At 59.8% G+C, this 57,671-nt stretch carries 53 protein-coding genes (2 of these 53 running past the window's edge); 33 read left to right on the top strand and 20 right to left on the bottom strand.

Annotation, left to right across the window (positions count from 1 at the left end; genetic code table 11):
* The 4 genes from OXR61_RS14405 to OXR61_RS14390 form a co-directional block, all read left to right on the top strand.
* Window positions 1-1,077 carry the 3' portion of an amidohydrolase family protein gene (locus OXR61_RS14405; RefSeq protein WP_021506575.1) on the top strand. The gene continues 240 nt to the left of window position 1, outside the view, so only the last 1,077 of its 1,317 coding nucleotides appear in the window; its start codon lies beyond the left edge, outside the window; its stop codon occupies window positions 1,075-1,077.
* A 53-nt stretch (window positions 1,078-1,130) separates the two neighbouring features.
* Complete coding sequence (locus OXR61_RS14400; RefSeq protein ID WP_021506576.1) at window positions 1,131-2,318, top strand: arabinose transporter; 1,188 nt, start codon at window positions 1,131-1,133, stop codon at window positions 2,316-2,318.
* A 10-nt stretch (window positions 2,319-2,328) separates the two neighbouring features.
* The gene (locus OXR61_RS14395) at window positions 2,329-3,093 is read left to right on the top strand and encodes an SDR family NAD(P)-dependent oxidoreductase (protein WP_021506577.1); all 765 of its coding nucleotides are present in this window, start codon (window positions 2,329-2,331) and stop codon (window positions 3,091-3,093) included.
* A gap of 123 nt (window positions 3,094-3,216) precedes the next feature.
* Window positions 3,217-3,993 carry a DUF3750 domain-containing protein gene (locus tag OXR61_RS14390; RefSeq protein WP_021506578.1) on the top strand — a complete coding sequence of 259 codons (777 nt, stop codon included), beginning with the start codon at window positions 3,217-3,219 and terminating at the stop codon, window positions 3,991-3,993.
* Between the two features lie 54 nt (window positions 3,994-4,047).
* On the opposite strand, the gene OXR61_RS14385 is transcribed toward OXR61_RS14390, so the two are convergent.
* The 6 genes from OXR61_RS14385 to ppk1 all read right to left on the bottom strand — a co-directional run bounded on the left by OXR61_RS14385 (window position 4,048) and on the right by ppk1 (window position 10,760).
* The gene (locus tag OXR61_RS14385) at window positions 4,048-4,227 is read right to left on the bottom strand and encodes a hypothetical protein (RefSeq protein WP_010617609.1); all 180 of its coding nucleotides are present in this window, start codon (window positions 4,225-4,227) and stop codon (window positions 4,048-4,050) included.
* 47 nt (window positions 4,228-4,274) lie between these two features.
* On the bottom strand, window positions 4,275-5,711 hold the full coding sequence (mgtE, locus tag OXR61_RS14380) for a magnesium transporter (protein ID WP_021506579.1): 1,437 nt from the start codon (window positions 5,709-5,711) through the stop codon (window positions 4,275-4,277).
* 124 nt (window positions 5,712-5,835) lie between these two features.
* Entirely contained in the window at window positions 5,836-6,021 is a 186-nt protein-coding gene (locus tag OXR61_RS14375) for a YfgG family protein (RefSeq protein ID WP_021506580.1), read from the bottom strand.
* A gap of 522 nt (window positions 6,022-6,543) precedes the next feature.
* A complete protein-coding gene (tehB, locus tag OXR61_RS14370) occupies window positions 6,544-7,143 on the bottom strand; it encodes a tellurite resistance methyltransferase TehB (protein ID WP_021506581.1) in 600 nt (199 codons plus the stop codon).
* A gap of 27 nt (window positions 7,144-7,170) precedes the next feature.
* On the bottom strand, window positions 7,171-8,694 hold the full coding sequence (gene ppx, locus OXR61_RS14365; RefSeq protein ID WP_021506582.1) for an exopolyphosphatase: 1,524 nt from the start codon (window positions 8,692-8,694) through the stop codon (window positions 7,171-7,173).
* A gap of 5 nt (window positions 8,695-8,699) precedes the next feature.
* Entirely contained in the window at window positions 8,700-10,760 is a 2,061-nt protein-coding gene (gene ppk1 / locus OXR61_RS14360; protein ID WP_021506583.1) for a polyphosphate kinase 1, read from the bottom strand.
* 183 nt (window positions 10,761-10,943) lie between these two features.
* On the opposite strand from ppk1, the gene OXR61_RS14355 reads away from it, so the two are divergent.
* The 3 genes from OXR61_RS14355 to pstB are packed head-to-tail and all read left to right on the top strand — an operon-like array spanning window position 10,944 to window position 15,412.
* Window positions 10,944-13,037, top strand: coding sequence for an ABC transporter permease subunit (locus OXR61_RS14355; protein WP_021506584.1), 2,094 nt, complete (start codon window positions 10,944-10,946; stop codon window positions 13,035-13,037).
* Window positions 13,034-14,632, top strand: a complete 1,599-nt coding sequence (gene pstA, locus OXR61_RS14350; RefSeq protein ID WP_021506585.1) for a phosphate ABC transporter permease PstA — start codon at window positions 13,034-13,036, stop codon at window positions 14,630-14,632. The genes OXR61_RS14355 and pstA overlap by 4 nt, the downstream gene beginning before the upstream one ends.
* A 12-nt stretch (window positions 14,633-14,644) precedes the next feature.
* The gene (gene pstB / locus OXR61_RS14345) at window positions 14,645-15,412 is read left to right on the top strand and encodes a phosphate ABC transporter ATP-binding protein PstB (protein WP_021506586.1); all 768 of its coding nucleotides are present in this window, start codon (window positions 14,645-14,647) and stop codon (window positions 15,410-15,412) included.
* A 134-nt stretch (window positions 15,413-15,546) separates the two neighbouring features.
* Here pstB and purN read toward each other — a convergent pair whose 3' ends face one another.
* The gene (gene purN, locus OXR61_RS14340; protein ID WP_021506587.1) at window positions 15,547-16,185 is read right to left on the bottom strand and encodes a phosphoribosylglycinamide formyltransferase; all 639 of its coding nucleotides are present in this window, start codon (window positions 16,183-16,185) and stop codon (window positions 15,547-15,549) included.
* Window positions 16,182-17,222 (bottom strand): phosphoribosylformylglycinamidine cyclo-ligase, encoded by a 1,041-nt coding sequence (gene purM / locus OXR61_RS14335; protein WP_021506588.1) that lies wholly within the window; start codon window positions 17,220-17,222, stop codon window positions 16,182-16,184. Before purM ends, purN begins: the two co-directional genes overlap by 4 nt.
* Before the next feature lie 239 nt (window positions 17,223-17,461).
* On the opposite strand from purM, the gene upp reads away from it, so the two are divergent.
* The 3 genes from upp to hda all read left to right on the top strand — a co-directional run bounded on the left by upp (window position 17,462) and on the right by hda (window position 20,384).
* On the top strand, window positions 17,462-18,088 hold the full coding sequence (gene upp / locus OXR61_RS14330) for a uracil phosphoribosyltransferase (protein WP_010617600.1): 627 nt from the start codon (window positions 17,462-17,464) through the stop codon (window positions 18,086-18,088).
* Window positions 18,089-18,306: 218 nt separating this feature from the next.
* Entirely contained in the window at window positions 18,307-19,590 is a 1,284-nt protein-coding gene (gene uraA / locus OXR61_RS14325) for a uracil permease (RefSeq protein WP_031279414.1), read from the top strand.
* Window positions 19,591-19,682: 92 nt separating this feature from the next.
* A complete protein-coding gene (gene hda / locus OXR61_RS14320) occupies window positions 19,683-20,384 on the top strand; it encodes a DnaA inactivator Hda (RefSeq protein ID WP_031279417.1) in 702 nt (233 codons plus the stop codon).
* Here hda and arsC read toward each other — a convergent pair.
* Together arsC and OXR61_RS14310 are read right to left on the bottom strand one after the other, a co-directional pair.
* Window positions 20,381-20,728, bottom strand: a complete 348-nt coding sequence (gene arsC, locus OXR61_RS14315; protein ID WP_021506591.1) for an arsenate reductase (glutaredoxin) — start codon at window positions 20,726-20,728, stop codon at window positions 20,381-20,383. The two genes, hda and arsC, sit on opposite strands and share 4 nt — an antisense overlap.
* Before the next feature lie 194 nt (window positions 20,729-20,922).
* Window positions 20,923-22,386: a M48 family metallopeptidase gene (locus OXR61_RS14310; protein ID WP_021506592.1), complete on the bottom strand. Its 1,464-nt coding sequence runs from the start codon at window positions 22,384-22,386 to the stop codon at window positions 20,923-20,925.
* A gap of 696 nt (window positions 22,387-23,082) precedes the next feature.
* Between OXR61_RS14310 and OXR61_RS14305 the strand changes: the two genes are divergently transcribed.
* From OXR61_RS14305 to OXR61_RS14265, 9 genes are all read left to right on the top strand, one after another.
* Window positions 23,083-23,688, top strand: a complete 606-nt coding sequence (locus OXR61_RS14305) for a DsrE family protein (RefSeq protein WP_021506593.1) — start codon at window positions 23,083-23,085, stop codon at window positions 23,686-23,688.
* Between the two features lie 27 nt (window positions 23,689-23,715).
* Window positions 23,716-24,324: a DsrE family protein gene (locus tag OXR61_RS14300; protein WP_021506594.1), complete on the top strand. Its 609-nt coding sequence runs from the start codon at window positions 23,716-23,718 to the stop codon at window positions 24,322-24,324.
* Window positions 24,325-24,448: 124 nt separating this feature from the next.
* The gene (locus OXR61_RS14295) at window positions 24,449-25,471 is read left to right on the top strand and encodes a substrate-binding domain-containing protein (RefSeq protein ID WP_021506595.1); all 1,023 of its coding nucleotides are present in this window, start codon (window positions 24,449-24,451) and stop codon (window positions 25,469-25,471) included.
* Entirely contained in the window at window positions 25,458-26,480 is a 1,023-nt protein-coding gene (locus OXR61_RS14290) for an ABC transporter substrate-binding protein (RefSeq protein WP_021506596.1), read from the top strand. Before OXR61_RS14295 ends, OXR61_RS14290 begins: the two co-directional genes overlap by 14 nt.
* Window positions 26,480-27,337, top strand: coding sequence for an ABC transporter permease (locus tag OXR61_RS14285; protein ID WP_021506597.1), 858 nt, complete (start codon window positions 26,480-26,482; stop codon window positions 27,335-27,337). Before OXR61_RS14290 ends, OXR61_RS14285 begins: the two co-directional genes overlap by 1 nt.
* The gene (locus OXR61_RS14280; protein WP_021506598.1) at window positions 27,334-28,146 is read left to right on the top strand and encodes an ABC transporter permease subunit; all 813 of its coding nucleotides are present in this window, start codon (window positions 27,334-27,336) and stop codon (window positions 28,144-28,146) included. The genes OXR61_RS14285 and OXR61_RS14280 overlap by 4 nt, the downstream gene beginning before the upstream one ends.
* Window positions 28,143-29,129, top strand: coding sequence for an ABC transporter ATP-binding protein (locus OXR61_RS14275; RefSeq protein ID WP_021506599.1), 987 nt, complete (start codon window positions 28,143-28,145; stop codon window positions 29,127-29,129). The genes OXR61_RS14280 and OXR61_RS14275 overlap by 4 nt, the downstream gene beginning before the upstream one ends.
* A 12-nt stretch (window positions 29,130-29,141) precedes the next feature.
* On the top strand, window positions 29,142-29,972 hold the full coding sequence (locus OXR61_RS14270) for a phosphodiesterase (protein WP_031279421.1): 831 nt from the start codon (window positions 29,142-29,144) through the stop codon (window positions 29,970-29,972).
* A gap of 166 nt (window positions 29,973-30,138) precedes the next feature.
* A complete protein-coding gene (locus OXR61_RS14265) occupies window positions 30,139-31,734 on the top strand; it encodes a sensor domain-containing diguanylate cyclase (RefSeq protein WP_267412341.1) in 1,596 nt (531 codons plus the stop codon).
* A gap of 57 nt (window positions 31,735-31,791) precedes the next feature.
* On the opposite strand, the gene bcp is transcribed toward OXR61_RS14265, so the two are convergent.
* Entirely contained in the window at window positions 31,792-32,259 is a 468-nt protein-coding gene (gene bcp / locus OXR61_RS14260; RefSeq protein WP_021506602.1) for a thioredoxin-dependent thiol peroxidase, read from the bottom strand.
* A gap of 142 nt (window positions 32,260-32,401) precedes the next feature.
* Window positions 32,402-32,971 carry a glycine cleavage system transcriptional repressor gene (locus OXR61_RS14255; RefSeq protein WP_195910929.1) on the bottom strand — a complete coding sequence of 190 codons (570 nt, stop codon included), beginning with the start codon at window positions 32,969-32,971 and terminating at the stop codon, window positions 32,402-32,404.
* Between the two features lie 140 nt (window positions 32,972-33,111).
* On the opposite strand from OXR61_RS14255, the gene dapA reads away from it, so the two are divergent.
* From dapA to ypfH, 6 genes are all read left to right on the top strand, one after another.
* On the top strand, window positions 33,112-33,990 hold the full coding sequence (gene dapA, locus OXR61_RS14250) for a 4-hydroxy-tetrahydrodipicolinate synthase (RefSeq protein ID WP_021506604.1): 879 nt from the start codon (window positions 33,112-33,114) through the stop codon (window positions 33,988-33,990).
* 14 nt (window positions 33,991-34,004) lie between these two features.
* Window positions 34,005-35,036: an outer membrane protein assembly factor BamC gene (gene bamC / locus OXR61_RS14245; protein ID WP_021506605.1), complete on the top strand. Its 1,032-nt coding sequence runs from the start codon at window positions 34,005-34,007 to the stop codon at window positions 35,034-35,036.
* Window positions 35,037-35,180: 144 nt separating this feature from the next.
* A complete protein-coding gene (gene purC / locus OXR61_RS14240) occupies window positions 35,181-35,894 on the top strand; it encodes a phosphoribosylaminoimidazolesuccinocarboxamide synthase (protein ID WP_031279423.1) in 714 nt (237 codons plus the stop codon).
* A gap of 206 nt (window positions 35,895-36,100) precedes the next feature.
* Window positions 36,101-36,964 (top strand): neutral zinc metallopeptidase, encoded by an 864-nt coding sequence (locus tag OXR61_RS14235; protein WP_021506607.1) that lies wholly within the window; start codon window positions 36,101-36,103, stop codon window positions 36,962-36,964.
* A complete protein-coding gene (locus tag OXR61_RS14230) occupies window positions 36,964-38,940 on the top strand; it encodes a GNAT family N-acetyltransferase (RefSeq protein ID WP_267412340.1) in 1,977 nt (658 codons plus the stop codon). Before OXR61_RS14235 ends, OXR61_RS14230 begins: the two co-directional genes overlap by 1 nt.
* Window positions 38,941-39,013: 73 nt before the next feature.
* Window positions 39,014-39,709 carry an esterase gene (gene ypfH / locus OXR61_RS14225; protein WP_021508041.1) on the top strand — a complete coding sequence of 232 codons (696 nt, stop codon included), beginning with the start codon at window positions 39,014-39,016 and terminating at the stop codon, window positions 39,707-39,709.
* 67 nt (window positions 39,710-39,776) lie between these two features.
* Here ypfH and OXR61_RS14220 read toward each other — a convergent pair whose 3' ends face one another.
* The 6 genes from OXR61_RS14220 to narQ all read right to left on the bottom strand — a co-directional run bounded on the left by OXR61_RS14220 (window position 39,777) and on the right by narQ (window position 47,723).
* Window positions 39,777-39,965 carry a YpfN family protein gene (locus OXR61_RS14220; RefSeq protein ID WP_021508042.1) on the bottom strand — a complete coding sequence of 63 codons (189 nt, stop codon included), beginning with the start codon at window positions 39,963-39,965 and terminating at the stop codon, window positions 39,777-39,779.
* Between the two features lie 23 nt (window positions 39,966-39,988).
* Window positions 39,989-41,116, bottom strand: coding sequence for a succinyl-diaminopimelate desuccinylase (gene dapE, locus OXR61_RS14215; RefSeq protein WP_010617581.1), 1,128 nt, complete (start codon window positions 41,114-41,116; stop codon window positions 39,989-39,991).
* 1 nt (window position 41,117) lies between these two features.
* Entirely contained in the window at window positions 41,118-41,486 is a 369-nt protein-coding gene (locus tag OXR61_RS14210; RefSeq protein ID WP_021508043.1) for an ArsC family reductase, read from the bottom strand.
* Window positions 41,487-42,048: 562 nt separating this feature from the next.
* Complete coding sequence (acrD, locus tag OXR61_RS14205; protein WP_021508044.1) at window positions 42,049-45,165, bottom strand: multidrug efflux RND transporter permease AcrD; 3,117 nt, start codon at window positions 45,163-45,165, stop codon at window positions 42,049-42,051.
* Between the two features lie 195 nt (window positions 45,166-45,360).
* Window positions 45,361-45,993 (bottom strand): response regulator, encoded by a 633-nt coding sequence (locus OXR61_RS14200; RefSeq protein ID WP_031279800.1) that lies wholly within the window; start codon window positions 45,991-45,993, stop codon window positions 45,361-45,363.
* A gap of 41 nt (window positions 45,994-46,034) precedes the next feature.
* Entirely contained in the window at window positions 46,035-47,723 is a 1,689-nt protein-coding gene (gene narQ / locus OXR61_RS14195; RefSeq protein ID WP_031279801.1) for a nitrate/nitrite two-component system sensor histidine kinase NarQ, read from the bottom strand.
* 239 nt (window positions 47,724-47,962) lie between these two features.
* Here narQ and OXR61_RS14190 point away from each other — a divergent pair, with 239 nt between their 5' ends.
* The 8 genes from OXR61_RS14190 (at window position 47,963) to nudK (ending at window position 56,076) form a co-directional block, all read left to right on the top strand.
* Entirely contained in the window at window positions 47,963-48,235 is a 273-nt protein-coding gene (locus OXR61_RS14190; protein WP_021508047.1) for a DUF1471 domain-containing protein, read from the top strand.
* Between the two features lie 290 nt (window positions 48,236-48,525).
* The gene (gene ansP / locus OXR61_RS14185; protein WP_031279802.1) at window positions 48,526-50,028 is read left to right on the top strand and encodes an L-asparagine permease; all 1,503 of its coding nucleotides are present in this window, start codon (window positions 48,526-48,528) and stop codon (window positions 50,026-50,028) included.
* A gap of 163 nt (window positions 50,029-50,191) precedes the next feature.
* Entirely contained in the window at window positions 50,192-50,662 is a 471-nt protein-coding gene (gene napF / locus OXR61_RS14180; RefSeq protein WP_021508050.1) for a ferredoxin-type protein NapF, read from the top strand.
* On the top strand, window positions 50,652-50,930 hold the full coding sequence (locus OXR61_RS14175) for a chaperone NapD (RefSeq protein WP_021508051.1): 279 nt from the start codon (window positions 50,652-50,654) through the stop codon (window positions 50,928-50,930). The genes napF and OXR61_RS14175 overlap by 11 nt, the downstream gene beginning before the upstream one ends.
* The gene (napA, locus tag OXR61_RS14170; RefSeq protein WP_267412339.1) at window positions 50,927-53,413 is read left to right on the top strand and encodes a nitrate reductase catalytic subunit NapA; all 2,487 of its coding nucleotides are present in this window, start codon (window positions 50,927-50,929) and stop codon (window positions 53,411-53,413) included. Before OXR61_RS14175 ends, napA begins: the two co-directional genes overlap by 4 nt.
* 11 nt (window positions 53,414-53,424) lie before the next feature.
* Entirely contained in the window at window positions 53,425-53,856 is a 432-nt protein-coding gene (gene napB / locus OXR61_RS14165; protein ID WP_021508053.1) for a nitrate reductase cytochrome c-type subunit, read from the top strand.
* Window positions 53,857-53,863: 7 nt separating this feature from the next.
* On the top strand, window positions 53,864-54,448 hold the full coding sequence (gene napC / locus OXR61_RS14160; RefSeq protein WP_031279803.1) for a cytochrome c-type protein NapC: 585 nt from the start codon (window positions 53,864-53,866) through the stop codon (window positions 54,446-54,448).
* 1,049 nt (window positions 54,449-55,497) lie between these two features.
* A complete protein-coding gene (gene nudK, locus OXR61_RS14155; protein WP_021508055.1) occupies window positions 55,498-56,076 on the top strand; it encodes a GDP-mannose pyrophosphatase NudK in 579 nt (192 codons plus the stop codon).
* Between the two features lie 71 nt (window positions 56,077-56,147).
* Here the strand turns inward: nudK and OXR61_RS14150 are convergent, their stop codons facing one another.
* Window positions 56,148-57,122: a ribokinase gene (locus OXR61_RS14150; RefSeq protein WP_021508056.1), complete on the bottom strand. Its 975-nt coding sequence runs from the start codon at window positions 57,120-57,122 to the stop codon at window positions 56,148-56,150.
* Window positions 57,119-57,671: the 3' portion of an allose kinase gene (gene alsK, locus OXR61_RS14145; RefSeq protein ID WP_021508057.1), read on the bottom strand. It continues 344 nt past the right edge of the window; only the last 553 of its 897 coding nucleotides appear in the window; its start codon lies off the right edge, out of view — the gene reads right to left on this strand; it ends in the stop codon at window positions 57,119-57,121. Before alsK ends, OXR61_RS14150 begins: the two co-directional genes overlap by 4 nt.

Below are 57,671 nucleotides of genomic sequence, written 5' to 3'. Positions count from 1 at the left end.
GACGACCTGTTTGTCTATATCGATGTGGTGGCAGAAACGCTCGGCGCGCATTACCGTCCGCTGGATATGTACCTCAGCACCCGGCTGACGGCGCTGGCATGCCTGGATGCCGGCATCACCACGGTGATTGATGCCTGCCACAGTTCACGCAGTCCGGCGCATACCGATGCGGCGCTTGACGCGCTGCAGGAGAGCGGGATTCGTGCACTGCACATGGTTGGCGCAGCAATGGATAAGCAGGCTTCCAGCGATCATCTGCCGGGCGATCTGGCCCGTCTCGCCAGCCGCTGGAATCACGCCGGCAGTCGCGTGCAGGTTGGCCTGTTTGGTCAGCTCAATCTGGCGTGGTGGCGCGTGGCGTGCGAGCTGGATATGCGCATTCTCACCGAGTTTATTGGTGACCTGGCGCAGCTGCCGGCGGAGTTTGCCGAAGCCGGCTTGCTGGGTCCGCACAACATTTTCAACCACTGTACGCGCGTACCGGCGCACACCTGGCAGCAGCTGGCGGACGCGGGCGTCAACATTACCGTGAATCCGCGTTCGGATGCGCTGTTTGGTTTCGACGACGACAGCTTTGCCTGGCAGCAGGCGGTCGATCGCGGAATGACGCCGGCGCTCGGTATCGATCTCGATACCGCCTTCGGCAGCGATCTGTTCGGTGAAATGCAGGCGCTGTTTAACCAGCAGCGCTCAGCGATGCGCTATCGCCGCTTCCGGGGCGAAAGCGACGTACCGGCACCGATTAGCGTGGAAGCCGTACTGCAGTCGGCAACGATTAACGGCGCGCGTGCGGCCGGGCTGGAGCAGCAAACGGGCACGCTGACGCCAGGTAAACAGGCCGACGTTATTATGCTGCGCACCGATGGTATCGGCGTTTTTCCGCTGACCAGCGTGACGGCAACGGTGGTGCAGGCGGTGCAACGCGCCGATGTTGATACCGTGATGGTGGCGGGTGAACTGCGTAAACGTCATGGTCAGTTGCTCAACGTCGATGTGGCACAGCTGAACGCGGAAGTCACCGCTTCGCGCGACTATCTGCTGAATGCCAGCGGCTATCACCATTCTTTGTTTGCCTGATTTTCCGCAGCGCGGCGGCCTGCCGCGCTGTCTGTTCATTTATGGAGGCTGTTATGTCTGCATTAAGCGCGCAGGCTGAAGCTGCGCATTTGTCGCGACCAGCGACCGGCGTGATTGCCGCGCTGTTTTGCGGTTATCTGGCGGTCGGCTTGCCGCTGCCGGTAATCCCGCTGTTTATCCATCAGCATCTCGGTTTCAGCAACCTGTGGGTCGGGCTGGTGATCGGGATACAGTTTGTTGCCACCGTGCTGACGCGCGGTTACGCCGGTCAACTGACCGATCGCGTTGGCGGTAAGCGCTCGGCGCTGCAGGGCGCGGCGGTGTGTGCGCTGGCTGGCGTGCTGTACTGGCTGGCCGCACTGCCGGGCTTTTCACCGGCGGTCAGTCTGGCGCTGGTGATTGCCGGACGGCTGGCGGCGGGTATGGGCGAAAGCCAGTTCGTCACCGGCTGCGTGGCCTGGTCAATCGCCTCGGTCGGGCCACAGCGTGCCGGTCTGTCGATGTCCTGGACCGGTATCGCCATGTTTGCCGCGCTGTCGCTCGGTGCCCCTGCCGGCATGATGCTGTATCAGCACGTCGGCTTAGCGGCGGCGATGCTGGCCTGCATCGCGGCTCCGCTGCTGGCGGCGCTCATCGCCACGGCTGCCAGCGGGTATCGCGCGGTCGGAGGGGCTCGTTTGCCGTTCTATCGGGTGATTGGCCGCATCTGGCGTGAAGGCTGTGGCCTGATGCTGCAGGGCGTCGGACTGGCCGGCCTGACGGCCTTCGCCTCGCTCTACTTCGCCGCGCGCCACTGGCAGCTGGCCGGCTGGGTGATGACCGCGTTTGGCGTTGGTTTTATCGCCGTGCGCCTGGTGCTGGGACATCTGCCGGATCGCATTGGTGGCTACCGCGTGGCGGCTTATTCACTGCTGGTGGAAGCGCTGGGGCAGATGCTGCTGTGGTTTGCGCCTGACGAAACCCTGGCGCTCACCGGCGCGCTGATTACCGGTCTTGGCTGTGCGCTGATCTTTCCCGCCCTCGGCGTGGAAGCGCTGAAGCGCGTGCCGCCGGCCAGTCGCGGCAGCGCCATGGGCGCCTTCGTTGCTTTTCTCGACATCGCTTATGGTATTTCCGGACCGATTGCCGGTGCCATCGCCAGCCACTTCAGCTATGCCGCCGTCTATCTGTTTGGTGCGGCCTGTGCGCTGCTCGGTGCGCTGCTGGCGCTGACATCGCGCGCCGCTTCACTTCACGCTTAAGGAGTTTTCCATGTCACGTATTTTTATTTCCGGTTCATCCACCGGCCTCGGGCTGATGGCGGCTGAACTGCTGGTTGAGCAGGGCCATCAGGTGGTGCTGCACGGACGCAACGCCGCGCGTGCCCGCGCCGCGCAGGAGGCGCTACCGCAGGCTGAAGCCGTGGTCAGCGGCGACGTGATAACCATCGCCGGCGCCCGCAGTGTGGCGCAGCAGGTTAATGCGCTCGGCAGATTTGATGCGGTGATCCACAACGTGGCGGTTGGCTATCGCGAGCCTTATCAGTTAACCGCAGATGGCCTGCCGCATCTGTTCGCCATCAACACGCTGGCACCCTATATTCTTACGGCGCTGATTGAACGGCCGCAGCGGCTGATTTACCTCAGCTCCGGCATGCATCATCATGCCGAAGCCAACCTGGATGATATTTTGTGGCAGCGGCGGCGCTGGCACGCTTCGCAGGCCTATGCTGAGAGTAAACTGCATGATGCCATACTGGCATTTGCCATCGCCCGGCGCTGGCCGCAGGTATACAGCAACGCGCTGGAGCCAGGCTGGGTGCCGACCAAAATGGGCGGTGCCGGGGCACCCGACGATCTTGATCAGGCGCATCGTACCCAGGTGTGGTTAGCCACCGCCGATGAGGCGCGGGTCAGCGGAGAGTACTTTTATCACCGTCAGGCGCTGGCGGCTAATCCGCAGGCGCGCAATCCACGGCTACAGCAGCAGTTGCTGGCGATATGCGCCGATATCAGTGGTATCGCCCTGCCTGACTAAGGAAAAATCAGCTGACCGGGCACCGCAACGCATTTTTTGTCCACCGCATAGTTGGTGAATACAGACGCTGCCGTTTCGGCGCATCATGGCGGGAGCGTTTTTTCACCACCGGGATGTCCATGCATGTTGCCTGTTAAAGCTGTTTTACTCTCTTTTCTCTGTGTGGTGTTACTGTCGCTGGCGGCCAGCCTGGCGCAGGCGACGCGCAGCGGTGAGTTCACCACCGAACGCGGCGGCTGGGCAACGGCGCGCCGTGATTCGGCCGGACTGGCACCGGATCCGCAGCGCTTCGCCAGTGAGGCGATTGTGCAGGTGTATGCTGCGCCGACCTACGGCTGGAAAGGTGCGGTGGCCGTGCATCCGTGGATTATCTTTAAGCGCGCCGGAGAAACCCGCTACAACCGTTATGAGGTGATCAGCTGGGGCAGCGGCGATAAAGTGCGGCGCAACAGCAATCTGCCGGACGGCTACTGGTACGGTGCGCGTCCGCGTTTGCTGGTGTCACATCGCGGTGCGGCTGCGCAGGCGATGATCCCGCAGATTGAAGCGGCGATTCAATCCTATCCGTGGCCCAACACCTATCATGCGTGGCCGGGCCCTAACAGCAACACCTTCCTCGCTCACATTGGCCGTGAAGTGCCGGCGCTGAAGCTTGATTTGCCCGCCAATGCCATCGGTAAGGATTTCCGTTCGCTGCTGCATCCGCTTGGCCTGCCGCCATCCGGGCGCGGCGTGCAGCTGTCGCTGCTCGGCGTGCTGGGCGTCACGCTGGGAGCGGAAGAGGGCGTGGAGGTGAATCTGCTGGGACTGAATCTGGGGCTGGATTTCACCCCGCTGCGCCTGCGGCTGCCGTTTATCGGCGGGGTGGGGCAGGATAATTTACAGAAGGATAAGCCCTGAGACAGCGCCGCGCCGCGACAGCATCGGTTCGCGGGCGGCGCGGGCTCGCAGCCGTTAACAGACGCCAAAATCCCCGTCTTCATGATAGAGATTGACGCTGTCGGCCTTCACCTCGATCTCTTTTTTGATCGGATCGTCAACGCGGGCGCACCACAGCGTATCGCCCGCAACGCGCAGCACCTGCATTTTTGGACCACCGGTTTTCGCCTGCACAAAATCATCCACGTTAAACATCACTGCTCTCCAGCTGATTAGGGATCAACGCTGATTGTAGCTGCGCTTTAGTGGCCGTGCAGCAGAAACAGCGTGGCCAGACCGAGGAAGATAAAGAAGCCGCCGGTATCGGTGATGGCGGTGATCAGCACGCTGGAGCCGACCGCCGGGTCGCGTTTGAGTTTGGTCATAATCAGCGGAATCAGCACGCCCATCAGCGCCGCCAGCAGCAGATTCAGTACCATCGCCAGCATCATCACGCCGCCCAGTTGCAGGTTGTCGTACATCAGCCAGGTCACGCCGCCCATGATGCCGCCCCAGAACAGGCCGTTAAGCAGCGCCACGCCCAGTTCGCGCGCAATCAGAAACGAAAAGTTGCCGGGTTCAACCTGATGCAGCGCCAGCGCGCGCACGATCATGGTGATGGTCTGATTGCCGGTGTTACCGCCAATGCCGGCGACAATCGGCATCAGCGTGGCCAGCGCCACCAGCTGCGAAATGGTGTCCTCAAATAGGCCAATGACGCGCGAGGCGATAAACGCCGTACACAGGTTGACGGCCAGCCAGGTCCAGCGCTTTCTCACCGCTTTGCGCACCGGTGCAAACACGTCCTCGCCCTGGCTGATGCCGCCCATCTTACGGATGTTGCTTTCGTTCTCTTCGTTCACCAGGTCAATCACATCTTCCACGGTGATACGGCCAATCAGCTTGCCTTTGGCATCGGTCACCGCAGCAGAGATCAGGTTATAGCGTTCGAAGGCGCTGGCGGCCTCTTCCGCTTTGTCATCCAGCTGGAAAGTGGTGGGGCGCGCGTTCATCACCTCAGCCACCAGCGTTTTAGGCTTGTTGAGCAGGATATCGGTCAGCGCCAGTTCACCCAGCAGCTGATTGTGTTCGTCGGTGATGAAGATTTTATCGGTGCCGTCCGGCATGCTTTTGCGCTTGCGCAGAAAGCGTTGCACCGTCGCCAGCGTCACGTCTGAGCGCACGGTCAGGATATTGAAGTCCATCACCTGGCCGACGCGATCGCGATCCAGCTCAATCACGTCCAGCAGCCGGGCGCGCAGGCTGGGATCGAGCGTGGTGAGCAGGCGGCCGGTGAGATCGCGCGGCAGATAACGCGCCAGATAGACCTGATCGTCAATATCCAGCGGCTCGATGGCGCGCAGGATTTCGCGGTCGGTCATCTCTTCCGTCAGGCTGGCCCATACGGTTTCGGAGGCCTCCACCAGCACGCGACCGCGCTGCTCGTAGGGCACCAGCCGCCACAGTGCCAGACGCTCCTCTTCCGGCAGCGCTTCGAGAATGTCCGCGAGGTCGGCGGCGTGCAGCTGCGGCAGTTCATGCTCCAGCTGCTGACGCCAGCCGGTGATTTTGCGCAGTTCGGCGGCATTGAGGTCGACGGATTTATCCAGCAGCACATCGACTAAATCGTGCTCGCTGAGCAGAAGGTGCAGAATTCGCTGGCGGGTTTCTGATAGTTGTTGTGCGTGCGAAGCAGACATAACGCGTCCTTTGTGTCTGTAAAGTCAGGTCAAAGTGTAGCGCGTTGCGGGTAAAGTGGACGTAACAAGCAGCATTGCCGCGGCGGACAATGTGATGGCAGAGCGACGATGACCCGCAAATTCCTTAGCGCGTCTCGCTGGTGCTCAGTGTGACCGGTTCAGGTGCGGCTTTCTTTTGCTGATGATGCTCGATGGCACCGGGAATAATGAAAATCAGACGGCCAACCAAAATAAAGAAACTGATCAGCAAAACGATGCGGGTCATGGTACCGGTTTTGGGACGTCTTCGTGCAGAGATGGCGTTATTCACGCGGGGTGGTTCCTGTCAAAGCCCGGCTGGGCGGTGGCAACATTTAGTCACAACCCGACCGGGAGGTCAACCGCTGCGTGAAAAATGAGCAGAAAAGGTTAAGATTGCCTTGATCGATATCAGCCGCCGGGCGAAGCGTGCGTCATCGACTCTGCAGGGGCGCCATTGATGGCGACCGAAAGCCGCATGATGTGACTCATGCCAGTTAGCCTTTGAATTGGTTCAAAAACGAGGCGCTTTTCGTCGCGGCGCAATTTATTGCGCGATGAATCGCGCCGCTACGATAGGGTGCGGCTTGCGTTTCCGTCACCGAACGGCATCACGCCATTGATGGCGACCGAAACTCGCATGATGTGACTCATGCTAGTTAGCCTTTGAATTGGTTTAAAAAAGAGGCACTTTTCGTAGCGGCGCAATTTATTGCGCGATAAATCGCGCCGCTACGATAGGGTACGGCTTGCGTTTTCGTCACCGAACGGCATTACGCCATTGATGGCGACCGGACCATCTTGTTGCCAGACATCAATAGCTGGCTTTCTGCGCCAGCAGGGTAGCGAAGCGATACTTAATGCGCTGACCGTGTTCATCGCGGCGATGCAGTTCACCGACCTCTTCGTTGTACTTCACGATGTGCCAGTTACGGTAATAATGGCTCAGCTCGCCCGATTTAAAGGTAAACGGGAAGTTTTGCGTGTTGGGATAATCGTCGGTGCTCATCGCCGCCACAATCAGGTTGTAACCGTACTTGCGCGTGCTGGCCTGCATATCGGCGATCAGCTGCGGAATGGTCGCCGGCTGCAGGAACATCATCACCACGGTGGAAAACACAAACTGATAATCACCGTTGAAACGCACCTGATTCAGGTCGCACTGTTCGGTATGTATCTGCTGTAGCTGCTCTTCCGCGATGATGCTGTTAAGGCGCTCCAGGCTCTGCGGATTGTTGTCCCAGGCGGTCACCGTAAAACCGTGCTGATTAAGCAGCAGGCTGTTGCGGCCCTGGCCGCAGCCGAGGTCCAGCGCGTTACCCACTGCCAGTTTTGGCAGCGCGGCCAGCACTTCGGAGTGGGGCGGCGTCAGGCCGTATTTCTCCGCAAAATAGTTATCGGGGCGTGTTGTCATAGTGCTATTGCGGGCCTGAAGCCCGCGTTACTCCTCTTCCAGCATCAGTTTCCAGCCGGTGACGTCATTCCAGTAAGCCTGCTCCCGCTCCAGATCCAGCTGAACCAGCGTGTTCTGGCTGAGGAAACCGGCCGGGAAGGTCAGCGTCCAGTGACCATCGTCGGTGCTCAGCTTCAGCGTGTCGGGGCGCGTGGTGGCCTGACGCTGATTGTTCAGCAGGGTGCCGAGCCGCAGCAGGAAGATCATCGGCAGGAACTGTTTCTTTTTAAACAAGGTGAAACGCGGCATCTCATCCTGCTTCACCGCTTTACGGTGGAAGCGTACCAGCGTGGCCAGCAGCATCTGTTGATCCTGATTAAAGCCCGGCATATTGGAGTTCTGCAGGATGTAGGCCGAATGACGCTGCATACCGCTGTGGTTGATGGTCAGCCCGACTTCGTGCAGCAGCGCTGCCCACTTCATCAGCGCCGTCAGCTGGGGATTGGCCAGCTTCGGGTTCTGCTCCAGCCACTGGCTGTACAGCTGTTCGGTGGTTTCCAGCACGCGGCGTGCCTGGTCGCTGTCGATGGCGTAATGATTTGCCAGGCTCTGCGCGGTACGGCTGCGGATATCCTGATGACGGAAGCGGCCCTCCATTTCATACAGCACGCCTTCACGCAGCGCGCCATCCGACAGGCGCAGCTCGCGAATGGCCAGCGCGTCAAACACGCCACACAGAATCGCCAGCCCCGGTACAAACACCGCCTTGCGCTCATCCGACAGCCCCGGCAGGCTCAGGGCAGCAAAGGATTTGTGCTTCAGCACTTCGCTCACCAGCATGTCGAGGTTTTCCGGCGTCACGCGCTTCTCTTTCTCGCCCATCGCCAGCAGCACCTCACAGGCCGCTTTGATACTGCCGGACGCGCCCAGCGCATACTGCCAGCCCTGCAGACGGTATTGCCACGCCAGCGTTTCCAGCTTTTGCGCGGCGGCCAGTCGGGCGCGGCGGAAATTCTCCTGGCTAATCTCGCCTTTCGGGAAGTAGAGGTTGGCGAAGCTGACGCAGCCCATGCGGCGACTCTCCACCAGCTGCGGCTCAAAATCTTCGCCGATCACCAGCTCGGTTGAACCGCCGCCGATATCAATCACCAGCTTGCGGCCTTTCTCCGGCTGCGTGTGCTCAACGCCCATAAAGATCAGGCGCGCCTCTTCATTGCCGGAAATCACCTCAATCGGATAAGGGATGACCTCCGCAGCGCGCTGCAGAAACTCTTCCGCGTTGGACGCGATGCGCAGCGTGTGCGTACCGACGATGGTGACGTTGGCGGCACTGAACCCCTGCAGGCGCTCGGCAAACAGCGCCAGGCAGCTCAGCCCGCGCTCCATCGCTTCTTCGCTCAGGCGATTTTGCGCATCCAGCCCGTCGGCGAGGTGCACGCGCTGTTTCAGGCGTCCCAGCACCTGCATGGCGCCATCCACCACACGGGCAATCACCATGTGGAAGCTGTTCGAGCCGAGATCGATGGCGGCGAATTCCTGCGGTTTCGGCGTACTTTTATGGGAGATTGGCATAGGCGTTATTCGGGTTGTTCCAGTTTCTTGATGTAATCGTAAATCGCCAGCTGCGAGCGCACCTTCTTGCGATTGCCGCGCGGAACATAACGGTTACTCAATTCTTTGTCTACGATGCGGGCTTTTACCGTATCACTTAACAGAATGGCAATGATATCCAGTATGCGCTGTTTCAGGCGCGGATCGAGCACCGACACCGCCACTTCGATACGATAATCGATGTTGCGCGTCATCCAGTCCGCCGACGACAGGAATACTTTTTTATCGCCGCCGCTTTCAAAAATATAGACGCGGTCGTGCTCAAGGTAGCGGTCAACGATACTGGTGATGCGAATATTTTCACTGATGCCCGGCAAATCGGGGATCAGCGAGCACATGCCGCGCACCAGCAGGTTGATTTTCACGCCGGCCGATGAGGCGGCATACAGCCGATCCACCAGACCATTGTCTACCAGGTTGTTGATTTTCAGCGTAATGCCGGAAGGATTGCCCTGCTGCGCGTTGGCAATCTCGTTATCAATCAGCTGATACAGCATGGCGCGCGAGTTTTGCGGCGACACCATCAGGTGTTCGAACGTTACCGGGCGATACGGGTTTTCGATAAAGTTAAATACGCGTCGCACTTCGTTGGTGATGCGCGCATCGGCGGTCAGCAGCGAATAGTCGGTGTAAATACGCGCGGTTTTTTCGTTGAAGTTGCCGGTACCGATGTGGGCGTAACGCACCACTTCTTCGCCCTCGCGGCGGGAGATCAGGAACAGCTTGGCGTGAATCTTCAGGCCGGGCGCCGAGAAGATCACGTGCACGCCCGCTTCGGTCAGCCGCTTCGCCCAGCGAATGTTGGCTTCTTCATCAAAGCGCGCCTGCAACTCGACCACCACCGTGACCTTTTTACCGTTGTAGGCGGCGTGGATCATCGCATCCATAATGCGCGAATTCTTGGCCACGCGGTAAATGTTGATCTTGATGGCCAGCACGTTCGGGTCAAACGACGCCTGACGCAGCAGCTCCAGCACGTGCTCAAAGGTGTGGTACGGATAGTAAAGCAGCACATCGCGGTTGCGGATGGCATCAAAGCCGTTGCGGAAGCCGTCAAAACCGATATGACGAATCTGCGGCAGCGGACGATTTTCCAGATTGGCTTTGCCCACGTTCGGGAAGCCGATGAAATCTTTGAAGTTATGATAACGGCCGCCCGGCACAATCGAGTCGTAGCTGGAGATCGATAGCTTATGGCGCAGCATTTCCACCATCGCATCGGGCATATCGCGTTGATAGACAAAGCGCACCGGCTCGGCGGTCAGGCGCTGTTTCAGGCTGGAGGACATCAGCTCCAGCAGGCTGGATTCCATCTCTGTGACCAGGTCGTACTCGGCGTCGCGCGTCATTTTCATTGAATAGGCGTTCAGCGCGTCGTAATCAAAGAAGCCTTTGAAAATCTCATCAAGGCAGTAGCGCAGAATGTTATCCAGCAGAATCATGGGTTTGCGACGGCGCGGCGATTCTGCCGGCAGATTCACAAAGCGCGGCACTTTATCGGACGGGATCTCCAGCAGGGCGTAACGGATTTCTTCGCCGCGGATAATCTCTACCGCCAGATAGGTGTAATCGTCTTTCAGGAACTCAATCAGGTCGGTGTCGTGGTTGATCAGAATTGGCGTGACGTGCTGGCGCAGCTGATGCTTAAAGTAGTAGCGTAGCCACTCCTGCTGATTGGGTGACAGCTGGCGCTCGTTGATCAGGAAAATCTGGTTGCGCGCCATTTCCAGCAGCAGATCGTTATACAGCGCATCGAACTCCTGATCCGATTTCTGTACCCGCAGCTGAATCTTTTTCAGCAAATGGCGCAGGGTGGTGGGCGTCCCCTGTTCTTCGCCAATCAGAATGCGGCGCTTGAGATCGGCAAAGCGCACTTTATAAAACTCTTCCAGGTTATTGGAATAGATGCCGAGAAAACGCATGCGCTCAATGAGCGGATTGCTTTTATCAGCGGCTTCCTGCAGCACGCGTTCGTTAAAGGTTAACCAGCTTAGTTCTTTTTCTATATACAGCTTTTCCTGACCCATTCTGACTCCGTGATGCTGTTGCTGGACGGAATGTCCGGCGGAATAAACGCAAAATTGCGGTTCCGCTCAGTGTCCTCCACCATTATGGCGAGAGTATGGCAGCCTTGTCCAACCTCAACAGTTGTCTTATCAATCAGCTACGGGCAACATAGCGGCATAACTTCAAGGGTAACTCTGGCCTGCATGAGCATAAATCGTATTCCTGTCCACTTTAGTGACCGTCGTCGACGCGCCATCGATCAGTTCGTGCGCCGCATCGTCACGGCCTGCGGTGTGGGAATTTTACTGCTGATGCTGCTGCTGTTCTTCTGGCTAATCTGGGTGGTGATGCCGCTGTTTAGCGCGCCGGGCATGCAGCCGACGCTCAGTCAGCAGCTGTGGGACAAAGCCCCGGCGCTGGCGCTGGGCAGCGAAGGCCAGCTCGGCTGGCGCATCAGCCGCAACGAAGCGCGCTTTATTCCGCTCGACGGCCAGCCAGCGGGCGACGCGCTGGCACTGAACGGCCAGCCGCAGGCGGCGGTGACCAGCAGCGACGGCAGCAGCGTATTGCTCAATATGCAGGGCGATCTGTTGCTGATGCAACCGCTCATCCACGGCCAGCACGGTGAATGGTATTTCCCGCTGGGCGATCGGCCGCTGCATCTGCCGCAGGGCGCGGTCAGCCAGATGGCGCTGGCAGTGCCGGGCGATCACCAGTGGCGCATCGCCGCACAAACGCCGGCCGGTATCAGCCTGCTGACCTTTGCCGGCCAGAAACGCGTCGACCAGATTGTATTGCCCGGTGAGCAGGCCGACCTGATGCGGTTGTCGCCGGACGGCACGCTGCTGTACACCAGTACCGGACGGCTATTGCGGGTGTGGCAGATTACGCCGCAGGGCGCGCAGCTGCGGGAAACCCAGACGCTGACTCAGCAACCGCGCAGCCTGCAACTGCTGGCGGGCGGGCGCAGCTTACTGATTCAGGATGCGCGTGGCATTCAGCAATGGTTTGCCATCACTGGCGACCACGGGCCACGGCTGCAGCAGATTCACACCTTCACGCACAGCGCGGGTGTGCTCGGCATCGTGCCTGAGGCGCAGCGGCGCGTTTTTGCCAGCTTTGACGCGCAGGGCGTGGTGCGCCTGTTCGCCAGCAAGCAGGCGGGCCCGATTGTCACGCGCCAGCTGGCCGCGGGCATCAGCGCGCTGGCGTTGTCTCCGCGCGGCGATAGCCTGATCGTCGAACGTGCCGGACAGTGGCAGCAATTCGCGCTGGATAATCCGTGGCCCGATTTCAGCTGGCGCAATCTGTGGCAGAAAATCTGGTATGAAAACTATCCGCAGCCGGACTGGGTATGGCAGTCCACCGCCGCCGGCGACAGCTATCAGGCCAAATTCAGCCTGATGCCGCTGGTGATCGGCACGCTGAAAGCAGCGTCGCTGGCGCTGCTGTTTGCTACGCCGCTGGCGCTGGCGGCGGCGATGTATACCGCATGGTTTATGTCGCCGGGCCTGCGCCGCTGGGTCAAGCCGGGCATTGAAATGATGGGCGCGCTGCCGAGCGTGGTGATTGGCCTGATCGCTGGCGTGTGGCTGGCGCCGCACATCAGCCGCGCGCTGCCTGGCGTGATGCTGCTGCCGCTGGTGCTGGCCGCCACGCTGCTGGTGTGCGGCGTGCTCAGTCCGCGTTTGCCGGCGCGCTGGCGGCGGCCCGGTTTTGAAGTGCTGCTGCTGATGCCGCTGCTGTTACTGGTGACGTTACTGACGCTGTGGCTGCCGACACTGTGGTGGCCGCAGATGGGCGAACAGTTGGCGCACTATGAGCAGCGTAACCTGCTGGTGGCGGCGCTGGCGATGGGCTTTGCGCTGGTGCCGCTGATCTTTACCCTGGCGGAAGATGCGCTGTTCAGCGTGCCGGTGGCGCTGGGGCAGGGCTCGCTGGCGCTGGGTGCGACACCGTGGCAAACCCTGACGCGCGTGGTGCTGCCGGGCGCGTCGGCAGGCATTTTTGCCGCGCTGATGATCGGCTTTGGTCGTGCGGTGGGCGAAACCATGATTGTGCTGATGGCCACTGGCAACACGCCGGTGAGCGAAGGCGGACTGTTTGCCGGGCTGCGCGCGCTGTCAGCCAATATCGCCATTGAAATGCCGGAAGCCGCAGCGGGCAGCGCCCATTATCGCATCCTGTTTCTCAGTGCGTTGCTGCTGCTGATATTCACGCTGGCGATCAACACCGTGGCGGAACTGATTCGTCAGCGGCTGCGCCAGCGCTACAGTCAGCATGAGGGGCAGGCATGAGCGCGCTGCGTCAAAACGATCGCTGGCGCTGGCTGACTGCCGGTGCGGTCGCCGTCTGCCTGCTGGCATTTACCTTATTAATCGGCCTGCTGGGCTGGCAGGGCGTCAGGGCGTTCTGGCCGCAGCCGGTCGATCAGTATCAGTTCCAGCCGCCGCAGGGGGCACCGCTGATGGTGCTGGGTGAAACGCTGGATCGCCAGCAGCAGGGCGATCGCTGGCGCTACGTAGTGAAAACCGGCAACCGCGATTTTGCCGCGCCGGATTTCCGCGTCATCGTCAGTCAGGGCGAAGCGCAAACCCGACGCCCGGCAGAAGTGCTGGTGCTACAGCGACGCAGTGGCGGCAATGCCTACGGCTGGCTGGTGGAGCTGCGTGAAGACAACGAGGTACTGACCGCGCGCGACCGCGATGCACTTTTGCAGCAGCGGCTGAAGCAGGTGCATGAGCAGCTGCGCCAGGCGAGCAACATCCGGCGTATTGAAATGGCGCGCCTTAACGCGCAGCTGGAGAGTCTGCAACAGCAGGCTGACGAGCAGCGGCGCGGTGGTCACTTCAGCCTGCAGGATCAGTCAGAACTGGATGCCAACAGCGCGGCGCTGCATAAACGCTTCGGCGCGCTGGCGCAGCAGCTGGCGCATCTGCAGCATGAAAGCCAGCGCGATACGCTGGTGCTGCGCGACGTGCAGGGCGACGATCATCTGATTCCGCTGGCGCAGGTGGTGGCCGCCTGGTATCCAAACAGCCTGAGCATCGGGCAGAAAATCGGGCATTTCCTCAGTCAGATCTGGCAGTTTGTCAGTGACTCGCCCACCTCGGGCGGCAGTGAAAATGGCGCGCTGCCGGCGATTTTCGGCACTGTTTTGATGGTGCTGCTGATGTCGGTGATTGTCATGCCGCTGGGCGTGGTGGCCGCCGTCTGGCTGCACGAATACGCCGGGCGCAACGCGCTCACCCGGCTGGTGCGCATTGCGGTGGTGAATCTGGCTGGCGTGCCGTCGATTGTGTATGGCGTGTTTGGCCTCGGCTTTTTTGTCTGGCTGATTGGCGGCACCCTCGATCAGCTGTTCTTCTCCCGCTCGCTGCCCAATCCTACCTTCGGCACGCCCGGCCTGCTGTGGGCGGCGCTGACGCTGGCGCTGCTGACGCTGCCGGTAGTGATCGTCGCCACCGAAGAGGGGCTGTCGCGTATTCCGGACAATCTGCGTCAGGGCTCGCTGGCGCTGGGCGCAACCCAGGCAGAAACCCTGTGGCGCGTGGTGCTGCCGCTGGCGGTACCGGCAATGCTCACCGGCCTGATTCTGGCGGTGGCGCGCGCCGCCGGCGAAACCGCACCGCTGATGTTGGTGGGCGTGGTCAAAATGGTGCCAGAGCTGCCGGTCGATGCGGTGTTTCCTTACCTGCATCTTGACCGCAAATTTATGCATCTCGGTTTTCAGATTTACGATCTGGCTTTCCAGAGCCCGAACATCGACGCCGACCGACCGCTGGTGTATGCCACGGCACTGCTGCTGGTGGCGATCATTCTGTCGCTCAATCTGCTGGCGATGGTGCTGCGCCATCGCCTGCGCGAGCGCTACCGGTTAATGACGCACTAAAAAGGTTTACACATGACGCCCGATTACGCTATTGCGCTCACCGTTAATCAGCTGTCGCTGTGGTACGGCGAACGCCAGGCGCTGAATAACATTGATTTGCAGATCCCGAAGCATCGCATCACGGCGCTGATTGGGCCCTCCGGCTGCGGTAAATCGACGCTGCTGCGCTGCTTCAATCGCATGAACGACGTCATTGATGGCTGCCGCATCGAAGGTGAGATTCTGCTCGATAGCCACGCGGTGATGCAGGCGAACCAGGATCTGCCGGCGTTGCGGCGGCGCATCGGCATGGTGTTCCAGCGTCCGAATCCGTTCCCCAAGTCGATCTATGAGAATGTGGTTTACGGTCTGCGCTTGCAGGGCGTGCGCGATCGTCGCGTGCTGAATGAGGCCTGCGAGCGCGCGCTGCGGGCGGCGGCGCTGTGGGGCGAAGTGAAAGATCAGCTGGGGCAGAATGCGCTGACGCTGTCGAGCGGTCAGCAGCAGCGTCTGGTGATTGCGCGCGCCATCGCCATCGAGCCGGAAGTGCTGCTGCTGGATGAACCCACCTCGGCGCTGGATCCGATCTCGACGCTGGTGATTGAAGAGTTGATGACCACGCTGAAGCAGCATTTCACGCTAGTGCTGGTGACGCACAACATGCAGCAGGCCGCGCGCGTATCCGATTACACCGCGTTTATGCATAACGGGCAGCTGGTGGAGTTTGACGAAACCGACCGGATTTTCACCGCACCGCAGGCGCGGCGTACCGAGGATTATATTACCGGCCGGTTTGGGTAAGTATTGTCAGGTTAGCGCGAAGAATCGCGCCGCTACGAAATGTGCAATAAATCAGGCAGTAATAAAACCCGGCACAGCCCCGTAGCGGCGCAATTTATTGCGCAATTCCTGCAAGCGCACGGCGCCAAGGTCAATCAATCGTGCGCATAACCTTCCGGCGGCAACGGTTCACCATCTAACCACGCTTTGCCCGCGCGCATCTGCAAGCGTCCTTCGACAAACCAGCTGATCACCAGCGGGTAAATCGCGTGCTCCTGATGCTGCACGCGGGCGCTGATCTCAGCTTCGTCATCGTCAGCAAATACCGGCACGCGCGCCTGCAGAATGATCGGTCCACCGTCCAGCTCGTCAGTCACAAAATGCACCGACGTCCCGTGTTCCGCGTCCCCGTTCGCCAGCGCCTGGCGATGCGTATGCAAACCGGGATATTTCGGCAGCAGCGACGGATGAATATTCAGCAGACGATCGTGATAGTGCGCGACAAACGCCGGGCTCAGAATGCGCATATAACCGGCCAGCACCACCAGATCCGGCGCATAAGCGTCGATCTGCTGCATCAGCTGGCGGTCAAAGGCGTCGCGATCGGCGAAATCCTGCGCGGACAGCGCGTGAGCAGGCACGCTGGCCTGCTGCGCCCGCGTCAGACCATAGGCCGAGGCTTTATTACTGAAAACGGCAGCCACGCTGCCGTTGATACGCCCGCTCTCGCAGGCGTCGAGGATGGACTGAAGATTGCTGCCGTTGCCGGAGATCAGTACAACCAGTTTCTTCATGGGTTAATAACCACACGCTCTTCGGCATCAGACGCGTTAATCACGCCAATTTTCCACGCCTGCTCGCCAGCCGCGGTCATCAGCTGTACCGCTTTGTCGGCATCGGCCGGGCTCAGCGCAATCACCATGCCCACGCCGCAGTTAAAGGTGCGGTACATCTCGTGACGGCTGACGTTACCGGCCTGCTGCAGCCAGCTGAATACCGCCGGCCACTGCCAGCTTTTCTCGTCAATCACCGCCTGGGTGTTATCCGGCAGGACGCGCGGAATGTTTTCCCAGAAGCCGCCGCCGGTCAGGTGAGCAATGGCATGCACGTCCACCTGCTCAATCAGGCTGAGGATATTTTTCACGTAGATGCGGGTCGGCGCCAGCAGGTGATCGGCCAGCGGTTTGCCTTCCAGCTGTTTAGTGGTGGGATCGGTCTGGCTGACTTCAAGAATTTTACGCACCAGCGAGTAGCCGTTAGAGTGCGGACCGCTGGAGCCCAGCGCGATCAGCACGTCGCCATCCTGCACTTTGCTGCCGTCGATGATCTCGGACTTTTCCACCACGCCGACGCAGAAACCGGCCACGTCGTAATCTTCGCCGTGATACATGCCCGGCATCTCAGCGGTTTCACCGCCGACCAGCGCACAGCCCGACTGCAGACAGCCTTCGGCGATACCGGTGATCACCGCGGAGGCGGTATCCACATCCAGCTTGCCGGTGGCGTAATAGTCGAGGAAGAACAGCGGCTCAGCGCCCTGTACCACCAGATCGTTCACGCACATCGCGACCAGATCGATGCCGATGCTGTCGTGGCGTTTGAGATCCATCGCCAGACGCAGCTTGGTGCCGACGCCATCAGTTCCGGAGACCAGCACCGGCTCGCGGTATTTCTGCGGCAGCGCACACAGCGCGCCAAAGCCACCCAGTCCACCCATCACTTCCGGGCGGCGGGTTTTCTTTACTACGCCTTTAATACGGTCAACCAGATCGTTACCAGCATCAATATCAACACCGGCGTCTTTGTAGCTGAGAGAGGTTTTGTCGGTCACTGCGGAATCCCCACGCGATTGCGGTTGGTGGCAAAAATTAAGCGCGGCAATTCTACCAGTGCAGGCAAACGTTTGCGAGTCCCATCTCAGGGCACCTTTGCAGCGTGCTGATTTTTCGCTAATCCTTATTCTCAGGCGATTTGCGCACGTTACCTGACCAATCACCGGTGGCGCGGCGGTAAAAAGGCGGTATAATCCGGCGATTTTTTTTAGCTCAACTCAATTCCGGGAGAATAATCATGAAGATCGTGGAAGTCAGACACCCGCTGGTCAAACATAAACTGGGCCTGATGCGTGAGCATGATATCAGCACCAAGCGCTTCCGCGAGCTGGCCTCGGAAGTGGGCAGCTTACTGACCTATGAAGCCACCGCCGATCTCGAAACCGAGCGCGTGACCATTGAAGGCTGGAACGGTCCGGTCGACGTCGATCAAATCAAAGGCAAAAAAATTACCGTCGTCCCGATTCTGCGTGCTGGCCTTGGCATGATGGAAGGTGTGCTGGAACACGTACCGAGCGCGCGCATCAGCGTGGTGGGCGTTTACCGTGACGAAGAGACGCTGGAGCCGGTGCCTTACTTCCAGAAGCTGGTGTCAAACATCGAAGAGCGTATGGCGCTGGTGGTTGACCCGATGCTGGCGACCGGCGGCTCGATGATCGCCACCATCGATCTGCTGAAGAAAGCCGGCTGCAACAGCATTAAAGTGCTGGTGCTGGTGGCCGCGCCGGAAGGCATTGCCGCGCTGGAGAAAGCGCATCCGGACGTTGAGTTGTACACCGCGTCAATCGATCAGGGCCTGAACGAGAAGGGGTACATTATCCCGGGCCTCGGCGATGCCGGCGACAAGATTTTCGGAACCAAATAAATAAACCAGCCGGCCAGAGAGTCGGCTTTTTTTTGGCAAAAATACCGTTCAGTCAGACACCGTATCGACAGGATGCACATTTTGTAGCGGCGCGATTTATCGCGCTGATGCCGGGCAAGCTATGGTGCCCATCCGGACAAGGCGCAATGAATTGCGCCACTACGATAAGGTGCGGTGTTGACGAACGAGCATAAAAATAAACGTATAGGGGATAAATGATGACTCGCAGAGCCATAGGCGTTAGCGAACGCCCGCCACTGTTGCAAACCATTCCGCTCAGCCTGCAGCACCTGTTCGCCATGTTCGGCGCCACCGTGCTGGTGCCGATTCTGTTCCACATCAACCCGGCCACCGTGCTGCTGTTCAACGGTGTCGGCACGCTGCTGTATCTGTTTATCTGTAAAGGCAAAATTCCGGCCTATCTTGGCTCCAGCTTTGCCTTTATCTCGCCGGTGTTGCTGCTGCTGCCGCTCGGTTATGAAGTGGCGCTTGGCGGCTTTATCCTGTGCGGCGCACTGTTCTGCATCGTGGCGCTGATTGTGAAGAAGGCCGGCACCGGCTGGCTCGATGTCATGTTCCCACCGGCGGCGATGGGAGCCATCGTGGCGGTTATCGGTCTCGAACTGGCGGGCGTGGCGGCGAATATGGCCGGGCTGCTGCCCGCTGACGGCACCACCGCGGACAGTAAAACCATCATCATTTCACTGGTGACGCTGGCGGTGACGGTGTTTGGCTCGGTGCTGTTCCGTGGCTTCTTCGCCATTATCCCGATCCTGATTGGCGTGCTGGTCGGTTACGCGCTGTCGTCGGCAATGGGTATCGTTGACTGGAGCGCGGTGGAAAACGCGCCGTGGTTTGCGCTGCCGACCTTCTACACGCCGCGCTTTGAGTGGGCCGCGATGCTGACCATCCTGCCCGCAGCGCTGGTGGTGATTGCCGAGCACGTGGGCCATTTGGTGGTCACCGCCAACATCGTGAAGAAGGATCTGATTCGCGATCCCGGCCTGCATCGCTCGATGTTCGCCAACGGCCTGTCGACCATGATCTCCGGCTTCTTTGGTTCCACGCCGAATACCACCTACGGCGAAAACATTGGCGTCATGGCGATCACCCGCGTTTACAGCACCTGGGTGATCGGCGGTGCGGCAATCTTCGCTATTCTGCTCTCCTGCGTCGGTAAACTGGCTGCCGCCATTCAGGCGATCCCGGTACCGGTGATGGGCGGGGTGTCGCTGCTGCTGTATGGCGTGATCGGCGCTTCCGGTATTCGCGTGCTGATTGAATCCAAAGTCGACTACAACAAAGCGCAGAATTTGATCCTCACCTCGGTGATCCTGATCATTGGCGTCAGTGGCGCGAAGGTGCACGTGGGCGCCGCCGAGCTGAAGGGCATGGCGCTGGCCACCATCGTCGGCGTTGGCCTGGCGCTGATTTTCCGCGTAATCAGTCTGTTACGTCCGGAAGAAGTGGTGCTGGACGCGGAAGAAAAACGCGAGCTTTAAAGGATCCTGCGGGCAGGGAAGCCCGGTTCATCTCTGCGGAGGATCGTGATAAACTTGCCCGGTTTTCTGCCCGCTCATCCGTTGAGGTACTTCTGAACACGCCGGCACAGCTTTCACTGCCACTCTATCTACCCGATGATGAAACCTTTGCCAGTTTCTGGCCGGGGGAAAATCCGTCACTGCTGGCGGCGCTGCAGGGCGCGCTGGCGCAACAGCACGGCAGCTATCTCTACTTCTGGTCACGCGAAGGCGGCGGTCGCAGCCATTTGCTGCACGCAGCCTGCGCCGAAATGTCCGCGCGCGGCGAAGCGGTGGGTTATGTGCCGCTCGATAAGCGCACCTGGTTCGTGCCGGAAGTGCTGGAAGGCATGGAAAATCTGGCGCTGGTGTGCATTGATAATATTGAGTGCATCGCCGGCGAAGCCGAGTGGGAGATGGCGATCTTCGATCTCTACAACCGCATTCTGGAAACCGGCAAAACCCGCCTGCTGATCACCGGCGATCGTCCCCCGCGTCAGCTCAATCTGGGCCTGCCGGATCTGGCGTCACGTCTCGACTGGGGACAAATTTACCGCTTACAGCCGCTGTCCGACGAGGACAAACTGCAGGCGATGCAGCTGCGTGCCGGCCTGCGCGGCTTTGAGCTGCCGGAAGACGTTGGGCGTTTCCTGCTGAAACGCCTCGACCGCGAAATGCGCACGCTGTTTGACACGCTTGATCGTCTTGATCGCGCCTCGATCAGCGCACAGCGCAAGCTGACCATTCCCTTCGTGAAAGAGGCGCTGGGGCTTTAGAGAATCTCCAGCACCGCTTCCGGCGGACGACCAATGCGGGCGCGGTCGCCCTGAATCACAATCGGCCGCTCGATCAGTTTTGGATGCTTCACCATCGCCTGTAACAGCTGTTGTTCGCTGAGATCGTTACTGGCCAACCCCAGCGTTTTATAGATTTCCTCGCCGCGGCGCATCAGCTCGCGCGCGCTGTGCATGCCCAGCTGTTGCAGCAGCGTTTTTAGCGTATCGATGTCCGGCGGCGTGTCGAGATACAGCACCACCTGCGGTTCAATGCCCTGTTGCTGCAGTAGCGCGAGGGTTTCGCGGCTCTTGCTGCAGCGCGGATTGTGATAAATACGGACCATGTTTTTTTATCCTGGGTAATCCATTGTTGCCAGGTGCGCATGAATGCGCACCCTACGAATAACTGCTGGTGCGCATGAATGCGCACTCTACGAATAACTGCTGGTGCGCATGAATGCGCACTCTACGAATAACTGCTGGTGCGCATCAATGCGCACCGAAATCCTGCCGGTCATCCACCCGCGTAACCGGCTATTTACCCTTTTGCATACTGCTTAAAACGCCGCTGTAACTCGCGGAACTGGTCGATACGCGCATCGTAACGCGCCTGCTTCAGGCTGCCGAGCGGCACCTGGGCGCTGGCGCTGCTCAGGGTGGTGATGGCCTGATCGAGCTGGCCGTTCAGCGCCAGACTTTCAGCCCGTGCCGAAAGCTCCTCATCGCGCAGCCCCTGCGCGGCTGAGGCCTGCGCCAGTAAATCCCATGCGTTGAGATCGTCAGGGTGCGCAAAGGTGTAGCGGTTAAGGATGCGGCTGGCGTTGGCCGGCTGCTTCGCCTCGACGTAGGCGTTCGCCAGGTTAAGCTGCAGCACCGGACTGGTCTGGCTGCCGCGGGCGGCGTTCAGCATGCTGATGGCCTGCTGCGGCTGGTTCAGACCGATGTCGATATCGGTCATGATATCAAGGAACCACAGGTTATCCGGCTGCTTCGCCAGCAGCGGCGCGATGATCTTTTTCGCGTTGGCAAAATCTTTCGCCTGCAGGAACTGCACCGCTTTGCCGTACTGCGCCGCCTGCTGTTCCCGCGTGTTGCCTTTGGCGTACTCATTCAGCAAATCGTCAGTCAGCTGATTGCGACCGGTGGCGTACATACCCAGCGCGCGCACCTTCGCCATATAGAAATCCTGCGACGACTGCACCACCACCGGGCGCATCTGGTTGGCGCGGTTACGCGCGTCGGCCAGGCGGCTATCGGGCAGCGGGTGCGTCAGCAGTATTTCCGGTGGTTTTGACGAGAAGCGGCTTTGATCGGCCAGCTTTTGCAGAAACGCGGGCATCGCCTGCGGATCGAAACCGGCGCGCTGCAGCACCTGAATGCCGATGCGATCCGCTTCTTGCTCGTTGCCCTGGGTAAAGCTGATTATGCCCTGCTGCGTACCGGCCAGCGTACCGGTCAGTGCCGCCATCCCGGCCTGCGGGCTGGCCAGCGCCAGCAGAATCGAACCCAGCGCGCCGACCCAGGTGAGCGGGGCGCTGCGCTTTTGCTCTTCCATGGCGCGCGCCAGATGGCGCTGCGTCACGTGCGAAATTTCGTGCGCCATCACCGACGCCAGCTGGCTTTCGTTATCGGTATAGCGGAACAGCGACGAGTGCAGCACCACATTGCCGCCAAAGAAGGCGAAAGCGTTGAGCTCGTCATTCTGAATCAGGAAAAAGTGAAACGGCGTGCGCACTGAATGGGCGTGTGCCACCAGCCGCTGACCGAGTTCATTGATGTACTGATTAAGCAGCGGATCGTTGATCAGTGGCGCGCTGGCGCGCAGCTGGCGCACGTAGAAGTCGCCAATCTGCAGCTCCTGATTAATGGAGAGCGTGGAACCTGCTGTGGTACCCATGTCGGGCAGATTGTCGCTCAGATCGGCGCGAACACCGACCGCAGGCGTAAGCAGCAGCGCAGGAATAAGGGCCGCCAGCACTGATTTTTTCAACCGGTTAAACATGCCTTGATCCTGTAAAAGTCTCCTGCCATTGGACAGGAAAGTCATGCCAATGTTCTGTGGCGGCGTTTCCTTTCCTGCCGCGGCTCTATCTTAACCACAGTGGCGACACAAGCAAATGCCGCCGTCACATTGACGTGAAGTGAAAAATGGGCTGTCTCGCGCGAAATTTGTAGCAAAAAATTGAATAGCGGAAAGGCAACGCGACAGGCGTAGCGACAACATGAAATTAAAGTTACGTAAAGTTGCTCAAAATAATTGAATCTGGCATGGAATTTTCCAGGTTTACTCTGAAAAACACGTCTGAAATCCCACGGTTGGCCCGCTTTATCCATCAGTGATTTTTATCGTGATGCTCTGGTCGTGCATCACCAGCCCAGAAATGAATGGTCAGGTTTTGCTCACTGGTCAACTGGCGGCGCGCGATGACAGCATTAACCCACACGATGAGGCGCTGTCATCTGCTGTGCATCCCTTTCCCTGGTGACTGCTGGTTTTTCCGGCCAGCTATTTTTCAACTCGCCTGCACAGCTCAATTAACAGCCTTATTCAATCAGCTGGCGCAATGATTTCTGCTGGCAGCCAAACGCCGGACAGCCCGCCAGTACAGGCGTTTTGCCCGCCGCGCGCTGTGGTATAGATAAAGCACTTTTTCAAACGGACTGTGAATTAACGCGCAGTGCATGCCGGAGAGTTTCTATGCGTTCTGTTGTTTCCTATGCCCTGATTGCCATCGTGGGTGGGATGGTCGGTGCCGCCGTAATCAAAAGCGATGACCTGTATCAGCGTATCGCGGGCCATTTTTCCGCTGAACCTGCCGATCCGGACGGGTTCTGGAGCACGCCGGCGGTCGCGGGCTACGGCAAAATTCATTATGAAGCCGACGCCGCGTTTAAACCGGCGGTGGGGCTGAGCAACAAAGTGGTGTTCCAGCTGACCCGCAATGAAGGCGATATCAAACGGCCTAACCTCGGGCTGGAGCGCGTGGCGCGCGTGGTCAATCTGTACATCGCCGCTGGCGTACCGGCCGAACAGCTGCAGTTTGTGGTGTCGATGACCGGCGATGCCACGCCCGCCACGCTGGATAACGCGCATTTTAAGCAGTTTTACGGCGTCGATAACCCCAACCTCGCGCTGATTGGCGCGCTGAACAAGCTGGGCGTCAAAGTCTCGGTGTGCGATCAGTCGGTGGCGTTCCATCACTATCCGCGCGACTGGATCGACCGGTCGGTGATTCATGCATTATCCAGCCCGACCACGGTGTCGACGCTGGAAAATCAGGGCTATGCCTTTTTACAGATGTAATCGCGTCTTTGGTTAAGGAGAAGTGTCATGCGTCCAGCATCCTATATTGTTATCGCCGCGCTGGCGGGCTTTGTCGGTGGAAATGTGCTGCAGCTGCCGGAACTGGTGGATAAAGTCAGCGGGAAATTCGCTGACCAGAAAACCGAACCGGCGGATTTCTGGAGCACGCCGGCGATTGCCGGTTACGGTAAAATTCACTTTGTTAACACGCCGGATTACAACCCGGCCAACACGCCCGGGCTGAGCAATAAGATTGTGTTTCAGATCAACCGCAGTGAAGGGGATATCCATCAGCCGAACCTCGGCCTTGAGCGCGTGGCACGCGTCACCAACCTCTATTACGCGGCCGGCGTGCCGCTGAATCAGCTCAACTTTGTGGTGTCGATCAACAGCGATGCGGTGCCGGCAGCGCTCAATAACGATCAGTTCCGTAAAGCGTACGGCAGCGATAACCCTAACCTGAAGCTGATTGATGAGCTGAAAAAAGCCGGGGTGAAAGTCACCATTTGCGATCAGTCGGTGGCCTTCCATCAGCTGGAGCGCGACTGGATCGATACCCGCGTCACGCACACGCTCTCCAGCGGCACCACCGTCGCCTCGCTGCAAAACGAAGGTTACGCCTTCCTGATGTTGTAATCCTGCCGGCAGCCGCGCAGGCTGCTGTCATCTTTTCGTCATCCCTTCGCGATGTCACTGTCACAGTTCGCCGTTAGTTTAGGCGCCAATGAGATCGATCTCATCGGCACTTTACGAGGCGAACATGTCCGACTTACTCACGGTGGCAAAGCTGGCAGGCGTTTCACGCGCCACGGCCGCGCGCGCCTTTTCCGATCCCCATCTGCTGCGGCGCGACACGCTGGAGAGAGTGCTGGCGGCGTCGGAGCAGCTCGGCTTTCGTCCTAACCACATCGCGCGCCAGCTGCGCACGCAGCACTCCACCACCTTCGGCGTGCTGCTGCCCTCGCTGCTTAACCCGATCTTCTCCTGCCAGTTACAGGCGATGGAACGCCAGGCGCGCGACGCCGGCTATGGCCTGCTGGTGGCCACCAGCGATTACCAGCCCGAGCGCGAAGCCGCCATCGTGGAACATATGCTGCGCCAGCGCGTGGCGGGCCTGGTCCTGACGGTGGCCGACGCGGATAACAGCGCGGTGCTCAGCACGCTGCAGGCGGCTGGCCTGCCATTTGTGCTGGCGCATAACGTGCCGCAGCACAGCCACTGGCCGGCGGTGTGCGTGGATAACCGCCAGGCGATGCGCGAAGCCACCGCACAGCTGCTGGCGCTTGGTCATCGCCGCATTGCCATGGTCGCCGGACCGATGCTGCAGTCAGACCGTGCGCGCCTGCGCTATCAGGGCTATTGCGATGCCATGCAGCACGCGGGCCTGACGGCGCTGCCGGTGATTGAGATGGCCAGCCACACCCAATCCGACTTTACGCTGCTGGCCCCGATGCTCGGCGGTGCCACCCCGCTCAGCGCCGTAATCTGCACTAACGACCTGCTGGCCATCAGCCTGATTGGCGCGGCGGCGCGCGCGGGCGTGCCTGTGCCACAGCAGCTCGCGGTGATGGGCTTTGACGGGATTGCGATGGGGGCACAAATGGCCCCGTCGCTGGCCAGCGTAGCGCAGCCCGCCGAACGGCTCGGCGCCTGCGCCATCGATATGTTGTTGCATAACGTCAGCCGCGGCACCCGCGTGCTGCCACATCAGTTGCGGAGCGGTGAGAGTGTTGCTGCCCCCGCGTTTATTGCCACCACCAGGGAACCTCATGATGCTGCATAAAAAAGTAAAAATTTACGCCGGCGCCATCGCGCTCAGCGCCAGCGCGTTGTTTACCAGCCTGACGCAGGCGGCGGAAACCGCCATCTGTTACAACTGTCCGCCCGAGTGGGCCGACTGGGGCACTCAGCTCAAAGCGATTGCCAGAGACACCGGCATTCAGGTGCCGCAGGACAACAAAAACTCCGGCCAGGCGCTGGCGCAGCTGGTGGCGGAGCAGGGCAATCCGGTGGCCGACGTGGTCTATTACGGCGTCAGCTTCGGCATTCAGGCCGACAGCGCCGGCGTGGTCGCCAGTTACAAACCGGCGCACTGGGATGACATTCCTGCCGGCATGAAAGACAGCAACGGCAAATGGGTGGCGCTGCACTCGGGCACCATGGGCTTTATGGTCAACGTCGATGCGCTGGGCGGCGCGCCGGTGCCGCAATCCTGGGACGACCTGCTGAAGCCGGAATACAAAGGCATGATTGGTTATCTCGATCCGGCCAGCGCCTTTGTCGGTTACGTGGCGGCCGTGGCAGTCAACCAGGCGAAGGGCGGCAACATGCAGGACTTCACGCCGGCGCTGAACTGGTTCAAAAAGCTGCAGGCGAATCAGCCTATCGTGCCTAAGCAGACCGCGTATGCGCGCCTGATTTCCGGCGAGATTCCGATTCTGCTCGACTATGACTTCAATGCTTACCGCGCCCGCTACAAAGATCACGCTAACGTCGCCTTTGTTATTCCCAAAGAGGGCACGGTAACGGTGCCGTACGTCATCAGCCTGGTGAAGAATGCACCGCACGCGGCAAACGGCAAAAAAGTGATCGACTATGCGCTGTCGGACAAAGGGCAGGCCATCTGGGCCAGCGCGTTCCTGCGCCCGGTGCGCACCGGCGCCATGAGCGCAGAAGCGAAGAAATATTTCCTGCCGGACAGCGACTATGCGCGTGCGCACACCGTTGACTATCAGCAGATGGCGGCAGCGCAGAAAGCCTTCTCGGCGCGCTATCTGAGTGAGATTCGCTGATGGCGATGACCGACACCCTGGCGGCTTCGTGCCGCCGGACACCGCGCCTGGCCGGCAGCCGCTGGTTATGGCTGACACTGCCGGCGCTGCTGTTCTTCTGCGCCTTCTGGCTGCTGCCGTTTGTCCGGCTGCTGCAGATGGCGATGCAGGACGATCGCAGCACCCGGCACAGCGGCTACTGGACGGTACTGACGCAGCCACACTATCTGCTCAGCCTGCTGAATACCGTGCTGCTGTCGCTCGCCGTCACGCTGGTGACGCTGGCCATCGCCGCGACAGTCGGCTGCTTTCTGGCACGCCAGCGCTTTAGCGGACGCAGCACGCTGCTGGCGCTGCTGACGTTTCCGCTGGCCTTTCCGGGCGTGGTGGTGGGATTTCTGGTGGTGATGCTGGCGGGCCGTCAGGGACTGCTGGCGCAAATCAGCCTGGCGCTGTTCCACGAGCGCTGGATGCTGGCCTATTCGTTTACCGGCCTGTTTATTGGCTATCTCTATTTTTCACTGCCGCGCGCCATCATCACGCTGGTGGCGGCGAGTGAAAAACTCGACCGCTCTCTTGAAGAGGCAGCGCGTTCGCTGGGTGCCAGTCAGTGGCGCATCACCTGGGATGTGATTGTGCCGGGGCTGCAGCCGGCGCTGCTCTCCACCGGCGCGCTCTGTTTTGCCACCAGCATGGGTGCCTTCGGTACCGCGTTTACCCTGGGCACCGATCTGGCGGTGCTGCCGCTGACCATTTATGGCGAATTCACCAACTACGCCAATTTCGCCACCGCCGCCGCACTGTCGGTGGTGATGGGCGGCGTCGCCTGGCTGGCACTGATGCTGGCGCGCCGACTGGCTCACCAGGAGGTGACATGAGACGTCGCGGCCTGTTCAGCCTGCAACTGCTGGTCACCGTGCTCACCGCGCTGTTCATGATCGTGCCGGTGGTGCTGTCGATGCTGGCCGGCGTGACCAACAACTACTTTACCGGCCTGCGCAGCGGCCTGACGCTGAAGTGGGTGACCCAGGTGTGGCAGCTTTACGCCGACACCTTCTGGCTGTCGCTGCTGATTGCGCTGGCCTGCCTGCTGATCACGCTGCTGATCGGCGTGCCGGCAGCGTGGGGATTGTTAAAAGCGCCGCGGCGCTGGGCGGCGCGCATCGAAGAGTGCCTGATGCTGCCGGTCGCGCTGCCGGGCCTCGCCACCGCGCTGGGCATCATCCTGCTGTACGGCCAGTTCTCCGGCCTGCGCGATAGCTGGCTGTTCATTCTCATCGGTCACGTGCTGTTTACCTTGCCGTTTATGCTGCGCCCGGTGCTGGCGGTAATGCAGGCGGTGGAGATGCCGCGGCTGGAAGAGGCGGCGGCCAGTCTCGGTGCCAGCCTGTGGCAACGCTTTTTTACCGTGGTGGTGCCCAACTGTCGCAACGGCATTCTCGCCGGGGCGTTTATGGTGATCACCCTGTCGGTGGGTGAGTTCAACATCACCTGGATGCTGCATACGCCGCTGACAAAAACGCTGCCGGTGGGGCTGGCAGACAGCTATGCCTCAATGCGACTGGAAGTGGGCTCGGCCTACACGCTGATCTTTATTTTGCTGATTCTGCCGCTGCTGCTGATGCTCAACGCGGTCAATCACTGGCTCAACCGTACGCTCACGCGTGCTAATAAGGAGGCGGCATGAACCCTGCGGCCGTAACCGTTACGCTGCGCCAGTGTGCGCGGCACTTTAATCACCAGCTGGCGCTGCAGCCGCTCGATCTGACGGTGCAGCCTGGCGAAACCCTGGTGCTGCTCGGTCCGTCCGGCTGTGGCAAAACCACCACGCTGCGCATCATCAGTGGCCTGGAGCGCTGTGACGACGGCGGCGAAGTGTGGTTTGACGATCGTAACGTGACAGCGCTGCCGATCGAGAAACGCAACGTGGGCATGGTGTTCCAGAACTACGCGCTGTTTCCTCATCTCAACGTGGCGCAGAACGTCGCCTACGGCCTGAAAGTGCAGGGCGTGGCGCGCGCCGAACGCGACGCGCGCGTGCAGGAGATGCTGGCCCTGGTGGATCTCAGCGCGCTGGCGCAGCGCAGCATCGACAAGCTGTCGGGCGGTCAAAAGCAGCGCGTAGCGCTGGCTCGTGCGCTGGCGGCGCGTCCGAAGGTGCTGCTGTTTGATGAGCCGCTGGCGGCGCTGGATGCGCGCCTGCGCGACCGGCTGCGGCTGGAGATTGGCGCGCTGCTGAAACAGCTGGCGATCACCGCCGTCTACGTCACGCACGATCAGCAGGAAGCGATGGCGCTGGGCGATCGCATTGCGGTGATGGAGCAGGGACGTCTGGTGCAGATCGATACGCCGCAAAATATTTACCAGCGCCCGGCGTCACAGTTTGTCGCGGATTTTGTCGGCGCGATTAACTGTGTCGGGGTCGATGCGCGTGGCAATCCGCAGCATTTCTGCCGCCCGGAGGATGTGCTGCTGGCGGCGGACCAGCGCTACGCACGCCCCGGTTTCATCCTCGGCACCACCTTTCTCGGCGCAGCGCAGCGGCTGAGTATTGATATCGGGCTGGCGGCGCCGATCCAGGTTGATCGCCACGCGCGCGAAGCCTGGCACGCCGGCCAGCCGGTAAGCTGGACGCTGGCGCAGGATGCCGCGCTGCACTTTTCTGCCTGATAAGGAGCTGTTGTGACTGACGCAATGACGCTGATTGCGCAAATCAGCGATTTACACATCAAGGCCCATGGCCGTCTCTCCTATAAAAAAGTGGATACGCACGCTGCGCTGCTGCGGGTGATCGACACGCTGAATCAGCTGGTGCCGCGACCGGATACGGTGGTGATTACCGGCGACCTGGTGGATTTTGGCACTGCGGAAGAGTACCAGACGCTGCGCGAGGCGCTGCGCCATCTGCAGCTGCCGTTCCTGCTGATGCCGGGCAATCACGACGATCGCCAGCAACTGCGCGCCGCGTTTCCTGAGCATCATTACCTGCAGCACGGCGAAACGCTCAACTGGCAGATGCGTGTGAATCATCTGCAACTGCTGGCGCTCGACTCCAGCGTACCGCATCAGCCGTGGGGCTACGTCGATGACGCACAGCTGCAATGGCTGGCAGAGCAGCTGGCGCGTGAGCCTGATTTGCCGACGCTGGTGCTGCTGCATCATCCGCCGTTCCTGAGCGGCATTGGCCATATGGATCGGCAGCCGCTGCGCAATCCGGCGGCGCTGGCTGCCATCGTTGGTCAGCATCCCCAGGTGGAACGGGTGTTGAGCGGTCACCTGCACCGCTCGGTGCAGGCGCGTTTTGCCGGCACGCTGGCCTGCGTGGCGCCCGGTGTGTCGCATCAGGTGGCACTGGATTTGCGTGACCACGGTCCGGCGAACTTTGTGCTGGAACCGCCCGGTTTTCTGCTGCATCGCTGGCAGCCGCAGCAGGGGATGACTACGCATCTGTGCGCGATCGGCGATTATCCAGGACCGTGGCCGTTTTACGATGCGCAGGGTTTAATTGATTAGCACCAGTAATAGCACAATAAAAAAGCGTTCCTGAGGGTCTGCGTCGTAGTCAATTTGGCTCAGAGGTGTACAATTGTCTGTTACCTCACCAGGGTAAACACCTCCAATTATAACAAGATAGTCAGGCACGCTAACTTATGAAGCTACTCACCAGGGCGGTTGCGCCATGTTAACGCGCATCCGGCCAAAAACTGATCTGCGCACGCTGATTGCGCTGCTGGCGATCACCAGTATTGTCATCACACTGGCTAATACGCTGTACGCCACCTGGCGCGTACAGCGTATGGTGCTGATCGAAAGCACTCTTGAAGCCAATCGCGCTTACGCCACCAAGCTGGCGGCCACCACCGAAGTGTTTTTCCAGCTGGCGCAGTCGCAGCTGCACTACAGCGCCAATCAGCTGGGTAAAGATTTCGACAATCCCGAACTGCTGCAGCAGGAAGTGAACCGACTGCGCGAACAGACCAGCAGTTTTAACTCGGTGGCGATTGTCGACAGCAACGGCGTGATTAAAGCCATTTCGCCGGAATCGCTGATGCTGAAAGGCATGCAGCTCACCAGCCAGTCTTCGCGCGAAGCGCTGGCGCAGCGCCAGCCGATGGTCAGCCGGCCCACCATTTCTGCCACCAATAACCTGCTGGTGTTTGTTTCCTGGCCGGTATGGAGCACCGATGGGCGCTATCTTGGCTACGTCGGCGGCACTATTTATCTGAAGAAAAAGAGCATTCTTAACGTGCTGCTCGGCGAGCAGTACTATCGTAACGGCACCCATGTTTACGTGCTGGATCGCGAAAACCGCGTGCTGTATCACCAGAACAATCAGCTGATTGGCAAAAACGTGCCGGGCATCGTCAGCGATCGTCAGCGCCAGGAGCACAGCAATGGCGAAGTTCAGCTGACGGAAGAGGGTACGGCGAAGCTGGCGGGCTACGCTGTGGTGCCCACCACCGGCTGGATGGTGGTGGCGCTCAAGCCGACAAACGTCACGCTGGCGCCGCTCTCCGGGCTGCTGCTCCAGGTGCTGAAGAATTCGGTGCCGTTTGCGCTACTGACGCTGCTGGTGGCGGTGATTCTGGCCCGGCTGATTGCCTTGCCGCTGTGGCAGCTGGCGCGCAAAGCCAGCCAGATGGATACCCAGGGCGTTTCCGGGGAAATTGGCGTGATCCGCGCCTGGTACTTTGAAGCGGCGCAGGTGAAGCGCGCGCTGCTCACCGGCATTGGTCTGGTGCAGGATAAAATCGGCCGGCTTAAGTCAGAGGTGCAGAGCGATCCCATGACCAGCCTGCTCAATCGCCGCGGCCTGAGCGCGGTGCTCGACTATTTCGATACCATGCAGCAGCCGTTTGCCGTGCTGGCGCTGGATATTGACCATTTCAAGCGGGTGAATGATAACTTCGGGCATGATGTTGGCGACGAGGTGATCAAACAGGTGGCGCGCACGCTGCGCCAGAGCGCGCGTCAGACCGACGTGGTGTGCCGGAACGGCGGCGAAGAGTTTCTGATGCTGCTTCCCGCCACCGCCCCTGATGAAGCGCGGGTGATTGCGGAGCGCGTGCGCACCAGCATTGCCGGCGGCTGGATTGATCCGGTCGGGCAGATCACGATTTCGATTGGTATCGCCAGCTGGCAGCCGACGCACGGCAGTCAGGAGCAGATTCTGAAGCAGGCCGATGATGCGCTATATCAGGCGAAAAACGCCGGACGTAACTGCGTGGTGATTGCCGGGCAGGAAGCGCTGGCCAGCACGGTTTCGCGCTATTAATCGCGCAGCGTCACAGCAGGATAAAAAAACGGGTGCCTGGCGGGCACCCGTTGGTAATCAGGCTGATTTCAGGTAATCGAGCACGATATCGTGGTGGTTCGAGGTTTTAAAATCGTCGAACACCTTCTCCACTTTGCCATCGCCGCCAATCAGGAAGCTGATGCGGTGAATGCCGTCGTAGGTTTTCCCCATAAAGGTTTTCTCACCCCAGACGCCAAACTGCTCGCAAACCTGATGATCTTCATCCGACAGCAGGGTGAAGTTGAGTAGTTCTTTCTCGACAAAGCGAGACAGTTTTTCCGGCTTGTCGGTGCTGATGCCCAGCACTTCCACGCCCGCCTTCTTTAAATCATCCATGTTATCGCGCAGACCACAGGCCTGCGTGGTGCAGCCCGGCGTCATGGCTTTCGGGTAGAAATAGACCAGAACGCGCTGTCCCTGGAAGTCGGCCAAATTTACTTGTTCGCCATCCTGATCGGGCAAGCTAAATTTCGGTGCGGTGTCACCGGCTTTCAGTGGATTCATCACAACTCTCCATTTTTTTCTTCATGCTGTGGGTAATACACCATCAGCGGCAAAAGCGCCAGGTGGAGTTTACCTCAGGGTTATTTCACTACACGGTATGCCGGCGCGGCAGAGTGTGTGGCGGAATAACCCGGAGCCTGATTCAGACGGCGCTGTGCGCGTCGTCGGTGACACTATAGAGGCGAATTGAACCTTGTGCATGCAGTTCTTCGCACAGCCGATGGAAAGCCTGCTCAAACGGTGCGCTGGCATGATTCGCCGGGCTGTGCGCGGTCATCTGAATATAGAGCACCGGCGGCGCGTCGTCCTGGGCGGGCGTAATGCGCGACACCAGCTCGGCGATGTTCATCTGATGTTTATCGAACAGATCGGTGAAGCGTTCGATGATATGCGGTGAGTCCGGCACTTCCACCTGTACCCAGACGGTGGCGGGCATCGGCGGCGTCACGCGCGCATTGGTGCGCTTCATCACGATCAGCAGCTCTAGCTCGGCACCCTTCATCGGCAGGGTCGATTCAATCAGGGTAATGGCGTTCCAGCTGCCGGAGAGCAGCATAATAAAGGTGAACTCGTCGCCCAGCATCGCCAGGCGGCTGTCTTCAATGTTGCAACCGCAGCTGCTGACGTGGCGGGTAATAGTATTGACGATACCCGGACGATCAACGCCCAGAGCGGTGATCACCAGATGGTGCGGCTGTGACTGCGGCAAAATGGCGTTTCCTGTACGTTCGCTAATAACCATAAGGTAAACATAAAAAAAACTGCTGACAAGCGCGGTAATGGCGTGGCTCGCTTGCTTTTCTTTCGGCGGAAAACGTAACATGAGGCACTTGTTTGTCGAGGGGATAGCCCATGTTCACCGGAAGTATTGTTGCGCTCATTACGCCTTTGAATGAAAAAGGTGATGTCTGCCGCGCAAGTCTGAAAAAACTGATTGATTATCATGTCGCCAGCGGTACGGCGGCGATTGTTTCTGTTGGCACCACCGGCGAATCCGCGACCCTCAGCCATGAAGAGCATGGCGATGTGGTGATGCAAACCCTGGAGCTGGCCGATGGCCGCATTCCCGTGATTGCCGGGACCGGCGCGAATGCCACCGCCGAAGGGATCTCTCTGACAAAACGCTTTACCGGCACCGGCGTAGTCGGCTGCCTCACCGTGACCCCGTACTACAACCGTCCGACGCAGGAAGGTCTGTACCAGCACTTCAAAGCGATCGCCGAAAGCACCGATCTGCCACAGATGCTGTATAACGTCCCGTCACGTACCGGCTGTGACATGCTGCCGGAAACCGTTGCCCGCCTGGCTGAAATCAAAAATATTATCGGAATCAAAGAGGCCACCGGGAACTTATCGCGTATTTCGCAGATCCAACAGCTGGTTGGAGATGAGTTCATTATTGTCAGCGGTGATGACGCGACAGCGCTGGACTCCATGCAACTGGGCGGCAAAGGCGTTATTTCGGTCACGGCTAACATTGCAGCACGTGAAATGGTTGAACTCTGTGCGCTGGCACAAGAGGGCAAATTTGCCGAAGCGCGTCGCCTGAATCAGCGTCTGATGCACCTGCACCAGACGCTTTTCTGTGAACCGAATCCTATCCCGGTGAAATGGGCCGCGAAACAGCTAGGATTAATCGCCGATGACACGCTGCGCTTGCCGATGACGCCGCTGACCGAAGCCGGTCAGGCGAAAACCGCGCAGGCGCTGATCCAGGCGGGTCTGCGATAATTTAGGGAGAATCAATGAGTTATTCAGTTAAGCGCTCGACGCTGGCAACCGTGGTGGGCCTGTCCACCCTGATGCTGCTAACAGCTTGTTCCAGCGATCAGCGTTATAAGCGCCAGGTCAGCGGTGATGAATCTTACCTGCAGGCGCCTGAACTGCATGATTTAAAAGCCCCGGCGGGCATGATTCTGCCGCTGCAGAATGGTGATTACGATGTGCCGCACAGCGTGGCGAAAGGCGCGCTGGGTAAAGAGCTCGACATCCGTCCACCGGCGCAGCCGCTGGCGCTGATGAACGGCACCCGCGCGCAGTTCACCGGTAACACCGGCGTGCTGGCGGTTGACAGCAGCCGTGGCTCCATCTGGTCGCAGGTGGTGAACGTGGTGCAGTCATACAAATTCCCGGTTGCCCAGCGTGATGATGCGGCGCAGCAGCTCACCACCGATTGGGTGCAGTGGAACCGTGCTGACGAAGATAACCAGTATCGCGGCCGTTACCAGATCAGCGTGCAGAACCAGGGCTATCAGCAGGTGCTGACCGTACGTCTGCTGGAACTGCAGCAGCAGGGCCAGACGGTCACCACGCCGGTCCAGGTTCAGCGCTATACCGGTCAGATGCTGAATGACATCAGCACCGGCCTGGATAAGATCGATACCGCCAGCCAGGATGCGGCTGCCGGACGTGCCAGCGGACAGATTGATGTCCAGAGCGGCGCGGACGACACCGGCCTGCCACTGCTGGTGCTGCGCTCACCGTTTAACGTCACCTGGCAGCGTCTGCCGGCGGCGCTGAAGCGTATGGGCATGGAAGTTACCGATGACAACCGCTCGCAAGGCAGTCTGAAAGTGACCTACAAGCAGCCGGGCAGCAGCGCGTTTGACGCCATCGGCGCGAAAGATCCGGAACTGCCAAACGGCGACTACAAGTTGCAGGTGGGCGATCTCGATAACCGCAGCAGCCTGCAGTTCATCGATCCGAAAGGACACGTACTCACCCAGGCGCAGAATGATGCGCTGGTGGCGGTCCTGCAGGGCGCACTGAACAAATAAATGCAATAAAGGCCGGAGATTCTCCGGCCTTTTTGTTTTGGTTTTGGCATAATAGCGCCCGGCGAGGTAAACGATTGCGTCAGGCAGTCATCGCGCGGTGAAACACCGCTGAACACGGGTTCTTTCATGTTTGGAGTTAACAAGATGCAAAAGCGAGCTGAGTTGTATCGCGGTAAAGCGAAAACCGTATACAGCACCGACAATCCGGATCTGCTGGTACTTGAATTCCGCAACGATACGTCAGCAGGAGACGGTGCACGAATCGAGCAGTTTGATCGTAAAGGCATGGTGAACAACAAGTTCAACCATTTCATCATGACCAAACTGCAGGAAGCGGGCATTCCGACCCAGATGGAAGCGCTGCTTTCTGATAACGAAGCGCTGGTGAAAAAGCTGGAGATGGTGCCGGTAGAGTGCGTGGTGCGCAACCGGGCGGCCGGATCGCTGGTGAAACGTCTGGGCGTGGAAGAGGGCATGCTGCTCAATCCACCGCTGTTTGATCTCTTCCTGAAAGATGACGCCAAACACGACCCGATGGTCAACGAATCGTACTGCGAAACCTTTGGCTGGGTGAGCAAGGCCAACCTGGCGCGCATGCAGGAGCTGACCTTCAAAGCCAACGAAGTGCTGAGCAAACTGTTTGATGATGCCGGCCTGATTCTGGTGGACTTCAAGCTGGAGTTCGGTCTGTTCAAAGGTGAAGTGACGCTGGGCGACGAATTCTCGCCAGACGGCGCGCGTCTGTGGGACAAAGAGACCATGGACAAGATGGATAAAGACCGTTTCCGTCAGAGCCTCGGCGGCCTGATCGAAGCGTACGAAGAAGTGGCACACCGTCTGGGTGTCAAACTGGACTAAGCTTCTGCCGGTGTGCGTCACGGTATAACAGACGCAAACCTTTCAGCGCATGAAGGTCGCCCTGGCTGGCGGCCTTTTTTATTGTCTGTTTACGGCCTTCACGCTGCACTCTGCGCGCAATCTCGCTCCGCTGGCATCGCATTGCTGGTACTAACCTCTGCCGCCAACTAAAATCATGCAAAAGTCATTGATAACAGGAGCAGGCCATGCGCTGGCAAGGGCGTCGTGAAAGCGACAATGTGGAAGATCGTCGCGGCGATTCGCCGGGTTTTAGTTCTGGCGGACGCCAGATTCGTCTGCCGCGCGGCAAGGGCGGCATTATTCTGCTGATTGTGGTCGCGGTCGCTGGCTATTACGGCTACGACCTCACCGCGCTGCTGGAAGGCGGCGCGCCGGTGTCGCAGCAGCAGCAGCGTCAGGTCAATTCGGCGCAGGATAACGAGGCGGCCAAATTCACCTCGGTGATCCTCGCCACCACCGAAGATACCTGGGGCAAACTGTTCCAGCAGATGGGCAAACAATACGCGCCGCCAAAGCTGGTGATGTATCGCGGTGCGACGCGCACTAACTGCGGCACCGGCCAGTCGGCAATGGGGCCGTTCTACTGCCCGGCCGATCAGACGGTATATATCGATCTCTCTTTCTATGACGACATGAAAACCAAACTCGGAGCCGGGGGGGATTTTGCCCAGGGTTACGTCATCGCCCACGAAGTAGGGCATCACGTGCAGAAACTGCTGGGTATCGAACCGAAAGTGCGCCAGATGCAGCAGGGCGCCACGCAGGCGCAGGTGAACCAGCTGTCGGTGAAGATGGAGCTGCAGGCGGACTGCTTTGCTGGCGTCTGGGGTCACTATATGCAGCAGGAGAACATTCTTGAGGTGGGCGATTTACAGGAAGCGCTGAACGCCGCCGAGGCGATTGGCGACGATCGTCTGCAGCAGCAAAGTCAGGGGCGCGTAGTGCCGGACAGCTTCACTCACGGCACCTCACAGCAGCGCTACACCTGGTTCAAACGCGGTTTTGACAGCGGCAATCCGGGCCAGTGCAATACCTTCGCCAGTAACTGATGTTGCACGCTGAACTGACGGCGGCGATGCAGCAAGCCGGTATCCGCCGTCTGTGCGTAATAGCCGGTGAAGCTGGCTGGGCGCGCCATGAGGCGGCCACATGGCAGGCCGCACTGCCCGGTGACTGGTTAACGGTCAGCGACAGCGATGACTTCCCGCAGCGCGTCGCGCCTGCGGCGCTGCGTACCCTGCTGGGCCGGGAATTCCGGCATGCCATTTTCGATGCGCGCCACGGCTTTCATGCGGAAGCGTTCGCTGCGCTGGCCGGGACGCTGCGGGCCGGCAGCTGGCTGCTGTTACTGACGCCAGACTGGAACGCCTGGCCGGCGCAACCCGATCGCGACAGCCTGCGCTGGGCCGATGTCGACCAGCCCATCGCCACGCCGCATTTCATCCACCATCTGCAACAGCATATCCTGCAGGATGCGCAGGTGATGCTGCTGCGTCAGCACCAGACGCCGCGCCTGCCGGCACCGCAGTCCTTCGCGCCGTGGCAGTGTCGCGCCCCCGAGCAGCAGGCGCAGATTGTCCGTCAGCTGTGCGCCATGCCGCCCGGTGTCGCGGTGATCATCGCCCCGCGCGGTCGCGGCAAATCGGCACTGGCGGGGATGCTGGCGCGCCAGACGCAAAGCGCGCTGGTGACGGCGCCGGCCAAAGCCGCGACGGAGGTGCTGGCGCAGTTCGCCGCTGAGCAGTTTAGCTTTATGGCCCCGGATGCGATTCTCGCTCAGCCGCAGGAGGCTCAGCCGCTGGCAGAATGGCTGATTGTGGATGAGGCCGCGGCGATCCCCGCGCCGCTGTTACAGCAGCTGGTGCAGCATTTTCCACGCGTTCTGCTGACCACCACGGTGCAGGGCTACGAAGGTACTGGGCGCGGTTTCATGCTGCGCTTTTGCGCCACGCTGCCGCAGGTGCGCTATTTCCAGCTGGATGAGCCGCTGCGCTGGTCGGCGCAGGATCCGCTGGAGCAGTGGCTGAGTGCGGCGCTGCTGTTTGCTGAGGCCGAAGCCTGCGACGCACCCGCGCAGACAGCGATTTTTGCCGCTACGCCCACGCAGCACGCCGACGCCTTACAGGCCGGCTATCGTCTGCTGGCGAGCGCCCACTATCGCACCTCGCCACTCGATCTGCGACGTATGCTGGATGCGCCCGGCATGCATTTCTGGCTGGCCGGGCAGCCGCAGCAGGTCACCGGCGCGCTGTGGCTGGTGGAAGAGGGCGGACTGGATGCCGCGCTGGCGCAGGCGGTGTGGGCCGGCTTACGTCGTCCGCGCGGCAATCTGGTGGCGCAGTCATTAGCGGCACATGCCGGTTTTACTGAAGCGGCGACGTTACGTTCGCTGCGCATCAGCCGCATCGCCGTGCAGGCCGCGCAGCGCCAGCGCGGCATCGGTCGCGCGCTGGTGGCGACGGCGCGGCAGCAGGCGCAGGGCGCGGACTATCTGTCGGTGAGCTTTGGCTACACCGCAGCGCTGTGGCAGTTCTGGCGCGCCTGCGGCTTTACGCTGGTGCGTATCGGTTCACAGCGCGAAGCCAGCAGCGGTTGCTATGCGGCGATGGCGATTTGTGCGCTGACGCCTGCCGGTGAAGCCCTGCAGCAGCGCGCCGCGCAGCGTCTGGCGCGCGACTGGCCGTGGCTGCAAAAGCTGATCGCGGTGCCGCTGACCCTGTCGTCCACCGACCATCAATCTCTCAGCGCCGACGACTGGCCGCTGCTGGCCGCGTTTGCCTGGGCGCAGCGGCCGTTTGAAGCCAGCTATCCGGTGCTGCAGCGGCTGGCTGGTGTCGCATCGCCACCCTTGCTGTGTGCCATACTGCAACAAAAAAAAACGCTGAGTGAAGCGGCACGGCTGGCCGGTGTGAGCGGGCGTAAAGCGCTGATGCTCAGGCTGCGCGCGGAGGCGGCTGACGCACTCACCACGCTGGATGCCGCCACCGCGCAGCACTGGCAGCAGCGCCTCGGCACATTGCAATAAATCCATTATCTCGTTCAAATTTTCCCAATATCACTTTGCCGTCAGCGGCGTATAGTGATTTGAGGAGGACGTTATGGCACTACGATATGTAATTGTTCAGCAACCGGATAACGCCGCGCAGCTGTTTCTGCTGTATCACGGCGTGAACGACAACCCCGATTCGATGGCGCAGATTGGCAGCTGGTTCGCGCAGGCGTTTCCGCAGGCGCAGGTGGTGTCAGTGGGCGCACCTTATCCGGCCAGCGCGCCGCAGGGCCGCCAGTGGTATGCCGAGATACCGGAACACGACCGCTCGCAGCAGCAGGGCGTGGATGCGGTGATGCCGTCCTTTGTCGAGTCGGTGCGTCACTGGCAGCAGCAGAGCGGCGTGCGGCCGGAAGCCACCGCGCTGGTCGGTTTTTCGCAGGGCGGCACCATGGTGCTGGAAGGCGTAAAAGCCCAGCCGGATCTGGCGGGACGCGTGGTGGCCTTTAGCGGCCGCTACGTCACGCTGCCGGAGCAGGCCAGCACGCGCAACACTATCCACCTGATTCACGGCGATTATGACGAGCAGGTGCCGATGCAGCATGCGGAAGCGGCGATGCAGCGCTTAACCGCGCTGGGCGGCGATGTGACGCTGGATATCGTTGACGACCTGCCGCACGCAATTGATGAACGCAGCATGCAGCTGGCACTGAATCACCTGCGCTACACCGTGCCGCGCCGCTATTTCGATGAGGCGCTGAGCGGGGCGAAGCCGGGCGACGACGATGTGGTGATGATGGTGTGAGACCGGCGCGCCATAAAACAAAGGTCGCCGTGCAGGGCGACCTTATACGCTAAACGATCAGCGGCGACTACTTCTTCTTCGGCCAGTCGTCGTCATCGTCCCACTTATCGTTGAAATCGCGATGCGGTGGCAGATCCGGTTTGTTATCCATATATTTTTTATGATCGATGCGCTTCAGGTCTTTGTAGACGTTCATCAGCACGCCCACCATCAGCAGAATCACAATCACCCACCAGTACTCTTTTAACCATTCCATGAGGTTTCTCCTTCAAGGTGCCATCAGGCGATCAGCTGTTCCATAATGCGCTGATACATCCGGCTCAGCAGCTGCAAATCCGAGGCTTTCACGCACTCATTGATCTTATGAATAGTGGCATTCACCGGGCCGAGCTCCACCACCTGTGCGCCCATGCGGGCAATAAAGCGCCCGTCAGAGGTGCCGCCGGTGGTTAACAGCTGCGGCTTGATCTCATTATAGTGCGCCACGGCGTTGACGACCGCATCCACCAGCTTGCCGCGTGAAGTCAGGAATGGCTGACCGGACACATTCCACTCCAGCGTATAGCGCAGCTGGTGGCGATCAAGCAGCGCCGCCACGCGATCTTTGATCATCTGATCGGTCAGTTCGGTGCTGAAGCGGAAGTTAAACTGCACGAAAAACTCGCCGGGGATCACATTGTTACTGCCGGTGCCGGCCTGCACGTTGGCGATCTGCATGCTGGTCGGCGGGAAGAACTCATTGCCCTGATCCCATTCGGTCGCCACCAGCTCGTTGAGCGCTGGCATTGCGCGATGTACCGGGTTATCAGCCAGATGCGGATAAGCCACGTGGCCCTGCACGCCGTGAATGGTCAGATTGGCGGTCATCGAGCCGCGACGACCATTCTTCACCACATCGCCGACCACTTCGGTGCTCGACGGTTCACCGACGAGGCAGTAATCCATGCGTTCATTGCGCGCCATCAGGCGCTCAACCACTTTTACCGTACCGTTGACGGCGCTGGCTTCTTCATCGGAAGTGATGAGAAACGCCAGCCGGCCAGCATGATTGGGATGGGCAGCAACGAAGCGCTCGGCCGCCACCACCATCGCCGCCAGCGAGCCTTTCATGTCCGCGGCGCCACGGCCAAACAGCATGCCGTCGCGAATCGAAGGTTCAAACGGCGGGCTGATCCAGCGGTTGGCATCGCCCGGCGGCACCACATCGGTGTGCCCGGCAAAGGCCAGCGTTTCGCCCTGGCCGCGCGTGGCCCAGAAGTTAAGCGTATCGCCAATGTGCATCGGCTCGACGTGGAAACCAATCGCCTCCAGGCGCGCAATTAACATGGCCTGGCAACCGGCGTCATCCGGACTAAGCGAGGGGCGACGAATAAGCTGCTGAGCCAGCTCAATGACCGGACAGAACATGTTATGACTTCTCCTGGATAAAGGCGTGATAAACGGGTTCTTTGAAACCCACCAGCAATGTACCGTCTGGCGCCGCCAGCACCGGACGTTTGATCAGCGCCGGGTGCGCCAGCATCAGCGCTTTGGCGCTGGCCGCATCGCGGATGGCATCGCGTTCCGCTTCCGGCAACTGACGCCAGGTGGTGCCGCGCGTGTTCAGCAGCACGTCATACCCCAGCTGGTCGATGAAGGATTGCAGCAGCGCCGCATCCAGCCCGTCAGCGCGATAATCATGAAAATGAAAGTCGATGCCGGAAGTGCTCAAATAGTTGCGTGCTTTTTTTATGGTGTCGCAATTCTTAATTCCGTACATCACCCACTGCGCTGTCATCGCGTATTCCCGTCCTGTGTTAAATAAAGCGCGAGTTTACCATAGCGCGCTGTGGGCTGTGAGGTCAGACGCGCAGCAGCGCTGTTTTTCATCTCGCCGCGACGCCAATAAACGACGCTAATCAGGGCCAGTAAACGCTTTCACTTACCTGCGAAATTGTCGCCTGCGGCATCATTAGCGATCTAAGAATTATCTTAGGTGGTAAAAACGGGCCTGGCGGATTAAGTCCGCGCTTTTATGAGTCGCATTAACAGGTTGCTGAAATGTGCGTCAGTCCGCAGTTTCGGCAAATTCAAGCTTTCTGCGGTAGTTGCCGATAGTGATGAGAGGTGGAAACGTATTCACCTGTAGAAAAAAACGGCGTAAAATCGCCACTACAAGAAGAGAGGGTATTATGGTTGAACACGAACTGGGGAACTGGAAAGAATTTATCGAAGCGATGTTACGTAAGTAATTCGTGAAGAGAAAAGCAGGGCACTTCCCAACTTGCTGTTATTCTTACCGCACACATCAATAAAGCCGCCATTCATCATGGCGGCTTTTTATTTGTCCGAAGTTAGCCTCAGTCGTGCGGCTTTGCCCGCAGCGGGAAGCGACGGCGCACCAGCACGAAGAACAGCGGCACGAAGAAGATCGCCAGTACCGTGGCGGAGATCATGCCGCCCATCACGCCAGTACCGACCGCATGCTGGCTGCCAGAACCGGCACCGCTGCTGATCGCCATCGGCAGCACGCCGAAAATAAAGGCCAGCGACGTCATCAGAATCGGCCGCAGGCGCTGCCGCGATGCCTCCAGCGTCGACTCCAGCAGTTCACGCCCTTTGCTGTTGATCTCATTGGCGAACTCGACGATCAGGATCGCATTCTTCGCCGACAGACCAATCACCGTCAGCAGGCCGACCTGAAAGTAGACGTCATTCTCCAGTCCGCGCAGCCAGGTGGCGACCAGCGCGCCCACCACGCCCAGCGGCACCACCAGCATCACCGAGAACGGAATCGACCAGCTCTCGTACAGCGCCGCGAGGCACAGGAACACTACCAGCAGCGAAATCGCATACAGCGCCGGCGCCTGCGAGCCGGAGAGACGTTCCTGATAGGAGGCACCGGTCCACTGGAAGCCAACGCCGAGCGGCAGCTGCGCCACCAGTTTCTCCATCTCATCCATCGCCGTGCCGCTGCTGACGCCGTTAGCCGCCTCGCCGACAATCTCCAGCGACGAATAGCCGTTATAGCGTTCAAGACGCGGTGAACCGGTCTCCCAGTGGCTGGTGGCGAAGGCGGAGAACGGCACCATGCCGCCGCTGTTGTTGCGCACATACCATTTGTTGATGTCGCCCGGCAGCATGCGGAATTCCGGTGCGGCCTGGACGTAGACTTTCTTCACGCGGCCGCGGTCGAGAAAATCATTCACGTAGGTTGAGCCCCAGGCGGTGGTCAGGGTGTCGTTGATGGTATCCAGCGACACGCCGAGCGCCTGCGCTTTGCGCTGGTCGACATCAATCTGCAGCTGCGGGCTGTCGTCGAGCCCGTTGTGGCGCACGCGCGACAGCGCCGGATTGTTGTCGGCCAGCGCCAGCAGCCGATCGCGCATCGCCATCAGCTCGGTGTGCCCGATGCCGCCGTGATCCTGCAACTCCATATCAAAGCCGGAGGAGCTGCCCATGCCGGTTATCGCCGGTGGACTGCTGGCGATAACGCGTGCCTCTTTGATCTTTTTGAAGGCTGCGGTGGCGCGATCGATGATGGCAAACGAGGTGCGATCGCGACCTGGCCGCTGCTCCCAGTCCTTCAGACGCACAAACAGGCGCGCCACGTTTTGTCCGTTACCGCCCGGACCGGCACCAATGGTGGAGAACACCGACAGCACATTGTCCTTCTCGGCAGTCAGGTAATAATCCTCAACCTTTGCCACCACCTGCGAGGTTTGCTGCAGCGTCGAGCCCGGCGGCAGTTGTACCTGAGTAAGAAATACGCCGCGATCTTCCAGCGGCAGGAAGGAGGTAGGCAGACGAATAAACAGGAATGCCATCACGCCGATAATCGCCAGGTAGAGCAGCAGCCAGCGGCCGCTCTTCAGCAGAATGCGCGCTACGCCGCGCTCGTAGCGTTCGGCGCTGGCATTGAAGTGACGGTTAAACCAGCCGAAAAAGCCGCGCCGGCCATGGTGCTGGCCCTGCGCCAGCGGTTTGAGCAGCGTGGAGCACAGCGCGGGTGTGAGAATCATCGCCACCAGTACCGACAGCACCATCGCCGAGACAATGGTGATGGAGAACTGGCGATAGATAGCGCCCACGGTGCCGCCAAAGAATGCCATCGGCACAAACACCGCGGACAGCACCAGCGCGATGCCCACCAGCGCGCCCTGAATCTGCCCCATCGATTTACGCGTGGCGGCACGCGGCGATAGTCCCTCTTCGCTCATGATGCGCTCGACGTTCTCCACCACCACGATGGCATCATCCACCAGCAGCCCGATGGCCAGCACCATGGCGAACATGGTCAGGGTGTTAATACTGAAGCCGCAGGCGTACAGCACCGCAAAGGTCCCAAGTAGCACCACCGGCACAGCAATGGTGGGAATCAGCGTGGCGCGGAAGTTTTGCAGGAACAGGTACATCACCAGAAACACCAGCAGAATCGCTTCCAGCAGGGTTTTCACCACGTCCTTAATGGAGGCTTTGACGAACGGCGTGGTTTCAAACGCCACTTTGGCTTCCAGTCCGTGCGGGAAGTATTGCGCCAGTTCGGCAACACGGGCGCGCACCAGCTTGTCGGTGTTCATCTCGTTAGCGCCGGAGGCCAGCTTGATGCCGAGACCGGATGCTGGCTGGCCGTTATAGCGGCTCAGGAAGTCATACTTTTCGGCGCCCATGGCGATGGTGGCCACGTCGCCGAGCGTCACCACTGAACCGTCGGTGTTGGTTTTTAGCGTAATGGCGCGAAACTGCGCGGGCGTCTGTAGCATCGACTGGGCGTTAACCGTGGCGTTCAGCGCCTGTTTGTCCACCGACGGCAACCCGCCGACCTGGCCGACCGCCACCTGAGTGTTCTGCGATTCGATGGCGCTGACCACATCGTCGGTGGTTAGCGCGTAGTTAATCAGCTTGTTGGGATCGAGCCAGATGCGCATCGCGTATTGCGAGCCGTAGGCATCGACCTGGCCGACGCCGTCGATGCGGCTGAGTGGATCCTGAATGTTACTGGCAACGTAATCGGCAATATCCTGTTTGTCCATGCTGCCGTCGGTGGAGACAAAGGCGATCATCAGAATGTTGCTGTCGCCGGTTTTGTTTACCGTGACGCCCTGCGACTGCACCGCCGCTGGCAGTTTGCGCAGCGCGCTCTGCAGCTGATTCTGTACCTGTTGCCGCGCTTCATCCGGGTTAGTGCCGGCGGTAAAGGTGAGGGTGATCTGCGCCTGGCCGGTGTTGCTGCTGTTCGAGGACATGTACATCAGGTTATCGATCCCCGTCATATTCTGCTCGATAACCTGGGTGACGGTGTTTTCCAGCGTCTGCGCGGATGCGCCGGGATAGTTGGCGGTGATGCGCACGTTAGGCGGCGCGAGATCCGGATACTGTTCCACCGGCAGCGAGATAATGGCCAGCGTGCCACACAGGCACAGCAAAATAGCCAGCACCCAGGCAAAAATGGGGCGGTCGATAAAAAAGTTCGACATGAAACCGACACTCCTCAGCTGCGTACTTTGTACTTGTTATTAGTAAAAGCGTGCCGCAGGCTGCGCTTCACGCTGGCGGAGTGCAAGGGCGATCCTGAAAACTCCGGCTGCTGCTTACTGTACGCGGGGCAAATTAGGGAATCGTGGATAAATTATGGAGAAAGTGTAAAAGTCGCAGCAGCTTTATGTGCGCACTCACACATTGCGACTCTCCAGCCACAGCACCGTTGCCGCAACGCGGGAACGGACGTCGAGCTTACGCAGCAGGTTGCGGATGTGCACCTTTACCGTTTCTTCCGAAATATGCAGCGTGGCGGCAATCTCTTTGTTGGATAAGCCGCGTGCTACTTCCTGCAACACATCCAGTTCGCGCTCGGTCAGCTGTCTGAACGGATTGACGCTGGGCTGGCGGGTCGCCAGATATTCTGCCACCACCTCGCTGAATACGTTCTCGCCCTGTGCGCCGCGCATCACCTGCGCCAGCAGCAGTTCCGGTTCGCTGTCTTTAAGCAGATAGCCATCGGCACCGGCATCCACCATGGCGTAAATATCGCTGCGCGCGTCGGAGACCGTCAGCACCAGAATGCGTGCCGCGACGCCCTCGTGGCGCAGCGCCTTCAGCGTATCCAGCCCGGACATGCCCTTCATATTCAGATCGAGCAGAATCACATCCGGTGCCAGACGGCGCGCTTCGGCCAGCGCTTCGGTACCGTTATTCGCCTCAGCCACCACTTCCAGACGCGGTTCCAGCGCCAGCAACTGGCGGATACCGCGACGCATCAGCGGATGATCGTCAACGATCATAATAGACAGGGAAGGGTGAGCCATAGGTTCTCCAGAGTTTCAATCCATTTGCTAAGTGTAATGCGTTAAGCCAGCCGGTGTGCGGGGCGGGCGGGAAAACGCAGCGTGACGCAGGTGCCCTGCGCCTGCGGGGTAATCAGTAAGCTGCCGGCGAGACGCGCCGCGCGCTCGGCCATGATGGTCAGCCCGTAGTGGCCCGGTGGCTCTTCCACGCTGTTGATACCGCAGCCGTCATCTTCGATGGTCAGCAGGTGCTCATCATCAGCGACACGCTGATAGCGAATCTGAATCTGCTGCGCCTGCGCGTGACGAATTGCATTGAGCAGCGCCTCGCGCGCAATCTGCAGCACGTGCACCTGCTGCTGAGCATCCAGCGTTTGCAGGCCAGGCTGATAGTCAAAGGTAATCGCCGCCTGCGACTGCTCCTGCAGCGGGGCGATCATCGCCTGCATCGCCTGCACTAAATCGGCCTGTTCAATGCTCAGGCGGAAGGTGGTGAGCAGCTCGCGCAGCTGCTGATAGGCCTCGGCCAGCGCGCGATCGAAATCGGCGATGATCGCCTGTGCCTGTGGCTGGCTGCTATCGACATTACGCCGCAGCAGCGTCAGCTGGATACGCAGAAAAGAGAGCGACTGCGCCAGCGAATCGTGCAGCTCGCGCGCAATGGTGGCGCGCTCTTCAATCAGCAGCATCTGCTGATACTGCTTCTGCGTCTGCCAGATCCACAGTGCACGCGCCAGCATGTTGGCCAGGCTGTGCATCAGCTCATCGGCCGGCGGCGCGCGGCGGGTTTGCCAGCACAGTTCGCCGAGGCGCTGCTCCTCCTGCTGCAGCGGCAGCCGCTGCCAGCTGAGATCGTCGGCGGGCACGCCAGCCTGAAAGGCGATATCCTCGCTGGCGATTTGCAGCACCTCCAGCGCTTCCCGCCGCTGCACCAGCCGCAGCAGGCCCTGAATCAGCTCGGGATTGAGCGGGCTGCCGGTGAGAATCTGCGAGCTTTCATACAGCAGCGACAGCGTGCGGTTGGCCTGGGTTAAATCTTCAGTTTTATTGCGCACCGCGCACTCCAGCAGGCGATAGTGCGAATGCAGCCGCTCCGCCATGGTGGTAAACGCCTGCGCCAGCACGCCCAGCTCGTTGGGCTGATGCACGGAAAGCGGCGGAAAACTGAAGTTGGCCTGTTCGACGTACTGACTGGCGGTGACCAGCGAATCGAGCGGACGCACCACGTTGCGGCGAATAAAGCCAATGCTCCACAGCGCCAGCGCGACAATCGCCAGAAAGCCGAACAGGCTGCTGGCGGCCACCAGATGCATTTTCAGCTCGGCGTAGTGCTGCACCGCCAGCACGAAGCGGTCAATCTCACTGACGTAGCCCGCCACGCGCTGCTGGTACACCTGCGCCCGCGCCGGCTGCAGCGTCTCCTGCAGTACCGGCCAGCTGTCGCGCAGATAGCGGTAGCGGCTGCTGACTTCAATCGGCACCCACGGACGCTCCAGATGTTGCAGCGCCGGTGACTCCAGCGTCTGCTGATATTGCTGCATATGGTGCGCCAGCTGCTGCGGATCGCGCGTGCTGTCCCACGCCAGCCGGTAGATTTGCATGCGCAGCGAGCCGGCGACATTCACCGCTTCGGCATCGCGCAAACTGCTGGAGAGCGTCATCAGCGCCAGGCCGGTGGTTAACAGCGACAGCAGCACAATCGCGCTGAGCGCGCGGGCAATGGTGCGGGTAACGGGACGTTTCACTATCACAATAATAACCCTTGTAAGAGCGGGGGATTATAAGTCAGCCGCAGCGCGGGTGCGAGCGCGAAATTGACACATCTGGTTACTTTTATCAGAGAAACTCACCGCGGTTTACGTTTCCCTGGATTACCGGCGTTTGGCTGGCGAAATATTGAACGCTTTTACCGCCCGCGCAGCCTGGTTTGCACTGGCTCGCCGATACTTTGACGCGTAACCCTTTTCCCGCACGACAACAGGAGCACCTCATGAAGACACGTTATGCCGTAATGACTGCTGCACTGCTTGCCAGCGCATCGTTTACTACCCTTGCCGCCTCGCCGTTGAGCGAGGCACAAACCCAGGACCTGCAAAGCAGCGGCACCGTTTCGGTGAGCGGCGTGCGGGGTTCGCTGGATGACGCCACCCGTCAGCTGTCGCAGAAAGCGGAAGAGATGGGCGCCAGCCACTATCGCGTCATTGGCATGCAGAATCCAGGCGATTCCAGCATGTGGAGCGGCAGCGCCGAGATTTACCGTTGATGCCCTTCATTATTCCCCTCTGGTAGTTTTTTCCTGTAGCCACCGATTACCGGCCACCCCACTGGCCGGTTTTTTTGTGCGTCGCGACGGATTATTACAAATCAACCCGTGCAGTCAGCCAGTAAATTTTGCTTCGTTCATGCAGAACGGGTAGGATTCATCGCCGTAATTTCCCGGCTTGCCGCGCGGCATCGTTCCGCCGCTCAGGGGCCGGTTTTACCCCATTTCGCACTGCCCGGCGCAATCGATTGGTTACGCGGTGATTGATGGACAGGACAAACAGGAAAGCTATGAAATCTACTAAAAAAACGCCAGCCGAACAGCGTGCTGCGAGAAGGCGCTGGCTTAACTCTCACGACACGGGTTACCACAAAGCAATGGGTAACCGTCAGGTACAAATGATCGCCATTGGCGGCGCTATCGGTACCGGTCTGTTCCTCGGTGCCGGCGCGCGTCTGCAGATGGCCGGTCCGGCACTGGCACTGGTGTATCTGGTGTGCGGTATCTTCTCCTTCTTTATTCTCCGTGCGTTGGGCGAGCTGGTGTTGCATCGCCCTTCCAGCGGCAGCTTTGTTTCGTACGCACGTGAATTCCTCGGGGAAAAAGCGTCCTACGTCGCGGGCTGGATGTATTTCGTTAACTGGGCGATGACCGGTATCGTCGATATCACCGCGGTGGCGCTTTACATGCATTACTGGGGCGCGTTTGGTGATGTGCCGCAGTGGGTATTTGCGCTCGGCGCGCTGGCGATTGTCGGCACCATGAACATGATCGGCGTTAAGTGGTTCGCCGAGATGGAGTTCTGGTTCGCGCTGGTGAAAGTGCTGGCTATCGTGGTGTTCCTGATAGTCGGCGTGGTGTTCCTCGGCAGCGGTAAACCGCTGGACGGCAACACCACCGGCTTCCATCTGATCACCGACAACGGCGGGCTGTTCCCGCACGGTCTGCTGCCGGCGCTGGTGCTGGTACAGGGCGTGGTGTTTGCCTTCGCCTCGATTGAGCTGGTGGGCACGGCGGCGGGCGAGTGTAAAGACCCGAAAACCATGCTGCCGAAAGCCATCAACAGCGTGATCTGGCGTATCGGTCTGTTCTATGTGGGTTCCGTGGTACTGCTGGTACTGCTGCTGCCGTGGAACGCCTATCAGGCCGGTCAAAGTCCGTTCGTCACCTTCTTCTCCAAACTGGGCGTGCCCTACATTGGCAGCGTGATGAACATCGTGGTGCTGAGCGCGGCGCTGTCGAGCCTGAACTCGGGCCTGTACTCTACCGGACGTATTCTGCGTTCAATGTCGATGGGCGGCTCGGCGCCGCAGTTCATGTCGAAGATGAGTAAGCAGCAGGTGCCGTACGCCGGTATCCTGGTGACCATCGGCGTGTACGTGATCGGCGTGGTGCTCAACTACTACGTTCCGTCGCAGGTGTTTGAGATCGTCCTGAACGTGGCGTCGCTGGGGATTATCTCCTCGTGGGCGTTCATCGTGGTGTGCCAGATGCGTCTGCGCAAAGCCATCAAAGAGGGCAAAGCGGAAGATGTCAGCTTCAAGCTGCCGTGGGCGCCGGTTACCTCGTGGCTGACGCTGCTGTTCCTGGTGAGCGTGCTGGTGCTGATGGCGTTTGACTACCCGAACGGCACCTACACCATTGCTTCAATTCCGCTGATTGCCGTGCTGCTGGTGCTCGGCTGGTTTGGCGTGCGTAAGCGCGTGCAGGCGGAAGCGATGAAAGAGCACGAGCATCATCATGACGATCAGGATGATGCGGCGCCTAAACTGGCTGAAGACAACGCGCGTTAATCGCAGTAATTCTCACCTGCGGGGGCCAGCCGGCCCCCGTTTTTATTTCAATTCTCCTTCTCTTGATCCCGCATCGGGAATTACACCTTTCGGGTGATATAGCCCTTCATAACCTCAGGTTATTTTACGCACCATCTCTACATCCCCGCATTGAGGTGAGCCGATGGCGCTGTCGCGACGTGAACTCTTTACCGGGCAGCGCGTCATGCCTGCCGGCGGTATCGCGTTGCCGTGGTGGCGGGGAGAGAGCGGCTGTGACGGCTGCGCCCGCTGCGTACAAGCCTGCGAGAGCGGCATTATCCGCATCGCCGCTGGCGAAGCGCCGCAGCTCGACTTTCTGCAGGGGGAATGCACCTTTTGCGCCGCCTGTGCCGATGTCTGCCCGCAGCCGCTGTTTCAGCCGCGCGACACTGAACCTTTTAGCCGGCGCATCCGCATCGACAGCCGCTGTATCGCTTTTCTTGGCGTTAACTGTCGCAGCTGCCAGGAGAGTTGTGAGCAGCAGGCGATCCGTTTTCGCCTGATGCCCAACGGCATCGGCCAGCCGGAAATCCTTCCGCAACACTGCACCGGCTGTGGCGCCTGTATCGCGCCGTGTCCGGTCTCAGCCACAGGACTGCATCATGACGAATAACGACAGCTGGCACGTATGTGGCCTGGTGATTCAGGCACGTCCGACCGCGATCGCGGCGGTGCGGCAGGCGCTACTGAACTTTGCCGATAGCGACATTGCGGCGGAAGATGCCGCACGCGGCACGCTGGCGCTAACGCTGGGCGCGGCCGACAGTGCCACGCTGCTGAGCAACATTGAAGCCACCCGCAACATCCCGGATGTGCTGGCGGTATCGCTGGTTTATCACCAGCAAGACGAAATTGAAGAACCCTGTAAGGAAGCATCATGAACCTGAGTCGTCGTGATTTTATGAAGGCCAATGCGGCGGCTGCTGCTGCAACGGCTGCCGGTCTCACCATTCCGACCGTGACCAAAGCGGCCACCAGCCTGGCTGAGCCGATTCGCTGGGAAAAAGCGCCGTGCCGGTTTTGCGGCACCGGCTGTGGCGTGCTGGTCGGCACGCAGAATGGCCGCGTGGTCGCCTCGCAGGGCGATCCGCAGGCGGAGGTTAATCGCGGTCTGAACTGCATCAAAGGCTACTTCCTGCCGAAGATCATGTACGGCAAAGATCGTCTGACCCAGCCGCTGCTGCGCATGACCGACGGCAAATTCGATAAGAACGGCGAGTTTACCCCGGTAAGCTGGGATCAGGCGTTCGACATCATGGAAGCGAAGTTTAAGGCGGCGCTGAAAGCCAACGGCCCGGAATCGGTCGGCATGTTTGGCTCCGGCCAGTGGACCGTATGGGAAGGTTACGCTGCATCAAAGCTGATGAAAGCGGGCTTCCGCACCAACAACCTCGATCCGAACGCGCGCCACTGCATGGCGTCTGCGGTGGTGGGCTTTATGCGCACCTTCGGCATGGACGAACCGATGGGCTGCTACGATGACATCGAGCAGGCCGATGCGTTTGTGCTGTGGGGATCGAACATGGCCGAGATGCACCCGATTCTTTGGTCACGCCTGACCGCGCGTCGTCTCAGCAATGACAACGTCAAAGTGGCGGTGCTGTCGACCTATCGCCACCGCAGCTTCGAGCTGGCCGATAACGCCATCGTCTTCACGCCGCAGAGCGATCTGGCGATCCTCAACTTCATCGCTAACTACATCATTCAGAACAATAAAGTCGATAAAACCTTCCTGCAGAATCACGTCACGCTGCGTAAAGGCGTGACGGATATCGGCTACGGTTTGCGCCCGACCAATCCGCTGCAGGCGGCGGCGAAAAATCCGGACAACGGCGAGTCGACGCCGATCAGCTTCGATGAGTATGCGAAATTTGTCGCGGAATACACGGTGGAAAAAGCCAGCGCCATGAGCGGCGTAAAGCAGGATCAGCTGATCGCGCTGGCGGAGCTGTACGCCGCTCCGAACGTCAAGGTGGTCTCTTACTGGACCATGGGCTTTAACCAGCATACGCGCGGCGTGTGGGCGAACAACCTGTGCTACAACATCCACCTGCTGACCGGCAAAATTTCCCGTCCGGGCACCGGACCGTTCTCGCTCACCGGCCAGCCATCGGCCTGTGGCACCGCGCGTGAAGTGGGCACGTTTGCGCACCGTCTGCCAGCCGACATGGTGGTGAACAATGACAAACACCGCGCTTTAGCTGAAAAACTGTGGAAGCTGCCGCAGGGCACGGTGCCAGCCAAAGTCGGTCTGCACGCCGTGGCGCAGGATCGCGCGCTGAAAGACGGCAAGCTGAATGCCTACTGGGTGATGTGTAACAACAACATGCAGGCCGGGCCGAACCTGACGCAGGAGCGCATGCCGGGCTGGCGCGATGCACGCAACTTTGTGGTGGTATCCGACCCGTATCCGACCGTCAGCGCCCTGTCTGCCGACCTGATTCTGCCAACGGCGATGTGGGTAGAGAAAGAGGGCGCCTACGGCAACGCCGAGCGCCGTACCCAGTTCTGGCATCAGCAGGTGAAAGCGCCGGGCGAGGCGAAATCGGATCTGTGGCAGCTGGTGACCTTTGCCAAACGCTTCCGCGTTGAGGACGTGTGGCCAGAGGCGCTGATTGCTCAGCAGCCTGAGCTGAAAGGCAAAACCCTGTACGACGTGCTGTATGCCAACGGCCAGGTGAATCAGTTCCCGCTGAGCGAAGTGGCCGACGACCGCCTCAACGATGAAGCGCGTGAGTTCGGCTTCTATATTCAGAAAGGCCTGTTCGAGGAGTATGCCAGCTTTGGCCGCGGCCACGGTCACGATCTCGCACCGTTCGATACCTATCACGAGGCGCGCGGTCTGCGCTGGCCGGTAGTGGACGGCAAAGAGACGCGCTGGCGCTATCGTGAAGGTTTCGACAGCTACGTGAAAGCCGGTGAGGGGGTACGTTTTTACGGTAAGCCGGACGGCAAAGCCACCATTTTTGCCCTGCCGTACGAGCCGCCAGCGGAAGCGCCGGATGCCGAATACGACCTGTGGTTCTGCACCGGTCGCGTGCTGGAGCACTGGCACACCGGCACCATGACGCGCCGCGTGCCGGAACTGCACCGCGCGGTGCCGCAGGCGCTGCTGTATATCCATCCGCTGGACGCCAAAGATCGCGGCTTCCGTCGCGGTGAGAAGGTGCGCGTGGTATCGCGTCGCGGCGAAACCCTCGCCACCGTGGAAACGCGCGGGCGTAATCAGCCGCCGCAGGGGCTGGTATTTATGCCGTTCTTCGATGCCGGCGTGCTGGCCAACAACATCACGCTGGACGCCACCGATCCGCTGTCGAAGCAGACCGATTACAAAAAATGCGCCGTTAAGCTGGTGAAAATCTGAGGCAGGATGCAATGAAACCTTTTATCACTCTTGTAACCGCCGCCGCCCTGATGCTGGGCGGCGTGGTGTACGCTAATAACGGCGTCGATCTCAATCAGTCACCGGAAGTGACGGCAACGCAGCAGGGCACCATTCATCAGCCCAAAGAGCAGAGCCGCAAGCCGCTGAACTATGTTAATCAGCCGCCGGTGATCCCGCACAGCGTGGAGGGCTACCAGGTGACGAAGAACGTGAACCGCTGCCTGCAGTGTCACGGCACCCAGAGCTATCTGACCACCGGCGCGCCGCGCGTCAGTCCGACGCACTTTACCGACCGCGACGGCGTGGTGAGCAGCACGGTATCGCCGCGTCGCTACTTCTGCCTGCAGTGTCACGTGCCGCAGACCGATGCTAAACCGGTGGTGGAAAACACCTTTAAGCCGGCTGACGGCTTTGGGCAGTGAGGTGGCGATGAAACAGAAACTTATACGTATCTGGCGCTGGTGGCGACGGCCCAGCCGTCTGGCGCTCGGCACGCTGCTGATTCTTGGCTTTGCTGGCGGCATCATCTTCTGGGGCGGTTTTAACACCGCGATGGAGATGACCAACCGCGAGCAGTTCTGTATTGGTTGTCACGAAATGCGCAACAACGTCTATCAGGAATATATGCAGACGGTGCACTACAACAACCGCAGCGGCGTGCGCGCCACCTGTCCGGATTGTCACGTGCCGCACGAGTGGGGGCCGAAGATGATTCGTAAGATCCAGGCCAGTAAAGAGGTGTACGCCAAGATCTTCGGCCTGATTGATACGCCGCAGAAGTTTGAAGAGACGCGTATTGAGCTGGCGCAGAACGAGTGGCGCCGGATGAAGAACAACAATTCGCAGGAGTGTCGTAACTGTCACAACTTCGACTACATGGACTTCACCGCGCAGAAAACGGTCGCCGCCAAAATGCACAGCAAAGCGGTGCAGGACGGACAAACCTGTATCGACTGCCACAAAGGCATTGCCCACCATCTGCCGGATATGAAAGACCAGCCAAACGGTTTTTAATCGCGACCCTGGCCGCACCTGCCGGTGCGGTATCAGGGTTTTCGTGCCGACCGGTTGAGGCAGCCGCAAACCACACAACATCGTAGCGGCGCGATTTATCGCGCTAAGTTAATCACTGCACAGCTGCCCGGATGCGCAATAAATTGCGCCGCTACGATTCGTGCGGCTTTTTATTTCTGCACCATCATCCTGCACACATCGTAGCAGCGCGATTTATCGCGCTAAGTTAATCACTGCACAGTTGCCCGGATGCGCAATAAATTGCGCCGCTACGATTCGTGCGGCATTTTATTTCTTCACCCTCATCCTGCACACATTGTAGCGGCGCGATTTATCGCGCTAAGTTAATCACTACACAGCTGCCCGGATGCGCAATAAATTGCGCCGCTACAATTCGTGCGGCATTTTATTTCTTCACCATCATCCTGCGCACACTGTAGCGGCGCGATTTATCGCGCTAAGTTAATCACTGCACAGCTGCCCGGATGCGCAATAAATTGCGCCGCTACGATTCGTGCGGCATTTTATTTCTGCACCCTCATCCTGCGTACGTTGTAGCGGCGCGATTTATCGCGCTAAGTTAATCACTGCACAACTGCCCGGATGCGCAATAAATTGCGCCGCTACGATTCGTGCGGCATTTTATTTCTGCACCCTCATCCTGCACACATCGTAGCGGCATTTTATTTCTGCACCATCATCCTGCACACATTGTAGCGGCGCGATTTATCGCGCTAAGTTAATCACTGCACAGCTGCCCGGATGCGCAATAAATTGCGCCGCTACGATTCGTGCGGCATTTTATTTCTTCACCCTCATCCTGCACACATTGTAGCGGCGCGATTTATCGCGCTAAGTTAATCACTACACAGCTGCCCGGATGCGCAATAAATTGCGCCGCTACAACACGTGCCATGAGCGTTGAAAAGGCGTAATGCTCAACTGTCAGCCTTACGCCATCGCGGGCAACCTGCTCCACAATTCAGATAGTTTTCCCCGCGGCTTCGGCCTATTATCTCAGGCTCCCTCAGCTACGCAGTGGAGCGGCTATGTCGTTAAAGATCAACATCATCAAAGATAAGTTGTTGTCTGATAATTATTTCATTCTGCGCAACTACACCTACGAACTCACCCGCAGCAACGGCGACGTGGTACGTCACAAACGTGAAGTCTACGATCGCGGCAACGGCGCCACCATCCTGCTCTACAACCGTGAAAAAAACAGCGTGGTGCTGATTCGTCAGTTCCGCATCGCGACCTATGTTAACGACAACGCCAGCGGTGAGCTGATTGAAACCTGCGCCGGACTGCTGGATAACGACACGCCGGAAGATTGCATCCGTAAAGAAGCGGTGGAAGAGACCGGCTATCAGGTTGGTAAGGTCGAAAAGCTGTTTGAGGCCTACATGTCGCCGGGCGGCGTAACAGAATTACTGCACTTTTTCGCCGCTGAATACAGCGACGCGCAGCGCGCTAACGACGGCGGCGGCGTGGAAGATGAAGAGATCACCGTACTCGAGCTGCCGTTTCCCCAGGCGCTGGCGATGGTGAAAGAGGGGCGCATTCGCGACGGCAAAACCATTATGTTACTGCACTATGCGCAGCTGATGGGCTGGTTGCAGGCATAACCGCGGCGGTAATTCGCAGGGTCGGCACGAATGCCGACTCTGCCGATGCCGGGGCGCAATGCATTGCGCCACTACGCTATGTGCGTTATTTCCGGGGCATTTAACGGCGTCACTTCACACTCCGGATGAGCCTGCATGCGCGCCAGCGCTTCGGCGTAGGAGGGCATGGAATTGGCCGCGCCGGAACGCTCGACGCACAGCGAGGCAAACGCCGCCGCAAACAGCGCCGCCTGCGGTAACGCATCGCCGGACGCCAGGCGCGCCGCCAGTGCGCCGTTGAAGGCATCGCCGGCACCGGTGGTGTCGAGCGGCTGGGCAGGAAACAGCGGAATACGCAGCTGCTGCTCCGCGCTGGAAAGCAGGGCGCCCGCGGTGCCAAGCGTAATAATCACCTGACGCGCGCCCTTGCGGTGCAGCACTTCGGCGGCGCGCTGCGCGCTGGCGAAATCGATCACTTTTACTCCGCTCAGCTGCATCGCTTCGGTGCTGTTGGGCGTTAACAGATCCACCTTCGCCAGCAGCGCATCGCTGACTTTCTGCCACGGTGCCGGATTCAGAATGACAAACGTGCCGCCGGCACGCGCGTTGTCGATCATGCGCTGAATGGCGCTGAGGTTGTTCTCCAGCTGCACCAGCAGAATATCGGCGGCAGCCACGGTGGGCTGACAGCGCGCCACTTCGGCCGCGGTAACGGTGGTATTTGCGCCGGGATAGACCGATATCATGTTCTCGGCATCATCGCCCGCCACGTAAATCAGCGCGTTGCCGGTGGGTTTCTCTTTACAGGTGAACAGCGTAATGGCATCGAAACCGGTCTTCTCCAGATGGCGGCGGGCAAACGTGCCAAAATCGTCATTACCCACCTTACCGATATAGTGCACGCGCGCCCCGGCGCGCAGCGCGGCGGTGGCCTGGTTGGCCCCTTTGCCTCCGGGCCCCATCATGCTGTTGTGCGCCGTGAGCGATTCGCCCGGCAGGGGGAAACGGTTCATCACCGCGACCACGTCGAGGTTGAACGAGCCAAACACACACACTTTTCCTTTCATTGCGCGCTCCTGAACAGCCGTTCTGCGGCGAGGCAGGCGCCGCGACAGCCGGTGTGATCGGTGGATTGACTGAAGATGATTTTCAAACCATCCCGCGTGGCCGGCGGCCGTAAATGCTGCTGAATCTGGCTGCGCAGCTGCGCCAGCGGGAAATCAGCCATCGCCAGCACGCCACCGCCCAGAATCAGGTACTCCGGATCGAGAATGTTCATCTCAGTGGCGATCAGCTGTGCCAGACGCTGCACAAACGCCTGCAGCGCCGGGTCAGAACCGTGATGGGTAAACAGTGCCGACATTGGCGTTTGCGCCGCATTGGCCTGCGCCCAGTGGCTCAACCAGTGGCCCGAGGTCACGGTTTCCGCGCAGCCGTGGTTACCGCACGGGCAGGGCAGCGCGTTACCGGCCACCGGCACGTGGCCGAGTTCACCGGCTCCGCCATGCTGGCCATGGTAGAAGCGGCCGTTGATCCACAGGCTGTTGCCCATGCCGGTGCCAGGATACAGACCTACCGCATTTTCCGGCAGCTGTTCCAGCTGCATTAAATCCCAC

Origin of the sequence: Pantoea sp. GM_Pan_4, assembly GCF_026541005.1 — a bacterium.
Taxonomy (GTDB): Bacteria; Pseudomonadota; Gammaproteobacteria; order Enterobacterales; family Enterobacteriaceae; genus Pantoea; species Pantoea dispersa.
This window is presented reverse-complemented; position numbering and strand designations above follow the sequence as displayed.

Coding starts and splice junctions, on each gene's coding strand:
- OXR61_RS14190 (WP_021508047.1), top strand. CDS start 47,963: ATGAAGACACGTTATGCCGTAATGACTGCTGCACTGCTTGCCAGCGCA.
- bcp (WP_021506602.1), bottom strand. CDS start 32,259: ATGAATCCACTGAAAGCCGGTGACACCGCACCGAAATTTAGCTTGCCC.
- arsC (WP_021506591.1), bottom strand. CDS start 20,728: ATGGTCCGTATTTATCACAATCCGCGCTGCAGCAAGAGCCGCGAAACC.
- OXR61_RS14150 (WP_021508056.1), bottom strand. CDS start 57,122: ATGAAAGGAAAAGTGTGTGTGTTTGGCTCGTTCAACCTCGACGTGGTC.
- OXR61_RS14395 (WP_021506577.1), top strand. CDS start 2,329: ATGTCACGTATTTTTATTTCCGGTTCATCCACCGGCCTCGGGCTGATG.
- OXR61_RS14235 (WP_021506607.1), top strand. CDS start 36,101: ATGCGCTGGCAAGGGCGTCGTGAAAGCGACAATGTGGAAGATCGTCGC.
- pstB (WP_021506586.1), top strand. CDS start 14,645: ATGACGCCCGATTACGCTATTGCGCTCACCGTTAATCAGCTGTCGCTG.
- OXR61_RS14265 (WP_267412341.1), top strand. CDS start 30,139: ATGTTAACGCGCATCCGGCCAAAAACTGATCTGCGCACGCTGATTGCG.
- OXR61_RS14385 (WP_010617609.1), bottom strand. CDS start 4,227: ATGTTTAACGTGGATGATTTTGTGCAGGCGAAAACCGGTGGTCCAAAA.
- OXR61_RS14400 (WP_021506576.1), top strand. CDS start 1,131: ATGTCTGCATTAAGCGCGCAGGCTGAAGCTGCGCATTTGTCGCGACCA.
- OXR61_RS14210 (WP_021508043.1), bottom strand. CDS start 41,486: ATGACAGCGCAGTGGGTGATGTACGGAATTAAGAATTGCGACACCATA.
- ppk1 (WP_021506583.1), bottom strand. CDS start 10,760: ATGGGTCAGGAAAAGCTGTATATAGAAAAAGAACTAAGCTGGTTAACC.
- upp (WP_010617600.1), top strand. CDS start 17,462: ATGAAGATCGTGGAAGTCAGACACCCGCTGGTCAAACATAAACTGGGC.
- ppx (WP_021506582.1), bottom strand. CDS start 8,694: ATGCCAATCTCCCATAAAAGTACGCCGAAACCGCAGGAATTCGCCGCC.
- OXR61_RS14200 (WP_031279800.1), bottom strand. CDS start 45,993: ATGGCTCACCCTTCCCTGTCTATTATGATCGTTGACGATCATCCGCTG.
- OXR61_RS14275 (WP_021506599.1), top strand. CDS start 28,143: ATGAACCCTGCGGCCGTAACCGTTACGCTGCGCCAGTGTGCGCGGCAC.
- dapE (WP_010617581.1), bottom strand. CDS start 41,116: ATGTTCTGTCCGGTCATTGAGCTGGCTCAGCAGCTTATTCGTCGCCCC.
- OXR61_RS14285 (WP_021506597.1), top strand. CDS start 26,480: ATGGCGATGACCGACACCCTGGCGGCTTCGTGCCGCCGGACACCGCGC.
- ypfH (WP_021508041.1), top strand. CDS start 39,014: ATGGCACTACGATATGTAATTGTTCAGCAACCGGATAACGCCGCGCAG.
- dapA (WP_021506604.1), top strand. CDS start 33,112: ATGTTCACCGGAAGTATTGTTGCGCTCATTACGCCTTTGAATGAAAAA.
- OXR61_RS14290 (WP_021506596.1), top strand. CDS start 25,458: ATGATGCTGCATAAAAAAGTAAAAATTTACGCCGGCGCCATCGCGCTC.
- tehB (WP_021506581.1), bottom strand. CDS start 7,143: ATGACAACACGCCCCGATAACTATTTTGCGGAGAAATACGGCCTGACG.
- OXR61_RS14355 (WP_021506584.1), top strand. CDS start 10,944: ATGAGCATAAATCGTATTCCTGTCCACTTTAGTGACCGTCGTCGACGC.
- OXR61_RS14220 (WP_021508042.1), bottom strand. CDS start 39,965: ATGGAATGGTTAAAAGAGTACTGGTGGGTGATTGTGATTCTGCTGATG.
- OXR61_RS14280 (WP_021506598.1), top strand. CDS start 27,334: ATGAGACGTCGCGGCCTGTTCAGCCTGCAACTGCTGGTCACCGTGCTC.
- OXR61_RS14295 (WP_021506595.1), top strand. CDS start 24,449: ATGTCCGACTTACTCACGGTGGCAAAGCTGGCAGGCGTTTCACGCGCC.
- napF (WP_021508050.1), top strand. CDS start 50,192: ATGGCGCTGTCGCGACGTGAACTCTTTACCGGGCAGCGCGTCATGCCT.
- mgtE (WP_021506579.1), bottom strand. CDS start 5,711: ATGTCTGCTTCGCACGCACAACAACTATCAGAAACCCGCCAGCGAATT.
- OXR61_RS14310 (WP_021506592.1), bottom strand. CDS start 22,386: ATGTTTAACCGGTTGAAAAAATCAGTGCTGGCGGCCCTTATTCCTGCG.
- ansP (WP_031279802.1), top strand. CDS start 48,526: ATGAAATCTACTAAAAAAACGCCAGCCGAACAGCGTGCTGCGAGAAGG.
- bamC (WP_021506605.1), top strand. CDS start 34,005: ATGAGTTATTCAGTTAAGCGCTCGACGCTGGCAACCGTGGTGGGCCTG.
- uraA (WP_031279414.1), top strand. CDS start 18,307: ATGACTCGCAGAGCCATAGGCGTTAGCGAACGCCCGCCACTGTTGCAA.
- napC (WP_031279803.1), top strand. CDS start 53,864: ATGAAACAGAAACTTATACGTATCTGGCGCTGGTGGCGACGGCCCAGC.
- nudK (WP_021508055.1), top strand. CDS start 55,498: ATGTCGTTAAAGATCAACATCATCAAAGATAAGTTGTTGTCTGATAAT.
- OXR61_RS14230 (WP_267412340.1), top strand. CDS start 36,964: ATGTTGCACGCTGAACTGACGGCGGCGATGCAGCAAGCCGGTATCCGC.
- OXR61_RS14175 (WP_021508051.1), top strand. CDS start 50,652: ATGACGAATAACGACAGCTGGCACGTATGTGGCCTGGTGATTCAGGCA.
- acrD (WP_021508044.1), bottom strand. CDS start 45,165: ATGTCGAACTTTTTTATCGACCGCCCCATTTTTGCCTGGGTGCTGGCT.
- OXR61_RS14300 (WP_021506594.1), top strand. CDS start 23,716: ATGCGTCCAGCATCCTATATTGTTATCGCCGCGCTGGCGGGCTTTGTC.
- pstA (WP_021506585.1), top strand. CDS start 13,034: ATGAGCGCGCTGCGTCAAAACGATCGCTGGCGCTGGCTGACTGCCGGT.
- OXR61_RS14305 (WP_021506593.1), top strand. CDS start 23,083: ATGCGTTCTGTTGTTTCCTATGCCCTGATTGCCATCGTGGGTGGGATG.
- purC (WP_031279423.1), top strand. CDS start 35,181: ATGCAAAAGCGAGCTGAGTTGTATCGCGGTAAAGCGAAAACCGTATAC.
- OXR61_RS14390 (WP_021506578.1), top strand. CDS start 3,217: ATGTTGCCTGTTAAAGCTGTTTTACTCTCTTTTCTCTGTGTGGTGTTA.
- napA (WP_267412339.1), top strand. CDS start 50,927: ATGAACCTGAGTCGTCGTGATTTTATGAAGGCCAATGCGGCGGCTGCT.
- purN (WP_021506587.1), bottom strand. CDS start 16,185: ATGAAGAAACTGGTTGTACTGATCTCCGGCAACGGCAGCAATCTTCAG.
- napB (WP_021508053.1), top strand. CDS start 53,425: ATGAAACCTTTTATCACTCTTGTAACCGCCGCCGCCCTGATGCTGGGC.